50 protein-coding genes (1 of these 50 running past the window's edge) are annotated in these 56,621 nt (G+C 73.4%); 14 read left to right on the top strand and 36 right to left on the bottom strand.

Annotation, left to right across the window (positions count from 1 at the left end; translation table 11 throughout):
- Together KGD83_RS13250 and KGD83_RS13245 are read left to right on the top strand one after the other, a co-directional pair.
- Positions 1–543: the 3' portion of a dihydroxyacetone kinase subunit DhaK gene (locus KGD83_RS13250; protein WP_212644051.1), read on the top strand. The gene continues 456 nt to the left of window position 1, outside the view; only the last 543 of its 999 coding nucleotides appear in the window; the start codon falls outside the window, past its left edge; the stop codon is at positions 541–543.
- Between the two features lie 38 nt (positions 544–581).
- Positions 582–1,223 carry a DAK2 domain-containing protein gene (locus tag KGD83_RS13245; RefSeq protein ID WP_212644050.1) on the top strand — a complete coding sequence of 214 codons (642 nt, stop codon included), beginning with the start codon at positions 582–584 and terminating at the stop codon, positions 1,221–1,223.
- A 75-nt stretch (positions 1,224–1,298) separates the two neighbouring features.
- Here the strand turns inward: KGD83_RS13245 and KGD83_RS13240 are convergent, their stop codons facing one another.
- From KGD83_RS13240 to KGD83_RS13205, 8 genes are all read right to left on the bottom strand, one after another.
- Positions 1,299–2,765 (bottom strand): glycoside hydrolase family 43 protein, encoded by a 1,467-nt coding sequence (locus KGD83_RS13240; RefSeq protein ID WP_212644049.1) that lies wholly within the window; start codon positions 2,763–2,765, stop codon positions 1,299–1,301.
- 299 nt (positions 2,766–3,064) lie between these two features.
- The gene (locus tag KGD83_RS13235) at positions 3,065–4,351 is read right to left on the bottom strand and encodes an HNH endonuclease signature motif containing protein (RefSeq protein WP_212644408.1); all 1,287 of its coding nucleotides are present in this window, start codon (positions 4,349–4,351) and stop codon (positions 3,065–3,067) included.
- Positions 4,352–5,057: 706 nt separating this feature from the next.
- The gene (locus KGD83_RS13230) at positions 5,058–5,381 is read right to left on the bottom strand and encodes a putative quinol monooxygenase (RefSeq protein ID WP_212644048.1); all 324 of its coding nucleotides are present in this window, start codon (positions 5,379–5,381) and stop codon (positions 5,058–5,060) included.
- A gap of 148 nt (positions 5,382–5,529) precedes the next feature.
- Positions 5,530–6,630, bottom strand: a complete 1,101-nt coding sequence (locus KGD83_RS13225; protein WP_212644047.1) for a peptidase C39 family protein — start codon at positions 6,628–6,630, stop codon at positions 5,530–5,532.
- Between the two features lie 37 nt (positions 6,631–6,667).
- The gene (locus KGD83_RS13220) at positions 6,668–8,770 is read right to left on the bottom strand and encodes an iron ABC transporter permease (protein WP_212644046.1); all 2,103 of its coding nucleotides are present in this window, start codon (positions 8,768–8,770) and stop codon (positions 6,668–6,670) included.
- Positions 8,770–9,822, bottom strand: a complete 1,053-nt coding sequence (locus tag KGD83_RS13215; RefSeq protein WP_212644045.1) for an iron-siderophore ABC transporter substrate-binding protein — start codon at positions 9,820–9,822, stop codon at positions 8,770–8,772. The genes KGD83_RS13220 and KGD83_RS13215 overlap by 1 nt, the downstream gene beginning before the upstream one ends.
- A complete protein-coding gene (locus KGD83_RS13210; protein WP_212644044.1) occupies positions 9,819–10,697 on the bottom strand; it encodes an ABC transporter ATP-binding protein in 879 nt (292 codons plus the stop codon). The genes KGD83_RS13215 and KGD83_RS13210 overlap by 4 nt, the downstream gene beginning before the upstream one ends.
- Before the next feature lie 188 nt (positions 10,698–10,885).
- Positions 10,886–11,806 carry a helix-turn-helix domain-containing protein gene (locus tag KGD83_RS13205; protein WP_212644043.1) on the bottom strand — a complete coding sequence of 307 codons (921 nt, stop codon included), beginning with the start codon at positions 11,804–11,806 and terminating at the stop codon, positions 10,886–10,888.
- A gap of 416 nt (positions 11,807–12,222) precedes the next feature.
- Between KGD83_RS13205 and KGD83_RS13200 the strand changes: the two genes are divergently transcribed.
- Complete coding sequence (locus KGD83_RS13200) at positions 12,223–13,821, top strand: BCCT family transporter (RefSeq protein ID WP_212644042.1); 1,599 nt, start codon at positions 12,223–12,225, stop codon at positions 13,819–13,821.
- Positions 13,822–13,919: 98 nt separating this feature from the next.
- Here KGD83_RS13200 and KGD83_RS13195 read toward each other — a convergent pair whose 3' ends face one another.
- Positions 13,920–15,029 carry an LLM class flavin-dependent oxidoreductase gene (locus tag KGD83_RS13195; protein ID WP_212644041.1) on the bottom strand — a complete coding sequence of 370 codons (1,110 nt, stop codon included), beginning with the start codon at positions 15,027–15,029 and terminating at the stop codon, positions 13,920–13,922.
- 269 nt (positions 15,030–15,298) lie between these two features.
- On the opposite strand from KGD83_RS13195, the gene KGD83_RS13190 reads away from it, so the two are divergent.
- Positions 15,299–15,457 carry a hypothetical protein gene (locus KGD83_RS13190; protein ID WP_013153496.1) on the top strand — a complete coding sequence of 53 codons (159 nt, stop codon included), beginning with the start codon at positions 15,299–15,301 and terminating at the stop codon, positions 15,455–15,457.
- Positions 15,458–15,579: 122 nt separating this feature from the next.
- Here KGD83_RS13190 and KGD83_RS13185 read toward each other — a convergent pair whose 3' ends face one another.
- Positions 15,580–15,954: an ADP-ribosylation/crystallin J1 gene (locus tag KGD83_RS13185; RefSeq protein ID WP_212644040.1), complete on the bottom strand. Its 375-nt coding sequence runs from the start codon at positions 15,952–15,954 to the stop codon at positions 15,580–15,582.
- 651 nt (positions 15,955–16,605) lie between these two features.
- Here KGD83_RS13185 and KGD83_RS13180 point away from each other — a divergent pair.
- The 3 genes from KGD83_RS13180 (at position 16,606) to KGD83_RS13170 (ending at position 20,658) form a co-directional block, all read left to right on the top strand.
- A complete protein-coding gene (locus KGD83_RS13180; protein WP_212644039.1) occupies positions 16,606–18,048 on the top strand; it encodes an amidohydrolase family protein in 1,443 nt (480 codons plus the stop codon).
- A 135-nt stretch (positions 18,049–18,183) separates the two neighbouring features.
- Entirely contained in the window at positions 18,184–19,203 is a 1,020-nt protein-coding gene (locus tag KGD83_RS13175; RefSeq protein WP_212644038.1) for a LacI family DNA-binding transcriptional regulator, read from the top strand.
- Between the two features lie 252 nt (positions 19,204–19,455).
- Entirely contained in the window at positions 19,456–20,658 is a 1,203-nt protein-coding gene (locus tag KGD83_RS13170; RefSeq protein ID WP_212644037.1) for an MFS transporter, read from the top strand.
- A 207-nt stretch (positions 20,659–20,865) separates the two neighbouring features.
- Here the strand turns inward: KGD83_RS13170 and paaI are convergent, their stop codons facing one another.
- The 10 genes from paaI to KGD83_RS13120 form a co-directional block, all read right to left on the bottom strand.
- A complete protein-coding gene (paaI, locus tag KGD83_RS13165; protein WP_212644036.1) occupies positions 20,866–21,273 on the bottom strand; it encodes a hydroxyphenylacetyl-CoA thioesterase PaaI in 408 nt (135 codons plus the stop codon).
- Positions 21,270–22,373, bottom strand: coding sequence for a 1,2-phenylacetyl-CoA epoxidase subunit PaaE (paaE, locus tag KGD83_RS13160; protein ID WP_212644035.1), 1,104 nt, complete (start codon positions 22,371–22,373; stop codon positions 21,270–21,272). Before paaE ends, paaI begins: the two co-directional genes overlap by 4 nt.
- A 2-nt stretch (positions 22,374–22,375) precedes the next feature.
- Positions 22,376–22,897 carry a 1,2-phenylacetyl-CoA epoxidase subunit PaaD gene (gene paaD, locus KGD83_RS13155; protein WP_212644034.1) on the bottom strand — a complete coding sequence of 174 codons (522 nt, stop codon included), beginning with the start codon at positions 22,895–22,897 and terminating at the stop codon, positions 22,376–22,378.
- Complete coding sequence (paaC, locus tag KGD83_RS13150; RefSeq protein WP_212644033.1) at positions 22,891–23,769, bottom strand: 1,2-phenylacetyl-CoA epoxidase subunit PaaC; 879 nt, start codon at positions 23,767–23,769, stop codon at positions 22,891–22,893. Before paaC ends, paaD begins: the two co-directional genes overlap by 7 nt.
- A gap of 225 nt (positions 23,770–23,994) precedes the next feature.
- Positions 23,995–24,312 (bottom strand): 1,2-phenylacetyl-CoA epoxidase subunit PaaB, encoded by a 318-nt coding sequence (gene paaB / locus KGD83_RS13145; protein ID WP_061082429.1) that lies wholly within the window; start codon positions 24,310–24,312, stop codon positions 23,995–23,997.
- Positions 24,309–25,283, bottom strand: a complete 975-nt coding sequence (paaA, locus tag KGD83_RS13140; protein WP_212644032.1) for a 1,2-phenylacetyl-CoA epoxidase subunit PaaA — start codon at positions 25,281–25,283, stop codon at positions 24,309–24,311. The genes paaB and paaA overlap by 4 nt, the downstream gene beginning before the upstream one ends.
- Before the next feature lie 98 nt (positions 25,284–25,381).
- Positions 25,382–26,191: an enoyl-CoA hydratase-related protein gene (locus KGD83_RS13135; protein ID WP_212644031.1), complete on the bottom strand. Its 810-nt coding sequence runs from the start codon at positions 26,189–26,191 to the stop codon at positions 25,382–25,384.
- A gap of 4 nt (positions 26,192–26,195) precedes the next feature.
- Positions 26,196–27,089 (bottom strand): 3-hydroxyacyl-CoA dehydrogenase family protein, encoded by an 894-nt coding sequence (locus tag KGD83_RS13130; protein ID WP_212644030.1) that lies wholly within the window; start codon positions 27,087–27,089, stop codon positions 26,196–26,198.
- A complete protein-coding gene (locus KGD83_RS13125) occupies positions 27,086–27,859 on the bottom strand; it encodes an enoyl-CoA hydratase/isomerase family protein (RefSeq protein ID WP_212644029.1) in 774 nt (257 codons plus the stop codon). The genes KGD83_RS13130 and KGD83_RS13125 overlap by 4 nt, the downstream gene beginning before the upstream one ends.
- A complete protein-coding gene (locus KGD83_RS13120) occupies positions 27,856–29,091 on the bottom strand; it encodes a thiolase family protein (protein WP_212644028.1) in 1,236 nt (411 codons plus the stop codon). The genes KGD83_RS13125 and KGD83_RS13120 overlap by 4 nt, the downstream gene beginning before the upstream one ends.
- Positions 29,092–29,335: 244 nt before the next feature.
- Here KGD83_RS13120 and paaK point away from each other — a divergent pair, with 244 nt between their 5' ends.
- Both paaK and KGD83_RS13110 read left to right on the top strand, forming a co-directional pair.
- Entirely contained in the window at positions 29,336–30,688 is a 1,353-nt protein-coding gene (gene paaK, locus KGD83_RS13115) for a phenylacetate--CoA ligase PaaK (protein WP_212644027.1), read from the top strand.
- Between the two features lie 160 nt (positions 30,689–30,848).
- Positions 30,849–32,162, top strand: a complete 1,314-nt coding sequence (locus KGD83_RS13110; protein WP_212644026.1) for a hypothetical protein — start codon at positions 30,849–30,851, stop codon at positions 32,160–32,162.
- A gap of 163 nt (positions 32,163–32,325) precedes the next feature.
- Here KGD83_RS13110 and KGD83_RS13105 read toward each other — a convergent pair whose 3' ends face one another.
- Entirely contained in the window at positions 32,326–32,697 is a 372-nt protein-coding gene (locus KGD83_RS13105; protein ID WP_212644025.1) for a VOC family protein, read from the bottom strand.
- Positions 32,698–32,742: 45 nt separating this feature from the next.
- Positions 32,743–33,282, bottom strand: coding sequence for a class IV adenylate cyclase (locus KGD83_RS13100; protein WP_212644024.1), 540 nt, complete (start codon positions 33,280–33,282; stop codon positions 32,743–32,745).
- Positions 33,283–33,608: 326 nt separating this feature from the next.
- Between KGD83_RS13100 and KGD83_RS13095 the strand changes: the two genes are divergently transcribed.
- Positions 33,609–34,106: a hypothetical protein gene (locus KGD83_RS13095; RefSeq protein ID WP_212644023.1), complete on the top strand. Its 498-nt coding sequence runs from the start codon at positions 33,609–33,611 to the stop codon at positions 34,104–34,106.
- A 48-nt stretch (positions 34,107–34,154) separates the two neighbouring features.
- Here KGD83_RS13095 and KGD83_RS13090 read toward each other — a convergent pair whose 3' ends face one another.
- The gene (locus tag KGD83_RS13090; protein ID WP_275956957.1) at positions 34,155–34,742 is read right to left on the bottom strand and encodes an enolase C-terminal domain-like protein; all 588 of its coding nucleotides are present in this window, start codon (positions 34,740–34,742) and stop codon (positions 34,155–34,157) included.
- A gap of 641 nt (positions 34,743–35,383) precedes the next feature.
- Here KGD83_RS13090 and KGD83_RS13085 point away from each other — a divergent pair.
- Positions 35,384–36,670, top strand: coding sequence for an HNH endonuclease signature motif containing protein (locus tag KGD83_RS13085; protein ID WP_212644407.1), 1,287 nt, complete (start codon positions 35,384–35,386; stop codon positions 36,668–36,670).
- 440 nt (positions 36,671–37,110) lie between these two features.
- Here KGD83_RS13085 and KGD83_RS13080 read toward each other — a convergent pair whose 3' ends face one another.
- The 10 genes from KGD83_RS13080 to KGD83_RS13035 all read right to left on the bottom strand — a co-directional run bounded on the left by KGD83_RS13080 (position 37,111) and on the right by KGD83_RS13035 (position 49,915).
- On the bottom strand, positions 37,111–38,139 hold the full coding sequence (locus KGD83_RS13080) for a transketolase family protein (protein WP_212644022.1): 1,029 nt from the start codon (positions 38,137–38,139) through the stop codon (positions 37,111–37,113).
- Positions 38,136–39,011, bottom strand: coding sequence for a transketolase (locus tag KGD83_RS13075; RefSeq protein WP_212644021.1), 876 nt, complete (start codon positions 39,009–39,011; stop codon positions 38,136–38,138). The genes KGD83_RS13080 and KGD83_RS13075 overlap by 4 nt, the downstream gene beginning before the upstream one ends.
- 68 nt (positions 39,012–39,079) lie before the next feature.
- Positions 39,080–40,537, bottom strand: a complete 1,458-nt coding sequence (locus KGD83_RS13070) for a GntT/GntP/DsdX family permease (RefSeq protein WP_212644020.1) — start codon at positions 40,535–40,537, stop codon at positions 39,080–39,082.
- Positions 40,538–40,670: 133 nt separating this feature from the next.
- Positions 40,671–41,567, bottom strand: a complete 897-nt coding sequence (locus KGD83_RS13065; protein ID WP_212644019.1) for an NAD(P)-dependent oxidoreductase — start codon at positions 41,565–41,567, stop codon at positions 40,671–40,673.
- 50 nt (positions 41,568–41,617) lie between these two features.
- A complete protein-coding gene (locus tag KGD83_RS13060) occupies positions 41,618–42,340 on the bottom strand; it encodes a FadR/GntR family transcriptional regulator (RefSeq protein WP_212644018.1) in 723 nt (240 codons plus the stop codon).
- A 206-nt stretch (positions 42,341–42,546) separates the two neighbouring features.
- Complete coding sequence (locus KGD83_RS13055) at positions 42,547–43,890, bottom strand: transporter (protein ID WP_212644017.1); 1,344 nt, start codon at positions 43,888–43,890, stop codon at positions 42,547–42,549.
- Entirely contained in the window at positions 43,887–44,933 is a 1,047-nt protein-coding gene (locus KGD83_RS13050; protein ID WP_212644016.1) for a hypothetical protein, read from the bottom strand. Before KGD83_RS13050 ends, KGD83_RS13055 begins: the two co-directional genes overlap by 4 nt.
- A complete protein-coding gene (locus KGD83_RS13045) occupies positions 44,930–47,137 on the bottom strand; it encodes a hydantoinase/oxoprolinase family protein (protein WP_212644015.1) in 2,208 nt (735 codons plus the stop codon). Before KGD83_RS13045 ends, KGD83_RS13050 begins: the two co-directional genes overlap by 4 nt.
- Before the next feature lie 69 nt (positions 47,138–47,206).
- On the bottom strand, positions 47,207–48,829 hold the full coding sequence (locus tag KGD83_RS13040) for an FAD-dependent oxidoreductase (RefSeq protein ID WP_212644014.1): 1,623 nt from the start codon (positions 48,827–48,829) through the stop codon (positions 47,207–47,209).
- 12 nt (positions 48,830–48,841) lie between these two features.
- Positions 48,842–49,915, bottom strand: a complete 1,074-nt coding sequence (locus tag KGD83_RS13035; protein WP_212644013.1) for a LacI family DNA-binding transcriptional regulator — start codon at positions 49,913–49,915, stop codon at positions 48,842–48,844.
- A gap of 209 nt (positions 49,916–50,124) precedes the next feature.
- Between KGD83_RS13035 and KGD83_RS13030 the strand changes: the two genes are divergently transcribed.
- Positions 50,125–51,177, top strand: coding sequence for a glycoside hydrolase family protein (locus KGD83_RS13030; RefSeq protein ID WP_212644012.1), 1,053 nt, complete (start codon positions 50,125–50,127; stop codon positions 51,175–51,177).
- Between the two features lie 66 nt (positions 51,178–51,243).
- On the opposite strand, the gene KGD83_RS13025 is transcribed toward KGD83_RS13030, so the two are convergent.
- Together KGD83_RS13025 and KGD83_RS13020 are read right to left on the bottom strand one after the other, a co-directional pair.
- Positions 51,244–52,044, bottom strand: coding sequence for an SAM-dependent methyltransferase (locus tag KGD83_RS13025; RefSeq protein WP_212644011.1), 801 nt, complete (start codon positions 52,042–52,044; stop codon positions 51,244–51,246).
- A 98-nt stretch (positions 52,045–52,142) separates the two neighbouring features.
- Complete coding sequence (locus tag KGD83_RS13020; RefSeq protein ID WP_212644010.1) at positions 52,143–52,955, bottom strand: SAM-dependent methyltransferase; 813 nt, start codon at positions 52,953–52,955, stop codon at positions 52,143–52,145.
- Positions 52,956–53,193: 238 nt separating this feature from the next.
- Here KGD83_RS13020 and KGD83_RS13015 point away from each other — a divergent pair, with 238 nt between their 5' ends.
- A complete protein-coding gene (locus tag KGD83_RS13015) occupies positions 53,194–53,967 on the top strand; it encodes a nucleotidyltransferase domain-containing protein (protein ID WP_212644009.1) in 774 nt (257 codons plus the stop codon).
- A gap of 530 nt (positions 53,968–54,497) precedes the next feature.
- Complete coding sequence (locus KGD83_RS13010) at positions 54,498–54,827, top strand: hypothetical protein (protein ID WP_249352329.1); 330 nt, start codon at positions 54,498–54,500, stop codon at positions 54,825–54,827.
- Positions 54,828–55,107: 280 nt separating this feature from the next.
- Here KGD83_RS13010 and KGD83_RS13005 read toward each other — a convergent pair whose 3' ends face one another.
- Entirely contained in the window at positions 55,108–56,397 is a 1,290-nt protein-coding gene (locus KGD83_RS13005) for an MmyB family transcriptional regulator (RefSeq protein ID WP_212644008.1), read from the bottom strand.
- Positions 56,398–56,621 lie beyond the last annotated feature (224 nt).

Raw genomic sequence — 56,621 nt, 5'->3', positions numbered from 1 at the left:
GCGGCGGTCGTGGCGGTGGAGAAGGTCTGCGGCGCCGCGGCCGAGCGCGGCGCCGACCTGGCGGAGCTGGCCGCGGTCGGGCGCCGGGTGGCCGAGCGCAGCCGCACCCTGTCCGTGGCGCTGGCCGCGGGCGCCCACCCGGGCGAGTCGCGGCCCTCGTTCGAACTGCCCGCGGACGAGGTGGAGTTCGGCGTGGGCATCCACGGCGAGCGGGCCCGACAGCGGCGGGCCTTCGGCCCCTCCCGCGAGCTGGTGCCCCCGATGGTCTCGCCGCTGGTGGAGGCGCTGGGCCTGGGGCGCGGGGACCGGGTCATCGCCATCGTCAACGGCCTGGGCGCCACACACGACCTGGAGCTGTACGGGGTGTTCCGCGAGGCGCGGCGCGTCCTGGACGACGCCGGGATAGAGGTCGCCCGCTCCCTCGTGGGGTCCTACGTGACCTCCCTGGACATGGCGGGCTGCTCGGTCACCCTGACGGCGGCCGACGACGAGGTGCTGGAGCTGTGGGACGCTCCGGCCGCCACACCCGCGCTCACCTGGTAGAACGTCCGTCCCAGCACAGTCCGAACGGGAGCACCGGCATGGCAGAGCAGCTCAGTCCCTCCGACGTCGAGCGGTGGGTGCAGGCCTTCATCGGCGCGGTCGAGGAGGAGGGCGCGCGCCTCACCGACCTGGACCGCCGCAGCGGCGACGGCGACTTCGGCGTCAACATGACCACCGCGCTGCGCCGCACGCGCGAGGCCTTGGCCGACACCGCCGCCACGGGGTCGGCCGGACAGCCCTTCGAGGTGATGGCGGAGACCTTCCTGGGCCACAGCGGCGGCACCAGCGGTCCGCTGTTCGGCATGTGGTTCCGCGAGTTCGGCAAGGCGGGCGCGGGCGCGGAGGCGTTCACCCTGGCGATGGTCGCCGAGGCCACCGCGAACGGGTGGGCGACCCTGCACCGGCTGGGATCGGCCGAGGTCGGGGACCGCACCATGGTCGACGCCGTCGCCCCGGCCTCGGAGGCGCTGGCCGGGGCGGTGGACAGCGGCGCGGGGCTGCACGCCGGGCTGCGGGCGGCCGCGGAGGCCGCGCGGGAGGGCGCGGACGGCACCAGCGAACTGCTCGGCCGCCGGGGGCGCACCAGCTACGTGGGCGAGGCCGCCCTGGGCAGCCCGGACCCCGGCGCGGTGACCGTCGCCCTGTTCTACCGGGCCGCGCAGGGGGTCGTCGGAGTCTGAACCCCGATCGGCCGGGGGCGTGGGGCCACGGCCCCACGCCCCCGGGCGGACGCGCGCCGAGGGTACCCGGCGCGTTCAGGCGCCGCCGAGGTACTCCACGAAACGCACCCCGGTCCCGCCCGGGCCGCAGCTCACCCCGACCATACGGCCGGTGAACCCGCCCGCGACCTCGGTCGACAGGTAGCGTCCGTCGATCCGGGCCAGCTCGGTGACGCCTTCGGGGGCGCGGACCGCGGCGACGACCACGTCCGGTCCCCGTTCACGGCTGTACTCGGGCGCCGTCGAGGGCTCAACCCGCAGTTCGAGCACCGTGTCGGCGGACGCGGGCGCCTCCCCCAGCACGGTGGTGAGCGGTCCGATCCGAGCGACGGCGCGCACCCGACCGCCCCCGACCTCCAGGGCGAACCGGTGGGCGGGATCGACGCGGACCTCCAAGGCGCCCGCGTCCCCGTCCACGTCGATCCCGGCCCGGACGGTCATGTTCGTGTGCTCCTGGCGGCGGCCGACGAACACCCTCTCCTCCCCGGGAGGCGACATCCGCCACCGGTCCCCCGACCACCGCAGCGCCCGGTCGGGGAAGACCCCGGCACCGACCCAGTCGGGGCCGAGCGTCCCCTCCCCCAGTGAGGCGCGCACTCGCGGCGGCGCCGCGGGCTCGACCGGTCCGATCACCGTGGGCCAGCCCTCGCGCCAGGCGACGTCGGCGGCGAAGGTCTCCCTGCCCAGCACGTGCCAGCCGGGGAAGGAGCCCGAGGGTCGCACCCCCAGGAACACCGCCGCCCACGACCCGTCGGGCCGCTGGACCAGGTCGGCGTGGCCGGTGCTCTGCACCGGGCCCGGCGTCCCCCTGGCGGTCAGCAGGGGGTTGTGCGGACAGGCCTCGAACGGGCCCTCCGGCGAGGGCCCCCGGGCGACCGCCACCGCGTGCCCGGGGCCGGTGCCGCCCTCGGCGACCAGCAGGTACCACCACCGCCCGACACGGTACAGGTGCGGGCCCTCGGGGTCCCTGCCCCCGGTGCCGCTCCACAGCGGACGCGGTTCGGACAGCAGTTGGCCGGTGGCCGGGTCCAGGACGGCCTGGCGGATGCCGCCGTCGGACCAGGTGAGCAGGCACCTGCCGTCCCCGTCCCAGGCCAGGTCCGGGTCGATGCCGCCCGCGCCGCGGATCCGCACCGGGTCGGACCACGGACCGGCGGGGTCGGTCGCCGTCATCAGCAGGTGCCCGGGTCCGTCGGAGACGTTGGTGGTCACCAGGAAGAAGGTGCCGTCGTGGTGGCGCAGGGTCGGGGCGTAGACGCCCGAGGACGGCGCCGCGCCGGACAGCACCAGCTGGGAGGGCCGGTCCATCACCGCGCCGACCCGCTCCCAGGAAAGAAGGTCCCGCGACCGGAACAGGGGGACCCCCGGTGCGTACTCGAAGCTCGAACACGCCAGGTAGAACACGTCGCCGACGCGGCACACCGTGGGGTCGGGGTGGAAACCGCCGAGGATCGGGCGGGTCGGCAGGACGCCGCCTCCGGGGGGAACTTCGGGCTCGGTCACCCCACGAGTGTGACACGCCCCACCCAGGCAGACCCGGAGCGGGTCGGGCGCCCGACCCTGTCCGGCTCCGGGTCTGGGCCGGACCGCGCCAGGCCTACAGCACTAATCCCACAGCGCCAACTCCACGGTGCCAGCCACTCGCAAGGCCGAGTCCATGAACGGTGGAGGCCTGCTTATGGTGGCGTCCGCTGCCGCGAAGTGGCGTGGGAGGGCGTCCAACGGTGGGGGTTCGAGGGTGGGCGCGGGGCCCGGGCCGCCTGTCGGGCGCGGGCATGCCGGGGACCGGCACGACCCGGGGGTCATTCCCGGGGCGGTGGAACCGGAATCCTGTCGGGCGGATGGTGCCGTTTCCTCTGCTGGTGTGTGCGTAGTTCGCGTTGGTACTTGGCCCGGTTGTGCGGCCCGCACAACGGTTGCAGATTGGCCACCACCGTGCGCCCGCCCCGGGAGAACGACCGCACGTGGTCGGCCTGGCACAACGCCACCGGCACCTCACACCCTTGCGGGTGGGCGCAGGTGGTGTGCCCGTGGAAGGCGGCCGCCCGTTGCCGGGCTGAGGCCAGGCGTCGACCGGGCCCCACGTCCAGCACCTGGCCGGTGGGTGGGGCGGTGAGCATCCGCACCACCTCAGAATCGGCGGCCAACTCGTGCACCAGCCCGACCGGGATCACCCGGCCGTGCTCGTCCAGCGCCGGAACTTCCTGACCCTGGTCGTCCAGGTAGGTCTGTACGGGTACGACGATGCGGATCTGCGCCAGCGGGGCGGGAGTGTTGTCACATCCGGTGTGGGTGGTGGCGAAACGCAGCGCCGCGATGAGCGCGTCGTGCTCACGCTGCGAACGACTGCGCGTGTCCTCCTCCGAAGGTGGGGTGGTGAAGGTGTCGATGGCCGCGCGCACGATCAACGCGTCCCCGGATCCGCCCCAGGCCTGCAACTGGTAGCTGCCCTGGAACGTGTCATGGACCGTCAGGCCGCGTGCGGCATGAGCCGCCTCGTGGTCGCGGTCCAGGCGGTGGGGGTCCAAACGGTAGGCGACCTGGCGGGCCACCGACTGGAGCTGGTTGACCGACAACGCGGGCCGCTCCGCCTTGGCCGCCACCAGCGCCGACTCGAACCCCTGCCGGTACTCCCCCTCGTCGGGGAAATGGTCCTCGTCACGGGCCTGGACGGCTTTGTCGGTGGCCTTGGCGATCACCACCGCCTCACCCAACACCACCCGGCCCTTCTCCACCGCTTCCACCGTGGCGGGCAGGGTTTCCTCGTGCACGTGCTGGGCCAGACGCGCCAAATCCTTGGCCTGAGCGGTGGGCAGCGCGGCGTGGTGCACCAGCCACTTGTCCAACGTGGAGTAACCGCTGTAGCGGGCCACCGCACCACGCGCGTACAAACGCGCCATCCGCGCCAGAGCCCGATACCGGATCTGGTCCAGTTGGGCCCACAGCGCCGCGATCTCCTCAGCGGCCGCCTCGTCCGCCCCGGGCGGGACCTCGGTGTTCAACGCCCGGTCGATGATCTCGCGCGCACCGGCCAGCGCGGCCACGGCCGGGGAACATCCCCCGGGAGCCGCCTCGGGCGCTGCGATCATCATCTCCATACTTCTTATTATAGGCCAGCACCCGCCCTTTCCTCCACTGTTCACAACCTCGATTTCCTCCTTTCTTTCTGGAGGCCTATTTTGCTTCATGGGTTGCAATTGGGTCGAACTAAAAGCTGCCCGAAAAGGCGCAGCCAAAATGGCACCTTGGCCTTGGATGCCGTTAGCTGCCCGGCCGCAGGTGCCGGGATCGTTGCCCGAGGCCGGAGGGTCCGCTTGCCGTTGGTGCCGACGCAGCAGAGCCCGACCATCCCTACACCTGGGCGTTGGTCGCCCTCCGGTGGTCGCTCCTGCCTTTGGTGCCGGTTTTCGCCGGTCGCCCACACCCCCCACCCGGCCCCGGCCGTTCCCCGCCGTCCGTGCCCTTTCGCGGTAGCTGGCGCGCTTTCGTTGCCGCCAAAACCCCCGCCAAGAAACGCGTAGGGGAGAAACCTGTGGACGGCCTCTCCCTGCCCCTCGCTTATTTATTCCTGCTGGCCTGTGAACTGCGGGGCATGGGGCGCGGGGCACGGGACGCGGGATGTTTCAGGGCACGCCGAAACGCTCACTGGGTGGGATCCCCCCTGTTTCCAGGAAACCATCACCGCACCACCCACGACCAGCCCCAATTCCCACCTGTGGAAAACGTGGAGACACGAGAAGGGCCCCGAGCGATCGCCCGGGGCCGGAACACTACATAGAGGAGACCGGAAACCGGTCAGGCGTCGATGGTGAGCTCGCCCATCCGGTCCCATCCCTCGCCCTCCACGACCCGGCTGACGATGAGCGGGGTCTCGGTGAGCAGCGGCTTCATGGCGGCCAGCCCGTCGCGGAAGTGATCGCTGTTGACGTGCGCCTCGGCGGCGCCGTCCTTGAACGCCTCGATAAGCACGAACTCGTTCTCGCGCTCGACGCTGCGGGACCACTCGAACCACAGGTTGCCCGGCTCGGCGCGGGTGGCCGCGGTGAAGTCTGCGACCGCGTCCAGGAACCCGTCTCCGACCTCGGGCTTGACCCGGAACTTGACGACGATGAGGATCATCGCCCCTCCTCCTTTTTGGTACTGCGGGACACGGTGTGCCGTGCCCCGTCCCCACTTTCCCAGAGTCGGCGGCCTCGGCGGCCACCGGACGGACCTGGACGGCCACCGGCCTGACCGGTGCGAACCGGCCCACGGGCCCGGGACGCTCTCAGGGACGGCGCGGCGGCTCCCCGCCCTCCGGCTCCGCGATGCCCACGGCGCCGCGGTAACCGTCCCGCTCCAGCGAGGACATCGCGTCGAGCGCGGCGTCGGACACGGGCAGCAGGTGGGCGTCGACCCAGGTGTCGCCCGTGGCGCCGTTGGTCCAGGGGTCCTCGACCACGAGCGCGCCCGGCACGGCCCCGTGGCAGAGCACCCAGTGCGGCACGTCGAAGCCCTGCATCGCGGCCAGGGAGACCAGCAGCAGGACGCGCTCCCCCCGGCCGATCGCGTCGCGGATGTCGGCCGTGGACAGGCGGCGCGGATCCACCGGGACCCCGGCCCGCGCCGCGTCCTCCCGCGACGCGCGCTGGAGGACGGCGCGCCACTCCCTCTCGTCCCCGGCGTAGGAGTCGAGCATGACCGGCCGGTCCACGTCGAGGAACACCGTGACGGGCGACGACGGCCACGCCCGGCGCACGGCCACGCCCAGCCCGACGGGCTCGCAGGCGGGGAAGTTCGTCGCGTCGCGCCACAGCGTCAGCTCCGCCGGGCGGTCCAGGGACCCGCGGGGCACCGCCCCGGCCAGCACCTGCGCGACCAGGGCGGTGACGGCACCGCACGTGAAGTTCGTGGACTGGCGGTGGTACGGCGGCTCCGCCTCAGCCGGACCCTCCCCCAGCCACCGCACGTGACCGGCGGGCGGACGGTTCCCGTCCCCGTCCTCCCCGCGCGGGGCCTCCAGCGGCGCGAAACCGGCTGCGGAGGCCTCCTCCGCGCCGACCGTCCACCCCTCCCACTTGACCTGCACGAGCCCCCGGCCCCGCGCGTGGGCCAGGACCGCCGCCGCGGCGGCGGGCACGTCGCCGACGGTGTCGACGATCTTGGCGTAGGCCGTGCGCGGGCGCGCCGTCACCAGCGCGGCGGCGGCCCAGCCCTCCCCCGCCCCGTCGGGGACGGCCACGATCTCGGGCGCGTGGGCCGAGCGGTCGACGGCTACCCAGCGTTCGAGCACCGGGCCGGGGGCGATCCGGGCCAGCGGCGCGGGCACGGCGGCCGGGTCGAAGGGGACGACTACCGGGACGGGCGCGTCGGTGCTGTGGGACGGCATCGGGTACTCCTGGTGCGGATCAGAGGGGATCGGCGGTTCACGCGCGGGAGCGGCGCAGCAGCCAGACGAGGTAGGGGGCGCCGACAAGGGCGATCATGAGACCGGCCGGCAGCTGGGCCGGGGCCAGCAGCGTGCGGCCCAGGGTGTCCGCCACGCAGACCAGCAGCGCGCCCAGCAGCATCGCGACCGGAACGCTGCGTCCGTGCCGGGCGCCGACCAGCGCGCGGGCCAGGTGGGGCGCCACGAGCCCGACGAAGCCGACGACCCCGACCGCGACCACGCTGACGGCGGCCAGGACCGCGGCGGCGGTGAGCAGCACCAGCCGCATCCGCTCCACCCGCATCCCGAGGATGCGCGGCGTGTCCTCGTCCACGGCGATCAGGTCGAGGTGGCGGGCCATGCCGAGCATCAGCGGCGCCGCCAGCACGAGCGCCACCGCGACCGGCACGACCTCCGGCAGGGTGCGCCCGTAGGTCGTGCCGGACAGCCACGTGAAGATGCGCGGGGTCTGCCAGGGGTCGGCGCGCAGGAGCAGGAACGTCGTGACCGCGCTCAGGCTGTACCCGCACCCGATGCCGATCAGCACGAACCGGTCCGGACGCAGCGCGCCCCTCCAGGCCAGTGCGGCGATCAGCGCGAACGTGGCCAGGCCCGTGAGGACCGACATGGTGACCAGCGACGGCAGGCCGCTGCCGGGGCTGGCGGTCACCACGATCACCGCCCCCAGCCCGGCTCCGGCGGTGATGCCCAGCAGTCCGGGCTCCGCGAGCGGGTTGCGCACGGTGCTCTGGACGGCGCTTCCGGCCAGGGCCAGCGCCGCTCCGGCGAGCACGGCGGCGGCTACCCGTGGGAACCGTTCGTCCAGGGACCGGCCGATCAGGTCCGGCGCGACCCCCTGGAGCCACAGGGCGATGTCGCCCGTGCGCAGCCACAGGCTGCCCGCGAGCAGGCCCACGAGCGCCGCCGAGACGAGCAGGGCCGCCGCGACCAGCAGGACGCCGAGGAAGCGCCGCCGCGTGCGCGGTCCGGCCCGCGCGCCCGGCGGTCGGCGCACCGGGCCCGCGTCGCGCAGGCGCAGGGCCAAGACCACGATGAGCAGGCCGCCGAGCACGGATGTGGGCACTCCCGTGGGGATCGAGGCGGCGCCCTCGGCGCCGAGCAGCGCGCGCAGCCCGGCGTCCGCGAGCAGGATCAGGAGGGCGCCCAGGAGACCGGAGGCGGTGACGAGCAGCAGGTGCCTGCGCAGCGGCCGGATCCGCCCGGCGAGCAGGCGCGCCAGCACGGGCGCGCCCAGACCGACGAAGGCGATCGGACCGGCCAGCGTCACCGCCGCTCCGGTGAGGAGCACGGCGCAGAGCACCGCGGCGGTCCGGGTCGAGCGCAGGGGCACGCCGAGCGAGGCCGCGGTGTCGTCGCCCAGGCCCAGCACGTCCAGCCTTCGGCTCAGCAGCAGCGCAGCGCCCAGCACGGCCGCGATGAGCGGCATCGCGCGCAGGGACGCGTCGATGTTGAGCTGGGCCAGGGAGCCGCTCCCCCAGGCGAAGAGGCCGGTGGTGTTCTCCTTGAACAGGATCAGCAGCATCGCGGTCGCCGCGTCCAGGGCCATCGCGGTCGCCGAACCGGCCAGGATCAGCCGCGTCGTGGCCGTTCCGGCGGCGTTGCCCGCCAGTGCCAGCACGAGCGCGGCGGCCAGCAGCCCTCCGGTGAAGGACACCAGGCCGGAGGCCCACAGCGGGACGGCGAACCCGAACGCGGCGACCAGGGTCAGGGCCAGGTAGGACCCCGCCGTGACCGCGAGCGTGTCGGGAGAGGCGAGCGCGTTGCGCGTGACCGACTGCAGCAGCGCCCCGGCGACGCCGAGGGCGAAGCCCACGGCCACACCGGCGAACAGGCGCGGAAGCCGCGATCCGGCCAGCACGTCGCCGACCGGAACCCCGTCGACGGCCTCCCGCTCCCCGGCCGCGTAGCGCACCAGGTCCCACCACCCCACGCCGGAGGTTCCCTGGGTGAGGTGCCACACGGCCACCGCGAGGATCGCGGCGACCAGTCCCGCGAGGGCCGCCGCCCCGGCGGCGCCGCCGCGCGCGCCGACGCGCGGCAGCGGGGACCTCCGGGGCGGGGCTTGGAGCGAACCGCTCATTACTGCGTGATCGCGTCGGCGAAGGCGTCGACCGCCTGGGCGGTCGAGCGCGGGCCGCCCGCGCCCCAGATCCGCGGGGGGAAGGCGTGGGCCCGGTTCTCCTCCACGGCCGGGAGGGAGTTCCAGATCGGGTTCTCCTCCAGCGCCTCCACGTAGCCGCCGACGCCCTCGTCGTTGGCGTAGAAGAGGTTGGCCCCGCCCACGGCGGTGAGTCCCTCGACGTCGGTCTGCGCCAGGCCGTAGGAGGGGTTGACGCCGCCGTCCCCGTAGGCCTCGTTGATCTCGTCGGTCCAGACCGGGGTCATCCCGAGCTCCTCGCCGAGGGCGGTGAACAACGCGCCCTCGCCGTAGGGGCGGATGGTGAGGTTGCCGCCCTGGAGCCACCCGTCGAAGTACAGGAAGTCCTTCGTCGGCAGGTCGGCGGAAGCCACCCGATCCTTGGCCTCGGCGAGGTGGGCGTCGAACTCCCCGATCACCTGGTCGGCGCGCTCGGTGCGCCCCGTCGCCTCGCCGATCATCTGGAAGACGCGCCGCATGTTCCCGACGGGGTCGGCCGGGTCGGCGCCCAGCGTGACGAGGACGGGCACCCCTCGCTCCTCCAGTTGCGCGATGATCTCGTCGTCGGCGCTGAAGGCCTCGACGATGACCAGGTCGGGGTTCTGCGCGTACAGGGTGTCGAGGTCGGGCTCCTCGCGGTTGCCGATGTCGGTCACGCCCTCGGGCAGCTCCTCCGCGCTCACCCAGGTGCTGTAGCCCTCGGTGTCGGAGACCGCCACGGGGGTGACGCACAGGGTGAGCGCGTCCTCGACCTGCTGCCACTCCAGGACGGCGATGCGCTCGGCGGGCTGGTCGAGCTCGACCTGTCGGCCGACACCGTCGGTCAGCGACACCGGGTCCGTGGACGTGGTCGTGGTGTCCTCGGCGCAGCTCTCGGAGGCGGGTGCGGCGACGCCGCCGGTCTCGGCCTCCTCGACGCTGGTGGTGCCGCATCCTGTGACGGCGAGGGCGAGGGCGGCGCAGGCCGCGGTCGCGAGGCGGGGGAGACGGGTCATCGGTGGTTCTCTCTGTTCTGTTCTGCGGTGTTCGGGTGGTCCGCGTCCGCGGACCGGGGACGGGCCGTGTGGCGGCCCACCGGGTCGATGCGCAGGCGGCCGGTCCGGGGGTCGTGGGCGACCTCGACCCGGATGCCGTAGACCTCGCTGAGGTTTCGACTGGTGAGGACCTCGGCCGGGTCGCCCGCGGAGTGGACGCGTCCGGCGCTCAGCAGCAGCAGCGTGTCCGCGACGCGCGCGGCGTGGTCGAGGTCGTGCAGCACGACGCCGACGGCGGCCCCGTGGTCCTCGGCGAGGTCGCGGATCAGGTCGAGGGTCTCGACCTGGTAGCGCAGGTCCAGGTGGTTGGTGGGCTCGTCCAGCAGCACGACGCCGGTGTCCTGGGCCAGGCAGGTGGCGAGCCAGACGCGCTGCATCTCTCCGCCGGAGAGCTGTCCGGCCGCCCGGTCGGCCATGTCCCGCACGCCGGTGGCGTCCATCGCGTTCTCGACGGCGCGCCGGTCCTGCTCGGAGAGCCCCGCGAGGCCGCGCCGGTAGGGGTGGCGTCCGAACGCGACGACGTCCCTGACCGCCAGGCCCTCCGGCGTGGGCCGGGCCTGGGCGAACAGGGTGACCTCCCGGGCGAACCGGCGTGCGCTGAGCAGGGACGCCGGGCGTTCGGGCCGCCCGCCCCCGCCGCCGAGCGTGACGTGTCCGCCGTCGATGCGGTGCAGTCGGGCGAGCGAGCGCAGGAGCGTGGACTTGCCGCTGCCGTTGGGTCCCACCAGCGCGGTCACGCGCCCGGCCTCCAGGACCAGCGAGGCCCCGTGGACGACCGTGGAGCCGCCGTAGCTCAGGACCAGCCGGTCCCCGCGCAGGGCGTGCGCGCGAGTCACGGCGCTGGGCACGCCGGGCGTGCCGGGACAGCGGCGGCCGTGGCGGAGGACGGACGCGGCACTGCGCGGAGCGCGTGCGGACACTGTCCGACCAGCGGATACGGCCGGACACGAGCACGGGCACCCGATCGGGAGATTAGGTTAGCCTTCACTCACTCAGAATAGATTCGGCCGCTCCGTGGCTGCAATCAGGACTTTCGGACACCCGATACGGAGTTCCGGTCAACGGCCGCCCGGGAAGAGCCGAAGTACGTCCCGGGGGTGGCGCCCATCACGCGCCGGAAGGCGTCGATGAAGGTGCTGGTCTGGGCGTATCCGAGGAGTTCGGCGGCGTCCTGCACCTCGCGCCCCTCGCCGAGCAGCATGAGCGCCCGGTGGATGCGCAGCGACTGCCGCCACTGCGCGAACGAGAGCCCGGTGGCGGCGCGGAAGGCCCGGCTGACCGTGCGGGGGCTGACTCCCAGGTCGCGTGCCCAATCCTCCAGGGAGCGGTCGTCGGCGGGGTCGCGCAACAGGGCTTCGGCGATCACGTCGGCCCGGGCCTCGCCGGGCAGGCGCAGCGCGAGCTGGGGCAGCGACGGCTCCAGCACGTCGAACACGACCGCCTCCGCTCGCGAGCGCGCCCCGGCGTCCAGGTCGGTGCGGGCCAGGCGCATCAGCAGCGACTCCAGGACCGGGGTCATCGCGATGGCCGTGGGTCCCTCGAAGGCGACCGGCGTGCGGTCCGGGGCGAAGAAGGCGGTGTGGAGTTCGGCCCCGGCCGTCAGCCGACCGGCGTGCACCTCCCCCGCGGGCACCCACAGCCCGCACCCCTCGGAGACGGTGAAGACGCGGTCGCCGACGCGGGAGGTCAGCGCCCCGCAGCGCACCCACACCAGTTCGTGCGCGGGATGCGCGTGCGGCTCCCACTCCGCGGGGGCGCCCGGCGCGTGGGACTCAGCGATGATCACGAAGGGCGCCGCGGCCCCCTCCGGAAGCGGGGCGGCCCTCCGCACCAGGGTGCTCGGCTCGCGCCGCCAGGCCCCCAGGCCCGCGCCCTCCCCGGAGGGCGCGGCCGTCCCGGTCGATGCGCTGCCGGTACGCTCCGGGAGCGGAGAAATGGGCGACATGTCCTTATTGTCGCAGTCAGTGCCGGGTCGGCGTCCGGACGGCCGCACGCCGACCCGGCGCGGACGGTTCCCGAGCCCCGAGAGGCCAGGACCGCTCCCGGCGACCCGTCAGCAGTGTTTACCCTCACACGGGCACACGCCGTGGCCTGCGATAGGGTGGAACGTCGTCGTCGCGCCGCCCGCGGTGGGACCCGGGGACAGCTCTTCCCCCTCGTTCCCCGCCGTCAGTGCCCGTCGGCGACCGGGCAGGGCTGCGTTCGACGCTCCGCCCCACTCCATGCCGCGCCTGCCGCGCTGGCCGTGAGACCGGGCGGTCGTTCCCGGCGGCCGCCACGCGCGCACAGCGCATGGAGCTTCAGATACCGGCTGCGGCGCGTCCCGGCCGGTGCTTCCATTCGAGGGGCTTCCTCTACTCCATGTTCTCCACTCTGCGCTCACGCGCGTCCGCGCGAGGCAGACGTACCGACTTCTGGGTCATGGGCGTGTCCGGCGTCTTCATGACCGTCTTCGTCACGGCCGCCCTCGTCTCGCCCGGTGCGGTCGGGACCGTCGTGGACACGGCTTTCACCTGGTCCGCGCGCTGGTTCGGCGCCTACTGGCAACTGCTGATGCTGGCCACCTTCGTCGTCATCACCGTCCTGGCCTTCTCCCGCTACGGCCGGGTGCGCATGGGGGGCTCCGGCAAGCCCGAGTTCAACCGGTTCACCTGGGTCGCGATGATCACCACCACCCTGCTCGCCGCCGGAGGGGTGTTCTGGGCGGCGGCCGAGCCCATCGCCCACTACTCCTCCCCTCCACCGCAGTACGCCGACCAGGTGGACGAGGGCTCCGCCGCCGCCGTCGCGATGGCGCAGAGCTTCGTGCACTGGGGCTTCATCGGCTGGGCGATCGGCGGTGCACTGGCCACCCTGGTCATGATGCGCGGGGTCGAGAAGGGCATGCCGCTGCGCCCGCGCACCCTGCTGTGGCCGCTCATGGGCGAGCGTGTTCGTACGCACTGGATCGGCACTGTCGTCGACATCAGCTGCGTGCTCGCCGTGGTGGCCGGAACCGTGGGGCCCATCGGCTTCCTGGGCCTCCAGATCTCCTACATCTGCAGTCGGCTCTTCGGGCTGCCCGACACCTACGCCGTCCAGGCGCTGATCATCCTGGGCCTGACCGTGGTGTCCGCGGTGTCTGTGCTGAGCGGGATCCACAAGGGCATCCAGCTGCTGAGCCGGGCCAACGTCTGGGTGGCGCTGGTCCTCATCCTGGCCGTCCTCGGCATGGGGTCGCTGCCCTTCGTCGCGGACCTCTACATCCAGGCGAGCGTAGTGCACACGCAGGAATTCCTGCCCATGGCCCTGTACACGGGCGACGAGCAGTGGCTCGGGTACTGGACCCTATTCTTCTTCGGCTGGTTCCTGGGCTTCGGTCCGATGATGGCGATCTTCTTCGCCCGCATCTCCCGGGGCCGCACCGTGCGCGACATCTACGTCGGGGCGACGGTGCTGCCCACGGTGGTGACCACGATCTGGTTCACCGCGCTGGGCGGCACCGGCATCTGGCTGGAGAAGCAGGACCCGGGGGTCATCACGGGCCCCTACGCCCGAGACGGACTGCCCGCCGCTGCGCTGGCCATCTTGGAGGCGCTGCCGCTGACGGCGGTGCTGGGCGTGCTGACGGTGATCGTCGCGCTGATCTTCCTGGCGTCCACGCTCGACTCGATGTCCTACGCCATCTCGGTCTCCAGCATGCACGAGGGCGAGCCCTCGGGCCTGGTCCGCGCGTTCTGGTGCGTGGGGATGGGCCTGGCCGCCGTCGCGCTGCTGCTGGTCGGGGACGGCGGGATCCAGGCGCTGCAGTCCTTCATCGTTGTGACCGCGGTGCCCGTCGGCCTGATCATGCTGCCGACGCTGTGGACCACGCACCCGCTGCTGCGCGACATGGCGGTCGAGCAGGGGATCGTCGTTGCGCGCCCGTCCCCGGACGAGGACGGGGTCCGTACCCCGCGGACCGAGGAGCCGGTCGGCTAGGGCCTGCCGTCAGCGTCCAGCCGCGCCCGGGTCCCTGACACGGCGGGGCCCGGGCCGCGGACGTACTCGCGTCCGCGGCCCGGGCCGGAGTGGTCGTCCTACCTCTGGCCGTCCCCGCCGGGAGCGGTGGCCGCCTCCCCCTTGGCGGCGAGCAGCGAGGCGTGGGTGGGCGCGTCGGGCACGTGCGCGGGCCGCCCGGCCGCGAACTCCTTGCGCAGCACCGGAACGACCTCCTCGCCGAGCAGGTCCAGCTGCTCCAGGACCGTCTTGAGCGGCAGGCCCGCGTGGTCCATGAGGAAGAGCTGGCGCTGGTAGTGGCCGAAGCTGTCGCGGAAGGTCAGCGTGCGGTCGATGACCTCCTGCGGGCTGCCGACGGTCAGCGGGGTCTCGCGGGTGAACTCCTCCAGGGAGGGGCCGCCGCCGTAGACCGGCGCGTTGTCGAAGTAGGGGCGGAACTCCTTCACCGCGTCCTGGGAGTTCTTGCGCATGAACACCTGTCCGCCCAGGCCGACGATGGCCTGCTCGGCTCTGCCGTGCCCGTAGTGCTCGAAGCGGCGGCGGTAGAGCGAGATGAGCTTCTTGGTGTGCGTGGCGGGCCAGAAGATGTTGTTGTGGAAGAAGCCGTCCCCGTAGTAGGCGGCCTGCTCGGCGATCTCGGGACTGCGGATGGAGCCGTGCCAGACGAACGGGGGCACGCCGTCCAGGGGTCGGGGGGTGGAGGTGAAGCCCTGCAGCGGGGTGCGGAACTCGCCCTCCCAGTCCACCACGTCCTCGCGCCAGAGCCGGTGGAGCAGGTTGTAGTTCTCCAGTGCCAGCGGGATGCCCTGGCGGATGTCCTGGCCGAACCAGGGGTAGACGGGGCCGGTGTTGCCGCGGCCCATCATCAGGTCCACCCGGCCCTCGGCCAGGTGCTGGAGCATGGCGAAGTCCTCGGCGATCTTGACCGGGTCGTTGGTGGTGATCAGCGTGGTGGAGGTGGACAGGACGAGCCTGTCCGTCCGGGCCGCGATGTAGCCGAGCATCGTGGTGGGTGAGGAGGCCACGAACGGCGGGTTGTGGTGCTCGCCGGTGGCGAAGACGTCCAGGCCGACCTCCTCGGCCTTGAGCGCGATGGTCACCATCGCCTTGACGCGCTCGGCCTCGGTCGGCGTACGGCCGGTGGTGGGGTCGGTGGTCACGTCGCTCACCGAGAAGATTCCGAACTGCATGGCCCGCTCCCCTAGGTATCTTCCAAAGAAGTAGTTTCCGATTAAACTATCATGCGGAACGCCCCGACGCCGCCCCGCATTCCCCGCGCGCGACGCCCGGTGGGCCCGCGTTCATCCACAGGCACGCTCCGTATCCACCGAATGTCACTCTCCCCTGGTATCCCTGGAAAAGCCGACAACGGCACGGTCACCGGGCGTCACGGCGACCGGAACGGCTGAACACGCGAAGGAGGAGGGCGCACACCCCCGGCCCGCGCGCCCGCAGCCCCATGGCCACCACCCTCGATCCCCGACGCCGCCTTCCCCACCAGGACCGAGACCGGACAGACCGCGACCCCGTGGTGCTCGCCGACGCGCTCGGCGACGTCATGACCGCCCTCACCGACGTCGACCCCGACCTGCTCGTCGTCACCGACCCCCGGGCCTGAAGCTCCGGGCGCACGAAGCTCCGGGCGCACGGCCGCGAAGGGCCTCCGCGCCGGGGCGGTCCCCTCCGGCGGGACCGCCCCGGCGGTCAGCCGTGCGCCGCTTCGGTCCGGCGACGGCCCGCTCAGGCGGGGACCACGCCCTCGGGGTGCTCGGGCAGGAAGGAGCGCACCAGCTCGATCGGACCGACGATGTGGGCGTTGAACGCGGCCAGCTCCCCTGCGGGCACCCACAGCTCCAGGATCGTGCGCCCGCCGGCCTGCCGCACCGGATAGCGGGAGGCGAAGTCCGCGTCCACGCGAAAGCGTGTGACGTGCCCCTCGCCGTCGCGTGGCAGGTTCCACTCGCGGGCGATGCGCACCGCGTAGTCCTCGTTGAGCACGGGGTAGAAGATCGGCTGCTCAGGAAGGCGCGGCGGCCACTCCCGCCAACCCGAATCCCCGACCAGGGCGAGTTCCGCGGGCCCGGTGGGCCGCCACAGGGTGAGGGTCGCGGGCATGGGAACCGCCTCCTTGGGTAGTGCGTGGTCAGGAGCTTAGGAAGAGCGGGGACATTCCGCACCCGCTTTTTACCGGACGATTCGAAAATCGGTCCGTCCAGCGGGAACACCCCATACAGACGAAGCGTTCTTACAGGTGAAGCGCCCCAGACCGACCCCGATCCCCGCCACCCGCACCCAACCCGCAGGTCCTGTGAGGCGCACACCACAATCCATGCGCGGATGTCAGCGCTCGTGTCGGCAATGGGGGTTTCCGGCACGTACTCAGTCGCTACATCCGCCTTCCCAGCGGCCAGACCGCACTCAGTGCATCCTGGCCGCGCCCGCTGTGGCCCGCGTTGGGGGACGCGGGCCACAGCCATGTCCGGGGACTTTCTCCCTCTCTCCCCGGCGGGCCCGCGGTCCGTCCGCGCCCGAACGGACTCCGGCACCCCGCGATCACCAGAAGTGACACAGTGGGAGAACACACGCATCCCGCCCCTCCGGGCGCCCGGCCGTCCCCACAGGCCGGGCCGCACCGGTCCGTCCCACTTCCTCCCGCCACCGGCGGCCGCCGAGGGCGTGCCCGCCGCACGACCGCTCGGCGGGCCTCCGCCGCGGCGGCAAAGGCCCGGACCGGTCCGCGAGGGGCACACGGCGAAGGAGCCCTCCTTGAACAGACCGAACGAGTCCTTCCAGGGCCGACCGGTGGTGCTGCGCGGCGGCACGGTGCTGCCCATGGACGACGCGCGCACGGTCCTGACCGACACCGACGTCCTGGTCGTCGACGACCGCGTGGCCGCCGTGGGGCCGCGCCTGCCGGTGCCCGACGGCACCGCGGAGATCGACGCCTCCGGCGGCCTGGTCATGCCCGGCATGATCGACACCCACCGCCACATGTGGCAGACCGCCATGCGCGGCTACGGGGCCGACTGGACCCTCGCCCAGTACTTCGTCTGGTACTACCTCGAACACGGCACGCGGTTCCGCCCCGTCGACGTGCACGCGGGGAACACTCTCGCCGCCGTGGAGGCCCTGGAGGCCGGGGTGACCACCGTCGTGGACTGGTCGCACGGCCTCCAGACCCCCGAACACGCCGACGCGGCCGCCGACGCCCTGCTCTCGGTCCCCGGCCGCCACGTCCTGGCCTACGGCAACATCCAGCGGGCGCCCGCCGAGTGGGCCACCAGCCCCGAACTGCGCGCCTTCGTCGAACGCCACCGGGGCAACGACATGCTGGGCCTCCAGATCGCCTTCGACGTCACCGGTGACCCGGAGTTCCCCGAGAGGCCCGCCTTCGAGGCCGCCCGCGATCTGGGGCTGGCCGTCACCACCCACGCCGGGGTGTGGGGCGCCACGGGCGACGACGGCGTCCGGCTCATGCACGAGCACGGCTTCATGGGGCCCGAGACGGTGTACGTGCACGGCGCCTCCCTGTCCGCGGACTCCTACCAGCGCATCGCCGCCACCGGCGGTTCGGTCTCGGTCTCCACCGAGAGCGAACAGAGCGCCGGTCAGGGGTACCCGCCCACCTGGGCGATGCGCGCGCACGGCATCCCGGTGTCGCTGTCGGTGGACAGCAGCGTGTGGCAGAGCGGGGACCTGTTCAGCGCCATGCGCGCCACCCTGGGCGCCGACCGGGCCCGCGAGCACCAGGAGGCGCACGGGCGCAGCGACACCGTCACCCACAGCGCCCTGCGCGCCGACCAGGTGGTGGAGTGGGCCACCCGGGGCGGGGCCGCCGCCCTGGGCCGCGACGACCTGGGCCGGGTCGCGCCCGGCGCCAAGGCCGACCTCGTGCTGATCCGCAACGACGACTCGCCCGTGTCCTTCCCCCTGCTCAACCCCTACGGCCACATCGCCCTCCAGGCCCAGCGCGCCGACGTGCACACGGTCCTGGTGGACGGCCGGGTGGTCAAGCACGAGCACCGGCTGGTGGGCGTGGACCTGGCGGCCGTGCGCCGCGGCGTGGAGTCCACCGTCGAGCACCTGCGCGCCTCGGTCGGGGAGGAGGCCTGGTCCGAGGGGATGAACCCCGACATCCCCGAGTCCAAGGTGCTGGACAATCCCTACACCTACACCGACTACCGCGACTCCGGCACCCGAGGCCGGTGAGCGCTCCGCCCGCGCGGAGACCGGCCGGTGCCAGAATGTGGTTCCCGGCCGGTCCAGAGGCGTCGGCGGCCGGGCCATGAGGCGCGGCGTCCCCCCGGGAGGGCGCCGGGCCGCGGCGCGAACCGGAGGAGGCAGATGCCGGAGAACGGGGCGGGCGCCCATCGGCACCCGACGATGGCCGACGTGGCCGCGCACCTGGGGGTCTCGCGGCAGCTGGTCTCGCTGGTGCTGGGCGACCGCCCGGGCCCGAGCGCGCGGACCCGGGAGCGGGTCCTGCGCGCCGCCGAGGAGCTGGGGTACCGGGCCGACACCGCCGCACGGCTGCTGCGCCGGGCGCGCAGCCGCCAGGTGGGCGTGCTCTTCGGCCTGGAGTACCCGATGGACGCCCACCTGGTCGAGGAGCTCTACCCTGCCGCCGCCGAGCTCGGGTACGGCGTGGTGCTGAGCGCTATGGCCAGCACGCGCAGCGAACGCGAGGCGATCGACGAACTGGTGGGGCTGCGCTGCGAGGCGCTGATCCTGATCGGCCTGTCCGCGGAGGCACCCGCGGATCTGGCGCGGGTCGCCGAACGGGTCCCCGTGGTGGAGATCGGCCAGCGCACCGGCGCGGAGGGGACCGACAGCGTGGGCACGGACGACGCCGTGGGCGTGGGCCAGGCCGTCGGGCACCTGGTGGAGCTGGGCCACCGGGACATCGTGCACGTCGACGGCGGCGGGCTTCCGGGGGCCGGTGAGCGCGCTCGGGGCTACGCCGAGGCGATGCGCGGGTACGGTCTGGGCGGGCGCGTCGAGGTCCTGCCCGGCGACTACTCCGAGGAGGGGGGCGCGCGTGCGGCGCGGGTGCTCCTGGCACGGGAGGCCCTGCCCACGGCCGTGGTCGCGGCCAACGACCTGTGCGCGTTCGGGCTGCTGGCGACCCTGGTCCGCGCCGGGGTGGGCGTGCCCGGGGACGTCTCGGTGGTGGGCTACGACGACAGCCGGACCGCTCGGCTGTCCTTCCTCCAGCTCACGTCGGTGCGCCAGGACGCGGCGCGCATGGCACGGCTCGCGGTGGGGTCCGCGTCCGAGCGCCTGGACGGCGGCCGCACCGAGAGCAGGCACCTGCTGCTGGAGCCCGCCCTGACGGTGCGCGGCAGCACCGCTCCCCCGCGCTGAGGTGCCTCCGGCCCGGGACGCCCGTGGCCGGTGGTCCGCGGCGTTCCCGAGGACGGGCGCACCGTTAAGAGGCACATCACACGCGCGGACGGTTGGCACAGGTCCGGAAAAGTCCGACACTGGATTTGGCACGTGCCAAATCACCCTCCGCTGTCATCCGGCCCCGCCGGCCCCCGGGGAAGCCCGAAACCCCGCGACCCGCCGCGCCCGGTGCCCGTGCACCCCGACCGACCCTTCGAAGGGGACCCGCCCATGCCTCTGGCCCTGCTCGCCCTCGCCGTCGGCGCGTTCGCCATCGGCACCACCGAGTTCGTGATCATGGGACTGCTGCCCGAGGTCGCCGCCGACCTCGACGTGTCGGTTCCGACCGCCGGATACCTCATCTCCGCCTACGCCCTGGGCGTGGTGGTCGGCGCCCCGCTGCTCACCGCGCTGAGCACGCGGCTGCCCCGCAAGACGGCCCTGCTGGTCTTCATGGGGCTCTTCCTGGCGGGCAACCTCGCCACCGTCCTGGCCCCGTCCTTCGGCGCCGTGTTCGCCTCACGGGTCCTGGCCGGGCTGCCCCACGGCGCCTACCTGGGGGTGGGCTCGCTGGTCGCGGCGCACCTGGCCGGTCCGGGGCGGCGGGCCACCGGCGTCTCGCGGATGTTCCTCGGCCTGACCGTGGCCAACATCGTCGGCGTGCCCGCGGGCACCTTCCTGGGCCAGGCGATGGGCTGGCACGCGGCGTTCCTGGTCGTGGCCGGGATCGCCCTGCTCGCCGTGCTCGGCGTCGCGGCGTTCGTGCCGCACCAGCCCGCGGCCGCCGGTACGGGCCTGCGCCACGAGATGCGCGAACTGGGCCGCTCCCAGGTCGTCCTGGGCCTGGTCACGGCGGTCTTCGGGTTCGCCGGGGTGTTCGCCGTCTACAGCTACGTCTCGCCGATGATGACGGAACTGGCGGGTATGTCCGCGTCCGGAGTCCCGATCGTCCTGGCGCTGTTCGGCACCGGCATGACCCTGGGTTCGCTGATCGTGGGTCCCCTGGCCGACCGGGCGCTGCGCCCGACGGTCTACGGGTCGCTGACCGCGCTGGCGGTGGTGCTGGTGGTGTTCACGGTGACCGTGCACAACCCCTGGACGGCCGCGGTGACGGTGGTGGTCCTGGGCGCGGTGGGGTTCGGCGTGGCCACCCCGCTCCAGGTGCTGGTGATGAACAAGGCCGCCGAGGCGCCGACGATGGCGGCGGCCTCCAACCACTCGGCGTTCAACCTGGCCAACGCCGCCGGGGCCTGGCTGGGCGGGATCGGGATCAGCGCGGGTCTGGGGTACACCTCCCCGGCCGCGATCGGCGCGGTGCTGGCCGTGGTGGGCCTGGGTATCGCGGTGTTCGCGGGCGCGCTGGACCGCCCGGGGCGGCGGCGCGACCGCGGGGACCGGGCGGTGGCGGCCCCGGAGCCCACCGCCCTGCGCTGAGCCCGGGAACGGGGCGGCGGCGGGACGGGGGCGGGTGCGGCGGTCATGGGGTCCTTCTCACGCGGCGGAGGACGGCGCCCTCCCTACGCCCGTGCGGCGCGCGATCGCCCCCGAGTGTTCGCGCCCCCGCCCGGCGGAAGGAGCGGACGGGGAAGGGGCCGGAACAGCACTCGCGGTCCCGGCCCCGTTCACGCCCCGTCCCGGCGGCTAGCCGCGCGGGGGCAGAGTACGGCTGCGGCCCCGGAACTCGGCGACGACCTCCTCGCCCCGGCGCACCGTGACGTCGTACAGGCCGCTGCGGCCGAACACCGCCCGCTCCCTCGCGGTGGCCACCAGCACGTCGCCCTCCTTCGCCGGGGCCACGAAGGTCACGTCCGCCCCGGAGGCCACGGTCACCCCTCCCCCGTCCACGTTGCACGCGCACGCGAACGCGGTGTCGGCCAGGGTGAACACGAACCCGCCGTGGGCGATCCCGTGCCCGTTGAGCATCAGCGGCCCCACGGTCATCTCCACGACCGCCAGTCCGTCGCTGGCCTCGACCAGGCGCATCCCCAGGTTCTTGGACGCCATGTCCGCCTCGAACATCCGCCAGGCGGTCCCGTTGCGCGCGCTCACGCGTCGTAGTCCACGGTCACGGTGTCGGTCTCGGGCAGCGCCTGGCAGGACAGCGCGTACCCCGCCTCCACCTCGGCCTCGGTGAGCGCGTAGTTGCGCAGCATCCGCACCTCGCCACCGCACACCTTCACCCGGCAGGTGCCGCACACCCCGCCCTTGCAGGCGAAGGGCAGGTCGGGCCGGTAGCGCTGCGCGGCGTCCAGAACGGGCACCCCGCGCGGCAGCGTCAGGGTGGTGGTGCGCCCGTCCAGCACGAGGGTCACCTCGCTGGCGGGCCCCTCCACGCCGGGCTCCTCGTGGCGGGCCTGGGGCGGCGGCTCCGCGCCCTCCACGAAGAACAGCTCCTGGTGGATCCGCTCCCCCGGCACGCCCCTGCCCGTGAGCACCTCCCGGGCGTCGGTGACCATGCCGTACGGTCCGCACAGCCACCAGTGGTCGACGGCGTCCGCGGCCACGACCGTGTCCAGCAGCGCCTCCAGCTTGGCGCCGTCCAAGCGCCCGGTGAACAGCTCGGCCTCGCGGGGCTCGCGGGAGAGCACGTGCACCAGCTCGAAGCGCGTTCCGAACGCGTCCTTGAGGTCGGCGATCTCGTCGGCGAACATCACCGTGTCGCTGCGGCGGTTGCCGTAGAGCAGGGTGACGCGCGAGTCGGTGCGGCGCAGTAGCGAGGAGGCCATGGACAGCACCGGGGTGATGCCCGAACCGGCGGCGACCATCACGTGGCGGGCCGCGGTGTCCAGGTCGGGGACGAAGCGGCCGGTGGGTGCGCCCACCTCCACCTCGTCGCCGGGGCGCACCTCGTTGACCAGCCAGTTGGAGAACAGGCCGCCCGAGACCAGGCGCACGCCCACGCGGGGAGCCTGGCCGACGGGCGCGCACACGGAGTAGCTGCGGCGCTCCTCCACTCCGTCAACCTCGCGGCGCAGGGTCAGCGACTGCCCGGGGGCGAACGCGTACTCCTCGGCCAGGTGGTCGGGGACGTCGAAGGTGACGGCGACGGCGTCGTCGCACAGGCGCTCGACGGCGGCCACGCGCAGCCGGTGGAACGCGCCCCGGCGGCGCGCGGCCGCGGGCGCGGTCTCGGTGACGGGTGTGGTCACGGTCAGATCTCCTTGACGTGCTCGAACGGTTCGAGGCAGGACCGGCATCGGTGCAGGGACTTGCAGGAGGTCGCCCCGAAGCGGGACAGCTCCTCGGTCCGTCCGGACCCGCACAGCGGGCAGCGCGGGGCGGTGCGGGTGGTCAGCAGGGTCAGCGGCACAGGTCCGGCGGCCCGCGCGGGCGCGCCGCCCGGCGGGGAGATGCCGTTCTCGGCGAGCTTGCGCCTGCCCTCGGCGGTGATCCAGTCGGTGGTCCAGGGCGGGGAGAGCTCGGTGCGCACCTCCACCCGGTCGAACCCGGCGGCGCGCACGGCGCGGTCCACGTCCGCGCGCATCTCGGCCAGGGCCGGGCAGCCCGAGTAGGTGGGGGTGATCCACACCGCGGCCGTCCCGTCGCCCTCGACCTCCACGCGGCGCAGGATGCCGAGGTCGGCCAGGGTGAGCATGGGCAGCTCGGGGTCGGTGACCGCGGCGGCGGCGCGCTCGGCGCGCTCGCGGTCGCGCTCCCGTGTGGTGGTCACCATGTCGCCTCCGGGTGCTCGCGGGCCACCTTCTGGAGTTCGTCCAGCAGGGGGGCCAGTTCGGCGGTGTGCTGCCCCCGGCGTCCGGCCAGAACCGGCGCGGGGAAGGGCTCGGGGGCGTCCAGGCGCGCGGTGGTGAGCACCCGGGCCAGGACGTCGTGCACCTCCTCGCGCACGGTGGCCGGGTCCACGCCCACGCCCTGCCGGGCCATGCGGGCCTCGACGGGGTGGGTGGCGAACAGCTCGCCGGTGAGCGGCCACACCTCGGCGACGGCGGCGGTCATGCGCTCGCGGGAGTAGGGCGTGCCGTCGCCCAGGCGCAGGGCCCAGGAGACCGCGTACTCGCGGTGGTAGGCCAGCTCGTTGACCGCCTTGGCCGCGACGGCGGCCAGCACGGGGTCGCGGCTGTCGGCCAGGCGGGCGAACACGGCCAGGCGGGCGCTGGAGAGCGTCAGCAGGGTGACGACCGCGCGGGCGAAGTCGCCGCGGGGCGCCTCGGCCAGGTGGACGTTGCGGAACTCGGTGGGGCCGCGCCGGTAGGCGAAGGCGTCCTCGTCGCGTCCGGTGCCGTCGGCCTGGCCGGCGCGGGCCAGCAGCAGGCGGGCCTGGCCGAGCAGGTCCAGGGCGATGTTGGCCAGCGCCACCTCCTCCTCCAGCTCGGGGGCGTCGGTCACCCAGTGGACGAGCCGCTGGGCCTGGACGAGCGCGTCGTCGCCGAGCATCTGGCAGTAGAGCGCCAGGTCGGCTCCGTCGACCCCCTCGGGCAGGGTGGTGTCCACCCCGGCGAGGGCGTCGGTGAAGCCGGTGCCGAAGGCCCAGCGGGTGTCGCCGCCGTGCTCCTCGCTCAGGGCCGAGTAGATGTGGTCGCCGCTCAATGTCGTTTCCTTTGGCCTCGTGTGCGCCGGTCGTGCCGTCGCTCCAGGGTCTGCTTTCGAACCGGTCTCGGTCTGCGGGGGTTGGTTCGGGCGCCCGCGGGGTTCTGGAGGTGCCGGAGGCGGGTTCGCGAGGAACGAGCCAACCCGCCGTAGGTGCCGAAGGTTCCCGCTCTTTGGGTGCCCGAACACGGACCGAAGCGAAGCGGAGGTCCCAAAAAACACGCCCTAGATGTGCGGGACGTCCTCGGGGATGGGGTAGAACGTCGGGTGGCGGTAGACCTTGTCCCCGCTGGGCGCGAAGTAGGGGTCCTTCTCGTCGGGGCTGGAGGCGGCGATGTGCTCGGCGCGCACCACCCAGATGCTCACGCCCTCGTTGCGGCGGGTGTAGAGGTTGCGGGCGTTGTGCAGGGCCATGTGGTCGTCGGGGGCGTGCAGCGAGCCCACGTGGACGTGGTTGAGACCGCGCTTGCCGCGCACGAAGACCTCGTAGAGCGGCCACTCGGGGCGGGCCGCCCCGGAGCCGGCCGTGCTGTCGTCGCTCATACCGCTGCCTCCTCGGCGCTGGTGTGCTTGCGGGCGTAGGCGGTGGCGGCCTCGCGCACCCACGCGCCCTTCTCGTGGGCGGCCCGGCGGCGCTGGACGCGCTCGGCGTTCTTGGGTCCGGCGCCGGAGACGACCTGTTTGAACTCCACCCAGTCGGGCTCGCCGAAGTCGTGGTGGCCGCGCTCGGCGTTCCAGACCAGCTCGGGGTCGGGCAGGGTGACGCCGAGCTTCTCGGCCTGGGGGACGGTCATGTCCACGAACTTCTGGCGCAGGTCGTCGTTGGTGTCGCGCTTGATGCCCCAGGCCATGGACTGCTGTGTGTTGGGCGAGTCGGCGTCGGGCGGGCCGAACATCATCAGCGACGGCCACCACCAGCGGTCGACTGCGTCCTGGACCATGGCCCTCTGTTCGGGGGTGCCCTCCATCATGCGCATGAGCAGTTCGTAGCCCTGGCGCTGGTGGAAGGACTCCTCCTTGCAGATGCGCACCATGGCGCGGGCGTAGGGGCCGAAGGAGCTGCGGCACAGCGGGACCTGGTTGCAGATCGCGGCGCCGTCCACGAGCCAGCCGATGACGCCCACGTCGGCGAAGGTCAGCGACGGGTAGTTGAAGATCGAGGAGTACTTCTGGCGGCCCTCGATGAGGCGCTCGGTCAGGTCGGCGCGGTCCACGCCCAGGGTCTCGGCGGCGGCGTACAGGTACAGTCCGTGCCCGGCCTCGTCCTGGACCTTGGCCAGCAGGATGGCCTTGCGCCGCAGGCTGGGCGCGGAGGCGATCCAGTCGCCCTCGGGCTGCATGCCGATGATCTCCGAGTGCGCGTGCTGGGAGACCTGGCGCACGAGCGTCCTGCGGTAGCCCTCGGGCATCCAGTCGCGCGGCTCGATGCGCTGTTCGGCGGCGATCCTGGCGTCGAACTCGGCCTGGAGGAGGTCGGCGTCGGGGGACGCCTCCCGAACCGTCTGGGTGCTCACTGGTTTCTCACCTCATTCATAACCGAACGTTCGGTCAGTAATTAGTATCCCCGGATTCCCCCGCCCGGGCAAGTCCGCCGGGCGGGGAAACCGCCAGCTCAGCTCCCGGAGAAGGTCGGCTTCTCCTTGACCAGGAACGCGCGGACCGCTCCGACGTGGTCGGCGGTCCGTCCCAGCTGGTTCTGGAGGTCGGCCTCCTCCTCCAGCAGTTCGGGCAGCTCGCGCCCGCCCACGGCGGCCGAGCGCACCTCGCGCTTGGCCGCCACGAAGGCGCTGGTGGGCCCGGCGGCCAGGCCCGCGGCCACGGCGTGGGCGCGCGCCTCCCAGGCGTCGTCGTCCACGACCTCGGTGACCAGGCCCAGCTCCAGGGCTCGCTCGGCGCCCACGACCGTGCCCAGCAGCATCAGCTCCATGGCCCGGGCCTGGCCCAGCGACGCCACCAGGCGCGAGGCCAGCCCGGAGTCCGAGGCCAGGCCGATGCCGGTGAAGGCGGTGCCGAACCTGGCCCGGCGGGCCGCGATCCGCACGTCCCCGGCCAGGGCGAAGCCCAGTCCCGCGCCCACGCAGGCGCCGCCGACGCCGACCACGACCGGCACCCGGACGTCCTCCAGGGCCAGCACGATGGGGTTGTAGTGCTCGCGCACGGTCTCCAGCGCCTCCTGGGGGCGCTCCTCCAGGATCCGCGCGTGCTCGACCAGGTTCTGGCCAAGGCAGAAGGCCCTGTCCGAGCCCAGCAGCAGCACCGCGCGGGCGGTGGTGGACTCCGCCGCTCGGCGCAGCGCCTCCAGCAGTTGCTCCTTGACCCGCCGGGTCAGGGCGGGCGTGTTCAGCCGCACCGTGGCCAGCCCGTCGGCCTCGGTGAACTCCGCGTCCGCGGGCGCCTGTCTAACCGCCGTGTCCTCGCTCAACGCTCTACTCCCCCTCGTCCCAGCTGTGGAAGCCCTGTCCGCTCTTGCGGCCCAGCCTTCCCTCGGCGACCATACGGCGCAGCAGCTCCGGAGGCGCGAACCGGTCCCCCAGTTCGGCGGACAGGTACTCGGCGATGGCCAGGCGCACGTCCAGCCCCACCAGGTCGGTCAGGCGCAGCGGCCCCACCGGGTGGCGGTAGCCCAGTTCCATGGCGGTGTCGATGTCGGCGGGCGAGGCCACGCCCTCCTCGACCATCCGGATGGCCTCCAGTCCCAGCATGACGCCCAGGCGGCTGGTGGCGAACCCGGGCGCGTCGCGGACCACGACCTCGGTCTTGCCCAGGGCCGCGACCCAGGCGCGCGCCGAGGCCAGGACGGCCTCGTCGGTCTCGGGGGCCACGACCAGCTCCACGAGCTTGGAGGCGGGGACGGGGTTGAAGAAGTGGGTGCCAAGGAAGCGCGCGGGGCGCTCGAGGGCGGCGGCCAGCTCGGTGACCGACAGAGAACTGGTGTTGGAGGCCAGGACGGTGTCCTCGCCCACGGCGGCCTCTGCGGCGGTGAGCACGGCGACCTTCAGCTCGGGCCTCTCCGGCACGGCCTCCACGACCAGACCGGCGTCGGCCGGGATGTCGGCGGGGGTGGTGACCGTGTGCAGCCGGGCCAGGTAGGCGTCCGGTTCGGCGTCGATCCTCCCGCGCTCTCGGGCCCTGCCCAGCCCGGCCGCCACGCGGGCGCGACCGGCCTCGGCGGCCTCGGCGGTGGCCTCGACCAGCACCACGTCGGCGCCGTGGGCGAGGAACTGCTGGACGATCCCGGCGCCCATGGTGCCGCCGCCGACGACGGCGACGGTGGCGGGGACGCCCAACGCGGCGCCGCCTGCCTGCTCGGTGGTGCTCAACGCTTCTTCCTCTCCAGGAAACGAGTCATGCGCTCGTGCTTGTCGGCGCTCTCGAACAGCACGGCCTGCGTCAGGTCGTCGGCGAGCGGGTGGGGCCCGTCGGCGTCCAGGACCATCTTGGTCATGCGCAGGGCCAGCGCGGAGGAGGCGGCCATGCGGTCGATCAGGGCGTGGGCGCGTTCGCGCAGCTCCCCGGAGGGGACGACCTCGGCGACCAGGCCGTGGCGCAGCGCGGCCTCGGCGTCCAGGCGGTAGCCGCCCAGCAGCACCTGCTTGGCCACCGAGGCGCCGACCAGCTCCCGCAGCCGCCAGCACGCGCCCGCCCCGGCGATGATGCCCAGTCCCGGCTCGGGCTGGGCGAACACGGCGGCGGGGGTGGCGATGCGGATGTCGCAGGCGTAGGACAGCTCGGCGCCGCCGCCCAGGGCGTAGCCGTCCACGGCCGCCACGGTGGGCGCTCGGAGGCGGTGCAGGCGTTCGAACAGGCGGCTGTTGATCCCGGCCAGCGCCTCCTCCCGGCCGCGTTCGCGCAGCTCGGAGATGTCGGCGCCGCCCGCGAAGACGGTGCCGTGCCCGGTCAGGAGCAGGGGCCTGGGCTCGGCCTCGATCCGCTCGCACACCCGGTGCAGCTCGGCGATCATCGTCGCGTTGATGGCGTTGCGGGCCTCGGGGCGGTGGAGCTGGACCACCACGCGGTCCTCGCGCCACTCCACGTCCAGGGTGGTGAAGTCCCCGGCGTCCCGGTACGCGGCGGGCCCGTTGGCGCTCACGGGCGCTCCACCAGCAGGGCGACGCCCTGGCCCACGCCCACGCAGAGGGTGGCCAGGCCGCGGGCGGCGTCCTCGCGCTCCATGCGGTTGAGCAGGGTGACCAGGATGCGGGCGCCGGAGCTACCCAGCGGGTGGCCCAGGGCGATGGCGCCGCCGTCGGCGTTGACGCGCTCCTCCTCCAGCTTGAGCTGGCGCATCACGGCCAGGGACTGGGCGGCGAAGGCCTCGTTGAGCTCCACGGCACCGATCCCGTCCAGGTCCCACCCGGCGCGGCCGAGCACCTTGCGGGTGGCCGGAACCGGCCCCAGGCCCATGACCTGCGGGTCCACCCCGGCCGAAGCGGAGGCGACCACGCGGGCGCGGGGGGTCAGGCCGTAGCGGCGCACGGCCTCGGCACCGGCCAGCACCAGCGCGGAGGCGCCGTCGGAGAGGGAGGAGGAGTTGCCCGCCGTGACGATGCCGCCCTCACGGAAGACCGGGCGCAGCCCGGCCAGGCTCTCCATGCTGGAGCCGGGGCGCGGACCCTCGTCGGCGGTGACCTCGCTGGTCCGGCCCTTGCGTCCGCGCACGGTGACGGGGACGGTCTCGGCCTCGAAGCGGCCCGCCTCGGCGGCGGCGACCGCGCGCTCGTGGCTGCGCAGCGCGAAGGCGTCGCACTCCTCGCGGGTGAGTCCCTCCAGGAGCGCGACCTCCTCGGCGGTCTCACCCATGGACAGGGTGTAGCGCAGCTCGTCGGGACCCGCGTCGGCGGGCGCCTCGGCGTCGGCCGCGGCGAAGCGCGGGTTGGTGAAGCGCCAGCCCAGGGAGGTGTCGGCGACCTCGCCCGGCTTGGCCCAGGGGGTTCCGGGCTTGGCCATCACCCAGGGGGCGCGGGTCATCGACTCCACGCCGCCCGCGACCACCACGTCGGCCTCGCCCGCGCGGATGGCCTGCGCGGCGGAGGCGACGGCGGTCAGGCCGCTGGCGCACAGCCGGTTGACGGTGTAGCCGGGCACGCTCGGGTCGAGTCCGGCCAGCAGCGCGGCCATGCGCGCGACGTTGCGGTTGTCCTCGCCCGCCTGGTTGGCGGCGCCCAGGACGACCTCGTCCACGGCCTCGCCTGGCACGCCCGCGCGGCGGACCGCCTCGGCCACCGCCGTGGCGGCCAGGTCGTCTGGGCGCACCGCTGCCAGGGCGCCGCCGTAGCGGCCCTGCGGGGTTCGCACCCCGTCGACCAAGTAGACCTCGCTCACGTGCGGCCTCCCGTGGTAAAGACGGTGGTCGGGGCCACCGTCGCCTGTGAAATCATCGACACTTCTCCTTGACACGGCTGCCCGGAGACTGCGTTAATGCATTAGTAACCGAACGTTCGGTCAGTAAGCAAGTCGGTCCGATCCGCGACGGACCGCACCGCCACGAGATCAGCGCACCCGCCCGCCCACCCCACCCGGGCGCCCGCGCCCTGGCGGGTCCCGCGCACAGTACACGGAGAGGCCCATGGCAATCGACGACACCACCACGCTGTCGGCCGGAGCCACCGCCCGCCTGGGACGGGCGCCCGAGCCCGAGATCCTGGACCCGGCCGAGCGCATGAGTGTCGACGAGCTGCGCGCCCTGCAGCTCAAGCGCCTCCGGTGGACCCTGGAGCACGCCTACGCCAACGTGCCCCTGTACCGCCGCAAGTTCGACGAGGCCGGGGTGCGCCCAGAGGACCTGCGCGAACTGGCGGACCTGCGCCACTTCCCGCACACCACCAAGGCCGACCTGCGCGACAACTACCCCTTCGGGATGTTCGCCGTCCCCCAGGAGCGGGTCAGCCGCATCCACGCCTCCAGCGGGACCACCGGCCGCCCCACCGTCGTGGGCTACACCCGCGAGGACATCGACACCTGGGCCGAGGTGGTGGCCCGCTCCATCCGCGCCGCGGGCGGACGCCCCGGGCACAAGGTGCACGTCTCCTACGGCTACGGGCTCTTCACCGGCGGGCTGGGCGCCCACTACGGCGCCGAGAGGCTCGGCTGCACGGTCATCCCCGCCTCGGGCGGGCAGACGGCCAAGCAGGTGCAGCTCATCCAGGACTTCGAGCCCGACATCATCATGGTCACCCCCAGCTACATGCTGACACTGATGGACGAGTTCGAGCATCAGGGAATCGACCCGCGTACGACCTCGCTCAAGGTGGGGATCTTCGGCGCCGAACCCTGGACCGAGAAGATGCGCACCGAGATCGAGGAGCGCTTCGACATCCACGCCGTGGACATCTACGGCCTGTCCGAGGTGATGGGCCCGGGCGTGGCCAACGAGTGCGTGGAGACCAAGGACGGCCTGCACGTGTGGGAGGACCACTTCTACCCCGAGGTGCTCGACCCCGTCACCCAGGACGTGCTGCCCGACGGGTCCAACGGCGAACTGGTCTTCACCTCGCTGACCAAGCAGGCCATGCCGGTGATCCGCTACCGCACCCGCGACCTGACCACGCTGCGCCCGGGCACGGCCCGGCCCATGCGGCGCATGGACAAGGTGACCGGCCGCAGCGACGACATGATCATCCTGCGCGGCGTGAACGTCTTCCCGACCCAGATCGAGGAGATCGTGCTGGGCCTGGACGGGCTGGCCCCGCACTTCCAGCTGGTGCTGACCAAGGAGGGCCGCCTGGACCGCATGGCGGTGCGCATCGAGGCGGCCCCGGACTGCACCGCCGAGCGGCGCGTGGTCCTGAGCGAGCAGATCGTGGCGACGGTCAAGGACAAGGTCGGCGTGAGCGTGACCGTGGACGTGGTCGACCCCGAGCAGATCGAGCGCTCGGTGGGCAAGTTCCGCCGCATCATCGACCAGCGTCCCAAGGAGTGACGGGACGCGGGTGACGCACGGCCGCCGCGGGGCGGATGGGAGGACCCCGCGGCGGCCGTGTCGTGTGCGGGGAGGCACCGGGTCGGGCCGCCCGGCGGACGGAGCCGGACGATGGGCTCCGCAGGGCGGGATGTCGCACCGCGCTGGCAGAGTGTCGCCCATGCCCGTGACGCACCCGTTGACCTTCCCCCGCCCACTCGTGCTGCCCGGAGCGCACGAGGACGGCGCCTACTCCCGCCCCTCCCACGTCGCCGCGGACTTCTCCCCCTCCGGGGACTGCTACGTCCTCTCCGCTCTGCGGCAGTACTCCGCGTGCAAGACGCGGGGCACCAGGGTGTGGACGCTCTCCCGCTACCGTCCTGACGGCACCCCCGCGGCCCAACTGGTGATCCTCCACGACAGGGACGAGGAACCGGAGGCCCGTTCGGGGCTCAGCTCATACGTGACGGACCTGTGCGTGCTGCCGGACGGCACCCTCGCCCTGTCCTCCGGTGAGAACCGGACCTTCCTCGTGGACGCGGACCTGACCACGCTCCTCGGCTCCTGGGAGGGCGCGCCCAGGACCGGCCGCCACCGGGAGCGCCTGGACACCGCGGAGCACGTGGAGGGCTCCTTCGCCGCCGCGATCCGCGCCACCCCCTCCGGACGCCTGCTGTGCGTGGTGTCGGAGTTCGGGCTGAGCGGACAGAGCAGAGGCGATGCCAATCTCCTCGGCATCGCCGAGGAGGCTCTCACAGCCGAGCACCGGCCCACGATCGAGGTGTTCGCCTGCCTGCAGACGCCCGAGCCGAACGAGGAGGGGAGGAACACGAAACAACCCCTCCCCTACACCGACTACGGCGGCTCGCCCGTCGACGGCCTCAACCGGCCCGCTCCGTCCCTCGTGGACGCCGTCCACACGCGCTGGGCCATGGGGCCGTGGCTCTCCTGGCGGTTTCGACCGCACCTGGAGGCCTACACGGTGGTCGCCGACGACCTCTTCGTCGTCCCGGTCTTCGACGGTTTCCGGCAGAACCGGTGGAGCGAGTACGCCTACGCCCTCGTCGACGACAGCGGAACCCCGGTGGGACGGCTCGACGGCCCGGGAACGGGCGACCGGTCACCCGTTCCCGGCGACCACCACGCCGTAGCCGCCGACCCCGCCCGCGGGCGGATCTTCCACGTCAACCAGTCCGGCCTGTACGTGTGGTCCGCCAACGGCACGCTCCTGACCGTGCTGCCCACCACCGAGAAGGCCTACCGTCCGCTCAGGCACCTCAAGCTCATCGGCTGCGGACCGGAGGGCGACCTGGTTCTCATCCGCCCCGAGCACAACCTCCTCACGCGGGTGGAGGTGCCCGACGACCCGGACCGGCTCGGGGACGCGGTCGCGGCGGCCCTGGCCGACCACACCCGACAGCGCACACGCCTCAAGAGACAGCTGTCGCCGACCGACTGGCTGTGGACCCGCGAGGAGGCCCCGGCCTTCCTGTGAACCTGTGAACCGTTCCGCCAACGTGCTTCGCGGGGTTCCCGGACGGCCCGCGCGCGGGCGTTTCGGGGCTCAGCGTCACCCCGAGAGGCCAGACGGTGTGGCTGGACGAGCCCGGGGGTCGCCGCCGGGGGCGGGGCCTGAGCCCCGGGGCCGGAACGGTGCCTCAGGAGGCGTCGGCGCTCCCGTGCAGCAGGCAGAACTCGTTGCCCTCGGGGTCGGCCAGCACCGTCCACCGTGCGTCCTCGGGCTGCCCCACGTCCACCTTCACCGCGCCCAGTCCCAGCAGCCTCTCCAGTTCCTGGGCCACCGTCAGTCCGTCCGTGACGCACAGGTCCAGGTGCAGGCGGTTCTTGACGCTCTTGCGCTCGGGCACGGCGAACACGTCGACCCCGAGGTCCGACCCCTCGTACGGAGCGAGACCGAACCCGTCCTCGGCCTCCTCCACGACCGGCCAGTCCAGCACACGGCTCCAGAACGCGGCCACGGCCTCGGCGTCGAGCGCGTCGATGGCAATCGCGCGAATACGGCTTCCCATGCCCGCACTCTACGGGCGAACACCGACAAGGCGCACCGCGGACCGTCAGCGCGCCGCGGCGGCGTGCGCGAGGACGTCGTAGCCGTCGGTGGTGCGCTCCAGGTCCGCGCCCAGCGAGCGCACCCACGCGTCGAGCCGGTCCTGGACCCCCGGGCCGTCGCGGTCGTCGTCCACGGTCAGCTCGACCTCCAGGAACACGCCCACGCCGCGCAGCTCATCCACGCACACGGTGATCTCGCCCGCCCGGCCGACCCGGCGGGTCTTGACGATGCGCAGGGCCGGGACGTAGCCGAACTGGAGGAGGACCCGGTGCATCTGCTCCCGGTCGGCGACCGCGGTCTCGTGCTCCACGTACTCCAGGGGGTTGGCGGCAGGGGTCTTGGCGGTGAGGACGTGCTCGCCGTCCTGGGTGCGCAGCCGGGCGAAGGCGCGCCCCGCCTTGGGCATGCCGAACTCCCACCCGGGCGGGGCGTAGGCCTGGTCGTCCTGTTCGGCGGGCGCGGAGAGGGCCACCCCGGCGGCTTCGAGGGCGGCCAGGAGCGCGGCGGGGTCGGCGACGCGGTACTTGGCCTCGATCTCACGCATGCGTGTGCTCCTGGGCAGAGTGGTACGAGAGTCGTCCAGGAGCTTACCGAGGGTGAGGACCGCCCCCGCGCGACCGCTCTGCCGGTCCCTCCTCCGCGACCGACCGGGAGGCCGGTGGCCGCCGCGAAGGCCCAGGTCGCCGGGGTGCGCGAAAACCCTGGTCGCGTCCGGCATGCGCGCCCCCGCACCGGGCAGAGGGTAAAGACAGTCCCCTTGAACGGTGTGCTCCGTCCCATGGACGGGCCGGTGACGCCGTCCGCGGACCGGGGGACCGCGCCGTGCGGCGCGCGGCGCGGCGCGCCACGCCCCCTGAAGGAGTACACCGGGTGGACGAGACAGACGGCAGGGCGGGGTCGGGAGGAATGGTCGAGGACTACCTGGCCCTGCGCCGCCACAGGTGGTGGCAGCGCGAGGCGCGAAGGCCCCAGGACGCCGTGATGGGCCGGGACTGGACGATCGCTCCGGCGGACGAGGAGACCGAGGTCCCCGTGTCGTCGCTGGTGGTGGAGATGTCCGACCAGGAGGCCTGGTACTGGGGATTTCGCGCTCCGGACAGCCTGCCCACGAACATGCGCTGGAGGGTGACCGTGCCCTACTCCCTGCCCGAGGGGCACCGGGGGCGGACCGCCGTGCAGGTGCTGCTCACCATGGGCAGCAGGGCCGAACTGATGACACCGCTGCACCCGGCGACCGCGCCGCTGGACGTCCCGGTGGAGCGGATCGTGACCGACACCGACGTGCCCGCCGAGGAGCTGCCGGGGATGTGGCTGAGCGTGGCGCTGCTGGGCGGAGCGGACGCGCGGGGGTTTCGCGCGCTGTCCTGAACCCGCGCGGCCGGGTCCGGTGGCCCCGCGGCGCGGCCGGTCCGCCCTTCATGTCCGTGCGGCCGTCGGCGTCCACCCGGGTCCTCGGGGCGGTCCAGGCGCGGACCTGCTCGCTGATCGTGCAGCCCAGGCCCGGCCGGGCCGGGCCGGGCCGGAACGAGCATGCGCCCGCCCGCGGTCTCCAACCGCTCCTCGAACAGGGGCTGGAGCCAGTCGAAGTGCTCCCGGGGTCGAGTTCGTAGGCAGCGGCCGGGTGCAGGTGGATCTCCATGGCGAAGTGCGACGCCATCCGCGCTCCGGCCCTGCGCCCCTGGGCCATGACGTCCAGGAACGGGGGTGATGCCCCCCGACCCGCGGCGCGTCCGGCTGCATGAAGCCCACGGCACCGGCCCGGATCAGCGCCTCGTACTCGGCGGGGCTGGTGAGCATCTGGCCGGTGGCGACGGGCGTGGCCAGCTCGCGCGCCAGGTCCGCGCGACCCCGGACGTCGTAGGCGTCCAGCGGCTCCTCGATCCGGAGCAGGTCGAACCGGCCCAGGAGGCGGCCCATGCGCGCGGCCGAGCCCCGGTTCCACTGCTGGTTGGCGTCGACCACGAGCGGGAAGTCTCCGAGTTCCCCGCGCACGGCCTCCTCCATACGGGCCAGGTCCACGTTCCGGCCCCGGGCGATCGCCCGGGGCCGCTCCCGTGTCTTCCACAGGTGGGAATTGGGGCTGGTCGTGGGTGATGCGGTGATGGTTTCCTGGAAATAGGGGGGATCCCACCCGGTGAGCGTTTCGGCGTGCCCTGAAACATCCCGCGCCAGCGAGGGGCAGGGAGAGGCCGCCCATAGGTTTCTCCTCTACGCGTTTCTTGGCAGGGGTTTTTTGGCAGCAGCGAAAGCGCGCCAGCTGCCGCGAAAGGGCACGGACGGCGGGGAACGTCCGGGGCCGGGTGGGGGGTGTGGGCGACCGGCGAAAAGCGGCACCAAAGGCGGGAGCGACCACCGGAGGGCGACCAACGCCCAGGTGTAGGGATGGTCGGGCTCTGCTGCGTCGGCACCAACGGCAAGCGGACCCTCCGGCCTCGGGCAACGACCCCGGCCCCTGCGGCCGGGGCGGGCGACGGCACCACCAAGACCAAGGCGCCATTTTGGCTGCGCCTTTTCGGGCAGCTTTTAGTTCGACCCAATTGCAACCCATGAAGCAAAATAGGCCTCCAGAAAGAAAGGAGGAAATCGAGGTTGTGAACAGTGGAGGAAAGGGCGGGTGCTGGCCTATAATAAGAAGTATGGAGATGATGATCGCAGCGCCCGAGGCGGCTCCCGGGGGATGTTCCCCGGCCGTGGCCGCGCTGGCCGGTGCGCGCGAGATCATCGACCGGGCGTTGAACACCGAGGTCCCGCCCGGGGCGGACGAGGCGGCCGCTGAGGAGATCGCGGCGCTGTGGGCCCAACTGGACCAGATCCGCTACCGGGCTCTGGCGCGGATGGCGCGTTTGTACGCGCGTGGTGCGGTGGCCCGCTACAGCGGTTACTCCACGTTGGACAAGTGGCTGGTGCACCACGCCGCGCTGCCCACCGCTCAGGCCAAGGATTTGGCCCGTCTGGCCCAGCACGTGCACGAGGAAACCCTGCCCGCCACGGTGGAAGCGGTGGAGAAGGGGCGGGTGGTGTTGGGTGAGGCGGTGGTGATCGCCAAGGCCACCGACAAAGCCGTCCAGGCCCGTGACGAGGACCATTTCCCCGATCAGGGGGAGTACCGGCAGGGGTTCGAGTCGGCTCTGGTGGCGGCCAAGGCGGAGCGGCCCGCGTTGTCGGTCAACCAGCTCCAGTCGGTGGCCCGCCAGGTCGCCTACCGTTTGGACCCCCACCGCCTGGACCGCGACCACGCCGCCGCCCACGCGGCCCGTGGCCTGAGCCTGCACGAGACCTTCCAGGGCAGCTACCAGTTGCAGGCCTGGGGCGGTAGTGGGGATGCGTTGGTCGTGCGCGCGGCCATCGACACCTTCACCGCCCCGCCCAGCCAGGACGACACCCGGTCCCGGTCCCAGCGTGAGCACGACGCGCTCATCGCGGCGCTGCGTTTCGCCACCACCCACACCGGATGTGACAACGCTCCCGGCCCGTTGGCGCAGATCCGCATCGTCGTGCCCGTACAGACCTACCTGGACGACCAGGGTCAGGAAGTTCCGGCGCTGGACGAGCACGGCCGGGTGATCCCGGTCGGGCTGGTGCACGAGTTGGCCGCCGACTCCGAGGTGGTGCGGATGCTCACCGCACCGCCCACCGGGCAGGTGCTGGACGTGGGGCCCGGCCGACGGTTGGCCTCAGCGCGGCAGCGGGCGGCAGCCTTCCACGGGCACACCACCTGCGCCCACCCGCAAGGGTGTGAGGTGCCGGTGGCGTTGTGCCAGGCCGACCACGTGCGGTCGTTCTCCCGGGGAGGGCGCACGGTGGTGGCGAACCTGCAACCGTTGTGCGGGCCGCACAACCGGGCCAAGTACCAACGCGAACTACGCACACACCAGCAGAGGAAACGGCACCATCCGCCCGACAGGATTCCCGTTCCCCCACGCCGGGAATGACCCCCGGGTCGTGCCGGTCCCCGGCATGCCCGTGTCCGGCACGCCCGCGTAAAACAGGCGGCCCGGGCCCCACGCCCACCCTCGTCGCTGCCAGCGTCGCCCGCCCCCGCCCCGGGGGCCGGTAGCGTTGCCCGAGGCCCGCCAGCCCCGCCGCCTTCGCTGCCACCGCAGCAGAGCCCGACCATCACCCAACCCCGGGCGTTGGTCGCCCTCCCGCACCACTACGCGGCAGCAGGCACCGCAGGAGCGAGCAGCCACGCGCGTACAGCAGGCGTTGACCACCTGCCTCGCATACCCCGCCTCCTCGAACAGGTGCGGCGGGGAATCCCGAAGAACTCCCCACCGCACCTTCACGGGCTCGGCTCTCCTCTCCCGGCCGGGGCCCGCCCCATCACGTCACCTCGCACCTCATTCCGCCCGGGCCAGAACGACCCGACCCGTCACAGCGAGGCGCGCACCCTCTCCACGATCCTGGGAACGGACACGCCGTAGCGGTCGTAGAGGGTCGGCAGCGCCCCCGCGTCCAGGAACTCGTCCGGCAGCCCGATGTGCTCCATCCGCCGGGCCACCCCTCGCTGGACCAGCGCGGAGGCCACCGATTCGAACAGTCCGCCCACGACCGAATGGTTCTCCAGCACGAACACCCTGCGGTCCCGGCCCACCTGTTCCAGGACCGTCTCCACGTCCAGCGGCTTGATGGTGGGCACGTGCAGGACCGCCACACCGATCCGGTCGGCCTCCAGTTCCGCGGCGGCGCGCAGCGCGCGCTCGGTCATCATCCCCGAGGAGACGAACAGGACGTCGTCGCCGCCGCGCAGGAGCGCGGCCTCGCCCAGCCGGAACTCGTAGTCGTACTCGTCCAGCACCGTGGGCACCGCGCCGCGCAGGATGCGGGTGTAGGTGGGCCCCTCGTGCGCGATCAACTGCGGGACCGCCTGCTCGATGTCCACCGAGTCGCACGGGTCCACGATCACCATCCCGGGGATGCCCCGCAGCAGGGCGATGTCCTCGGTGGCCTGGTGGCTGGGCCCGTAGCCGGTGGTCAGGCCGGGCAGCGCCGCGACGACGTTGACGTTCAGGCGCGGCTCGGCGATGTCCAGGCACAGGAAGTCGTAGGCGCGGCGGGTGGCGAAGACCGAATAGGTGGAGGCGAAGGGCACGAACCCCTCCATCGCCAGCCCGGCCGCGGCGCCCATCATCACCTGTTCGGCCATGCCCATCTGGTGGAAGCGGTCGGGCATGGCGTCGCGGAAGACGTGCATGTCGGTGTACTTGGCCAGGTCCGCCGACAACCCCACGACGCGGTCGTCCTCGCGCGCGGCGCGCACCAGGGCGTGCCCCAGGGGCGCCTGGACGGTGCGGGCGCCCTCCTCCGCGATCGAGGCGATCATGGCGTCCGACGTCAGCTTCCTGCCACCGACGCCGCCGGTGCCGCCGGTGCTAGTGGTGTTGCTGGTGGTGGTGCTCATGCCGTGTACCCCTCGTATCCCTGGCGCAGCTGCTCGCGCGCGGTCTGCCACTCGTCCTCGGCCACCCGCATGAAGTGCAGCTTCTCCCTGCTCTCCAGCATCGGCACCCCCGCGCCGATCCTGGTGTCGCACACCAGCGCCGTGGGCGATCCTCGGTGCTCGCGCAGCTCGTCCAGGGCCGCCGCGACGGCGGCCACGTCGTTGCCGTCCACCCGCAGGGTGTGCCATCCGCTGACGCGCAGCTTCTCGTCGGCGGGTTCGGTGCCCATGACCTCCTGGGCGGGACCGTCGGCCACCTGGCGGTTCATGTCCACGATGGCGGTGACGTTGTCCAGGCGGTGGTGGGCCGCGGCCTGGACCGCCTCCCACGTGGAGCCCTCGCTGAGCTCGCCGTCGGAGAGCAGGTCGTACACGCGGGCGGGGTTGCCCTTGCGGCGCAGCCCCAGGCCGACGCCCACCGCGATCCCCAGCCCGTGGCCCAGGGAGCCGCCGGAGATCTCCATCCCCGGCGTGTAGGTGGCCATGCCCGACATCGGCAGGCGCGAGTCGTCGGTGGCGTAGGTGGTCAGCTCCTCCTCGGGGATGATCCCCGCCTCGGCCAGGGCGGCGTACAGGGCGATGGCGTAGTGGCCGATGCTGAGCAGGCAGCGGTCGCGCCCCTCCCACTCCGGTTCCTCGGGGCGCAGCCGCAGGTGGTCGGCGTACAGGGCGGCGAGCACGTCGGCGAAGCCGAGGGCCTGGCCGATGTAGCCCTGTCCCTGGACCTGGGCCTGGGTGAGGGCGTTGAGCCGGATGCGGTAGGCGGCGGCGCGCAACCGCTCCAGCCTGGCGGTGTCGACGCCGCCTCCGGGTCTGATGGCGGTCTGGTTCATGGTGACCTTCCTCGGTGTGCGAAGGGTGTGGGTGCGGGGGGCGGCGCGTCCCGTCCGGGACGCGGGGTTCAGACCAGCGCCCAGGTGAGGCCGACGAGGGCGAATCCGCTCGTGCCCAGGACCGTGACGAGCACGCTCCAGGTGCGCAGGGCGTCGCGCACCGACAGGCCCAGGTAGCGCGAGACGATCCAGAAGCCGGAGTCGTTGACGTGGGACAGGCAGATGGCGCCGCAGCCGATGGCGAGGTTGACCAGGGCGATCTCCAGACCGCTGTAACCGCCCGAGGCGATGGCCTCGGCCAGGAGCCCGGAGGTGGTCAGGGCCGAGACGGTGGCCGAGCCCTGGGCCGCCCGCAGCAGCGCGGCCAGGCAGAAGGCCAGGAGCAGCAGCGGCAGTCCCAGGCCGAGCATGCTCTCCGAGAGCACCTCGCCGATGCCGCTGGCGGTGAGCACCCCGGCGAACGCGCCGCCCGCGCCGGTCACGAACACGACCACAGCCGCCGGGGCGAGCGCGGCGTCCATGACCGAGCCGACCGAACGCATCGACCAGCCGCGGCGCACGCCCAGCAGGTACAGGGCCAGCAGGCAGCCGGTGAGCAGCGCGAAGGGCGGGGCCCCGACCATGGTCAGGAAGCGCAGGGGCGTGGAGCCCTCCTCCAGGAAGAGTCCGGCGACGGTCTGGAGTCCGATCATGAGGATGGGCACGGCGATGACCGTGATCACCGCGGCGGCGCTGGGCGGGCGCTGCGGTTCCACCCTGGGGCGGGTGGAGACCTTGGCCGCGCCGGAGGCGCCAGCGCCGTCCGTCCCGCCCGTGTCGGCCGGGGTTCCGGTGCCACCGCCCGTACCGCCGGGTCCGGGTTCGCCGGTGTTCTGCTCGTACAGTTCGGCGGTGGAGGGCAGCATGGCGTACGCGCGCCGGTTGAGCAGCTTCGCCGTGTAGTGGGCGACCACGCCCACCGGAAGGATGAGCGCGGCGCCCAGGAGGGTGACCAGCCCCATGTCGGCGCCGGTGAGCACGGAGCTGCCGACGATGCCGGGGTGGGGCGGCAGCACCACGTGGATGAAGAGCATCAGCCCGGCGATGGGCAGGCCGATGCGCATGGGCGAGGGCAGGCGGGCCGCCCGCGAGAAGGCGTAGATGATCGGGACCAGGACGATGAAGGCGACGTCGAAGAAGATCGGGACCGCGATCACCGACGAGGCGATCAGCAGCGCCACGCCCACCCTGGCCGGGCCGAGCAGCGCGCTGAAGCGCTCGGAGAGCGCGTCCGCGCCGCCGGAGTGCTCGACGATGGCGCCGAGCATCGCGCCCAGCCCCACCAGGAGGGCCACGTTGCCCAGGGTGCCGCCCAGTCCTTCCACGATGGTGGGCACCACGTCCTCGAAGGGCATGCCAGTGGCCAGGGCGGTGCCGACGCTGACCAGTAGGAGGGCGACGAAGGCGGGGACGTTGAAGCGGATGATGAGGACGAGCAGCGCGCCGATCGCCCCCAGGGCGATCAGTGCGAGTACGAGGGCGTCCATGGGCTCGGGTTCTCTCTGTCGTGGCGGCGCGGGTCCCGCGCACCGCTCCGAAGGCGTTCTCCGGGCATGCTGGGGGGACCGTCGGCGCCGCGCGGTGACGGGGGGCGGTGGGGCCGGGCGGGGCCCGGCGGGGTCAGTCCCGGTAGACCCGGATGACCTGGGAGTCGTCGTGGTCGATCAGACCGGCCTCGGCGGCCCTGGTGTAGGCGTCGCGGGCGGCCAGGAGCAGCGGGGCGGAGAACCCTGCCTCCTCGGCGGTGTCGGCGACGAGCCCGGAGTCCTTGACGAAGATCCCGATGGTGCTGGTGATCTCGTCGGGGCCGTCCGGCAGCATGCGCGGGCCGCGGTCGCCGAGCATCCAGGAGCCCCCGGCGCCGCCGGAGACGGCCTCCAGCACGTCGGCGGGGTCGAGCCCGAGGCGTTCGGCCAGGGCCAGCGACTCGGCCGCTGCGGCGATGTGCACCGAGCACAGGAGCTGGTTGACGACCTTGTAGGACTGTCCGCGTCCGGGCTGGTCGCCGCAGTCGCGCACCGTGCCCATGGCCTCCAGCACCGGCCCGCACCTCCGGAGGGCCTCGGGGTCGCCGGAGGCGAACAGGGTCAGGGCCGCGCGCCGGGCCCCGGCCACCCCTCCGGTGACCGGCACGTCCAGCAGCCGCACCCCGCGCTCGCGCGCGCGGTCGGCGACCTCGCGCACGGGGCCGGGGCCGACGGTGCTCATGACCACGAGCACCGCGTCGGCGCGCATGGCCTCCAGGGCGCCGCCCGGGGCGGTGACCGCGGCGCGCAGCTGGTCGGGGGTGGCGACCATGACGATGACGACGTCGGCCTCGCCGATTCCGGCGGTGTCGGGCTGGGTGCGCAGGCCCTGGCCGCGGGCCTGCTCGCGGCGGTGCGGCGAGGGGTCCACGCCGACCACGGTGTGCCCGGCCGCGGCGACCTGGAGGGCCATGGGCAGGCCGATGGCGCCGACGCCGACGAACATCACGGCCGTTTTCGGGCACGGCTGTGGAGCTGGTGTGGTGTCCATGTGTCTTCCTTCTCCCCCGCGGGGGGTGTTTCGGGCCGGGCGGTGTCCGGCTAGCGCCCGTCGGCGGGCGCGGCGCCCTCGGTGATGCGGCGCCACAGGGTGAAGTGCTCCACCATCGCGGCCGCGGCGGCGCTGCGGTCGTGCGCCTCGACGGCGTCGACGATGGGCGTGTGGACGGTGTCCGTCCTGCGGGGCTCCTCGTCGCCGCCTCCGGCGGCGCGGGCCTCGATGTCCAGGGCCAGGGCCCGCTTGTGGGCGAGGACGTCCTTGAGCGCCAGGCTCATGCCGTCGACGAAGAACTCGATCACCGGGTTGTCGGCGATCTGGAACAGCTTCTTGTGGAAGGCGTAGTCGGCCTCGTGCCCGGCCTCGGCGTCGCCCGCGGCGGTGGCCCGGACCATGTCCTCGACGTGGCCGCGCAGCACGCGCACGTCCTCCTCGTCGGCGCGGTCGGCGGCCTCCTGGACCACTGCGACCTCCATCATCTCCCGGGCGCGTTCGACGCTGTCGTCGTCGATGTGGCCGAACTTGGACATGAGGCCGAACAGGAACTGCACGAAGGAGGCGTCGGGCTTGGTGAAGAACGTGCCCGCCCCCTGGGTGCGGCGCACCATGCCGAGCATCTCCAGGCTGCCCAGGTTCTCCCGGACGGTGGCCCGGCTCGTGCCCAGCCGCTCGGCCAGCTCGCGCTCCGTCATCAGGCGCGACTCGGTGCCGGCGGCCTTGGCCTCCGGCGCCAGCGCCTCGACCAGGGCGTCGAAGTTCGTGTCCACCGCACCTCCTGATTGGCCTGACCAATGTGAGGAAGCGTACAAGTCGCAGGTCGCGGGCGTCAATGGATTGGTAAGGCCAATATTTCCGCCGTGTGAAGGCACGGTGTCGCGGGGCCCGTACCCGCTCCCGCGCACACCGCGGCGGGGAGCCCCGAAGGACTCCCCGCCGCCCACTCGGACCCGGCTCGCGCCCGGCCCCACCGGCCTCACACCAGGTACAGGAACACCGTCAGCACCAGACCGGCGACGGCGATCACCCACGTGTAGGGCAGCGTCGAGAGCATCGACCGCTCCGGGCGCACCCCCGCGTACTGCGCGCTCCACACCGTCTGCGTGCTGGTGGGGTCCGACACCCCCAGCACCTGGCCGTAGGAGGCCATCAGCCCCAGCACCGCCGGAGCCGGGTAGATGCCGCCGGAGATGAGCACACCGGCCACACCCGCGCCCAGACCGAAGATGTTCATCGGCCCCCGGTACAGGGCCAGCGGCACCAGCAGGGCGAAGACCAGCACGAACAGCCACGGGCTGCCGGGGCTGATCGCGGTCACCACCGGGGTGAGCGCCGAGACGGCCCCGGGCAGGTTCACCGCCGCCAGCAGCATGCCGATCGCGATGAACAGCACGATGGGCGGCGCGGCCACGTCGAAGGCCCGGTAGAGCGTGCGCAGCGCGGTGGAGGACATCTCCCGCCAGGGCACGGCCGTCAACAGCGCGAAGACCACCCCGGCCAGCAGCGAGGGCACGATGGGCACGTGCAGCCCCAGCGCCAGCACGATCGGCACCAGCGGCGTGACCAGCGCGTACCAGGGCGCGTCCCCGCGCCGCCTGCGCCGCTCGGCGGCCCGCTGACGGCGGCTCGGCGGCCTCGTCCCGGCGCCGTCCGAACCGCTCCCCCCGGCCCCGGCCGGAACCCGCACCGCCCAGGTGTGCCGGGCTCCCTTGCGGCGCATCTCGATGAGGATGTAGGCCAGCCCGCCCGCCAGCGCGATCGGGAACAGGCGAAGCTGGAAGTGCTGGACGGTGGAGACCGGCACCCCGATGGCGTCGGACAGGAACTGCCAGTTGATCAGCTCCAGGGGCAGTCCGGCGGCGATGCCCACCAGCACGGTCCCGGCCGCGACGGTGGGGGCGACCCCGACCGCGATCATCGCGGGGATGCCCACCACACCGGCGAGCATGGCCGCGGGCGCCGAACCGGTGATGCTGCCGCACAGGATCGCGACGACGAAGACGCCGACCGCGACCAGCGAGGGGCGTTCACCGCCGAACTCCACGATCTTGCGCACGAGGGTGGAGGCGATCCCGGCCTCGGACATCAGCGTGCCCAGCCAGCTGCCCAGAAGGATGGCGATCATGGTCGCGGCCAGGCGCGGCGCGCCCTCCTGGACGACCGTCCCGGTGACGCTGCCCTCCTCCCCCGTCAGGGGCGCGCCCGCGATGAGCGCGATCGCGACGGAGAGCAGGACCAGGGCGAAGGCGGTGGGCAGGCGGCGCGTCAGCATCAGGCCGACGCCCACCGCCATGGCGAGGAGGATTGCGAAGGCGGTCACGGGCGTTCTCCGGGGGAGGTTCGCGGGGCGGGCCGGTCGTGGCCCGCGTCCCGGTGGGCAAGGGTGGCGGCGATGGCCGCGGTGAGCGCGATCGGACTGCGGCCCGACCCCGCGCGGCGGCGGGCGTAGGCGTGCGCGGCGATCTCGTCGGCGCCGACCACGTGTCCGCGCAGGCGCAGCGGCCCCAGGCGCACCAGGACGTGGTCGAGTGCGCGCCGCAGCGCGCGTCCCCGCCCCTCGTGCAGCATCCGGTGGGCGCGCTCGTGGGCCAGCGCGGTCTCGCGCAGGACCGCGCGGGTGAGGTCGCGCCCCCACCCGGCGTCGCGGGCCACGCGGTGGGCGTGGTCGAGGGCGTCGGCGTAGACGACCACCCGGTCGCCGCGGGCCCGGTGCAGGTACTCGGCGAGCAGGACCTCGCCCGGACGCAGCCCGCCGACGGCCCGCTCCTCCACGTGCGGATCCGAACGACCAGCGCGGCCTGGAGCGCTCACCCCGCCCGGGGAACCCGTGGCACCTGGAGCACCAGGGCCGTTGGGCACCTCAGAGGTGTCTGAGTCGCATGAGGACCCTTGAGGGCGCTCAGAGCCCCCCTTGGCCGCCGTGCTCCCCGCAGTCCTGGCGACCCCAGCGGGCCCGGGGACCCCGGAGTCCCCGTCCGCTGCGGCTGCTACGGCGTTCTCGTCCTCCTCGGCCATGCGCTCACCGAAGCGCAGAGCCGTGGCGGCCCAGGACAGCAGCAGGTCGCGGTCGCGGCCCTCGTGGGTGGCGGTCAGCGCGAGCAGGTCGGCGGCCAGCTCCTCCTCGGAGGCGGCGCCGATGCGCGCGTACTCCTCGGCCAACTCGGGGGCGACACCGCTACCGTGCCCGCCGGGCGCCTGCGCCCGCTCCCCCGCCTCCCGCCGGTCCGGACGCTCCGTGTGCCACGGGGGCTTCGGGCGGCCCGCGCGCCGGGACGCGCGCTCGGCGCGGCCGGGGCGTTCCGGTGGCCCGGACGCGAAGGAAGGCGGTTCGTGGGCCGCGCGCGGCGGCGTGTGCGCGCTCACCGCCGCTTCTCCATGACCGCGACGACCGTCTCGTCGGGGGCGCGGCGGGCGATCTCCGCCGAGGCCAGCGCGACCAGGTGCCCCGGGTCCAGCACCCCCGACAGGTCGGCGAACTTGGGGCCCAGCAGCAGCCACACCGCCGGGGGCAGCGCCCCGCCGTCGCCGTAGGCGGTGCGCTCGGCCACCAGGTCCTTGAGCCGCCCCTCGGCCTCGGCGGCCACCAGCGTGTCCACCAGGGCGTCGGCGCTGTGCAGGCGCACCACCCCTTCGGCGTCCACCACCCGCACGTGGGTGCGTTCGCGGGCGAAGCGTCCCAGCGGCCCACCGGGCCTGCGCACCAACCCGAACACCCGGTACTGGCCGTTGGCCGCGTACTCGCTCAGTTCGGCCGGCCGGGCCCCCAGACTGGCCGCCGCGGCGGCCCGCGCCCCGGCCCCGGCGTCGTCGTCGGCGGCGGCGCGGTCCTTGGTGCGCAGTTCGGTGGCGCCCGTGGCCACGGCCGCCACCAGATTGCGCTGGGGGTCCACGGTGACGTCCACCTCGATCCCCGCCGGGTCCGCGCCCTGGCGCAGCACCGCCTGCTCGGCCTCGGCGCGCACCGCGAGCACGTCGGCGTGGGTCGCGCCGGGGATGATGCGCTCCACCGACTCGCGCACCAGCGCCAGCGCCACGCCCAGGGGGCTGATGACCTCGCTGTGCGCGGCGATGCGCGCGTCCAGCCCGGTGCGCCGACCCAGGTAGGGGGTCACGGTGGCCGCGCCGCCGCCCCCGCCGACCAGGGCGCACACCTGCCGGTCCAGGCCGTAGTCGCCCACCATCTCGTCCACGACCGCGGCCACGCGCTCGGTGGCCTTGTGCAGCACCGCGCGGGCGGCCTCCTCCACCTCCACGCCCAGGGCCTCGGCCAGCGGGGCGAGGGCGGCGCGGGCCGCGCGGGCGTCGGCGCGGGCGTAGTCGCCCTCGGGGACGAGCCCGGCGGCGTTGGCGGCACAGGTCACGGTCAGGGCGAAGCGCCGCCCGCCGCTCTCCAGGACGGCGTGGTCGCCCGGGTCGGAGGCCATGGGGCTGATCCGCACCAGGCGGGCGCCCTCCAACTCGGCCGGGTCGGCGAAGCAGGCGTAGGGCAGCCCGGCGATGTGGGCGCTGCGCGGTCCCACGTCGGTCAGGCTCGCCCGGCCGGGGCCCTCGCCCCCGCCGACCCGGACGAGGGAGCCGCCGCCGATGCCCACGGTGCGCACGTCCAGCGCCGACAGGTAGGTCTCCCTGCCGCCCAGGCGGGCGTGGCGGATCTGCACCCGCCCGCGCCGGATGACGCTGATGTCGGTGGAGGTGCCGCCGGTCTCCAGGAACACGCCCTCGCCGACCTTCTCGCCCATCAGGGCGCCCGCCACGCCCGCCGCGGGTCCGGAGAGCACGGTGAGCAGCGGCCGGTGGCGCATCTCGGGCAGCGACATCACGCCGCCGTCGCAGCGCATGACCATGAGCGGGGCGGTGACACCGGCCTCGTGGATGCTGCGCTCGACCAGGTCGGCGGTCTGGAGCATGCGCGGCATGACCCCGGCGTTGAGCGCGGCGGTGCGTGCGCGTTTGCCGAGGCCGTAGAGCTGGGTGATCTCGTGGGTGGCGGTGACGGGGACACCCCGGACGCGGGCGGCCTCCAGCACGGCCAGCTCTCCGCGCGGGTCGTCGACGCTGAAGGGTTCGACGGCGACGACGACCTCGGCGCCCTCGGCGACCACCCGGTCCACGCTGGCCAGGGCCGCGCCCTCCCGGTCGGGCTCGCGCAGCGCGGCGTAGCGCACGGGCAGCGGGTGGCCCGAGTCCAGTCTCAGCTTGCCCAGGGAGCGCAGCCTGCGGGTGGCGAAGGCGTCGTAGCCGCTGCCGACCCCGACGATGCCGATGGTGGCCACGTCGCCCTCCAGCAGGGCGTTGGTGGCCTGGGTGGTGCCGTGGGCGAGGAAGCCCACGTCCTGGGCGCGCACGCCGATGTCGCCGAGCAGGCGTTCCAGCGCGGTCATGATGCCGTGGGCCACCCCGTCGGCGTGGTCGTGGCTGGTGGGCACCTTGACCTGGCCCAGCAGGGCGTAGGTGGTGGCGCTGACGGCCACGGCGTCGGTGAAGGTCCCGCCGACGTCGATGCCGATGCGCACGGGGCCGGGATGGGAACCGGGGCCCGGGGACGGGGTTGGGGTCGCGTCGCTCATGGTCACCCCTTCTGTGGGGAGTCGGGCGGTGGGGAGTGGGACTGCGAGGGTGCGGGTGGGGGCGGGGGGTCAGTAGCCGCGCACGTCGGGCCAGTGGCGCTCGACTCCGGTGCGGTCCAGCACGGCGGTGAAGGCCTCCAGCAACTCGTCCTTGGCGCGCACGGCGTGCGGCGTGGTGCCGTGCTCCAGGGCGAAGGCGGCCAGCCGCCCGGCGGCCTCGCCGATGTTCCACTCCACCGGGTGCAGCCGGAAGCAGCCGTTGGTGATGTGGGTGGTGCCGACGTTCTTGGCGGCGGGCAGCAGGTTGGTCTCCCGCTCGGGCAGCAGGGCCCCCAGCGGGATCTCGAACGGGACGCTGGCCACGTCCACGTAGTTGTCGCCGCCCGTGGAGGGGTGCAGGTCGATGCGGTAGCTGCCCACGCCCACCGAGTCGTGGCGGCGCACGATGCCGTGCGGGCCCAGCAGGTCCAGGGACACGTCGTGCTCGGTGACGGTGGTGACCGCCCGGATGCGCCGGGACTCGCGCACGTAGGCGGCCTTGGCCAGGCCCGTCTCCGTGCCGGTCACGTCGGGCCGAGGCCTGAGCCCGGGGAAACCGGTGCCGCCGTCGGCCCGGGGCGCCTCGGTCTGGAGCCAGTAGAGCACCGACAGCGACAGCTGGCGGGCCTCCTCGTGGGCCTCGCGGACGGTCCGGGCGTCCACCAGCCCCTCTATCTCCAGGGCGGGCTTGAGCCAGTAGTCGTTGAGCGGCCAGTTGGCCAGGGTGATGTCGGAGTCGAAGGCGCCGGGCAGGTGCATGCGCCGGGCAAGGATGCGCCGGAAGCCCCACAGCTCCTTGTCGCCCGCGTCCGCGCTCTGGTCGGCGGCCACCGCCAGCGGGTCGGTGTCGGGGTTGGGCACGAACGTACGCGCCACCGGCTCCAGCGTGCGCGGGTCGGGGGCCGAGAAGCCCAGCAGCGGCCCCGGCCAGAACTCGGGCGTGTAGGAGCGCCAGAAGTCGTACATCGCCGGGCGCTCGATGGTGTGGTCCTCGCCGTCGTGGTGCGACATGGCGAAGCAGTAGGTGATGCCCTGGAGGTTGGTCGGGTCGGCCGTCTCGGGCGCGTGCGGCTCGCCGTGCTCGGAGCGCGCCTCGGCGCCGGTGACGTGGTCCAGGCCCGCCATCGGCAGCAGGTCGCCGTTCTCGGTGGCGTCCAGGACGTAGGCGGCGCTCACCGTGCGGCGGCGTCCCCGATCGTCCTCCAGCTCCACCGCGCTCACCCGGTCGCCGTCGGTGCGGGCGGCCACCGGCCGGTGGCGCAGCAGGACGGTCAGGCGACCGGCCGCGCGGTGCGGGCCCACCATCTCCTCCAGCACCGCCAGGGCCACACGGGGCTCGTGGCACAGCTTGCTGACCCGGCCCGCGCCGGGGTTGAGGGTGAGCGAGGAGGCGGCCTCGGCCCTCAGCGGGTAGGCGCGCCGGTAGTGGTCGCGGATGCCCTCGCGCAGGCGCCGGTAGGAGGCGGTGGAGCCGAAGCGCTCGATCCACGGGTTCTCGTCGGGCGGCACCGCCTGCGCGGTGAGCTGCCCGCCGATCCAGTCGGTCTCCTCGGTCAGCACCACGCGGCGGCCGGAGTCGGCGGCGGCCAGGGCCGCGGCCACACCGCCCAGTCCCCCGCCGACGACGAGGATCTCCGTGCTGGTCTCGGTCATCTGGAGCCTTTCTCAGGTGTGTCGTGTCCGGGGCGCGGCGATGGTGCCGCCCTCCACCGGCTCGCAGGGCAGCAGGCGCCGGGGGGTCTCCCCGTGGGCGCCCGCGATCAGTTCCAGCAGCAGGCGGACCGCGTCGCGGCCCATCGCGCGCAGGGGGGCGTCGAAGCCGCCGTAGGCCGCGCCGCCGCCCGGGGCGCGGCCCCGGTTCCCGGTCGGCGCGCCCAGCAGGGCCAGTGAGAGGTCGCCGGGGCAGCGCAGACCGGCCCGCTCCACGGCGGCGGCCAGGCCGTCCAGTGCGGCGCCGGTGTCGGTCTGCTCGACCACGACGGCGGTCACGCCCTCCTCCGACCAGCGCCGCAGCAGCTCGTCCAGGTCCGAGCCGTCGGTGCGCACCACCAAGCGCTCGGTGTCGATCCCGGCCGCGCGGGCGCCGCGCAGCACGCCCCGCTCGCGGTCGGTCGAGGCCGGAGCCTGGTCGTGTTCGCGCAGGTAGCGCAGCTCGCGATGGCCCAGACCGGTCAGGCGCGCCACCACCTGCGCCGAGGCCGAGACGTAGTCGGCGCCCACGTAGGGCACGCCGGGCTCGTCGCGGCGGCCGATGTAGACGAACGGGAAGCCGTCCTCGGCCAGGCGCCGGATGGGCTCGTCGGGCACGTGGCGGCCGAAGAACAGGCAGCCGTCGGCCACGCGCACCCGCCGCACCGCGGCCGGGTCGTCGGCGCTGGCGGCGGCCCGCGCGGACCCGGTGAACAGGATCAGGTCCTGCCCCTGGGCCGCGGCCTCCTCCTCCACCCCGACCAGGACCGGGTAGTAGGAGTGCGCCACGTCGGTGGGGAAGGTGGCGCTGAAGGTGTACAGCCCCAGCATCGCGTTGCTGGCCGAGGCCAGCCGGGTGGCGACCGGGTCGGGAACGTAGCCCAGCTCCTCGGCTGCGTCGAGCACCCGCTGGCGGGTCTCGCGGGCCAGGGACATCCCGGTGGGGGTGCCCCGCAGCACCAGCGAGACCGTGGCCTGGGAGACCCCCGCCGCCCGCGCGATGTCGGACTGGCGGGGGCGCCGCGGCCCCGCCCTCCTGACGTGCGTCACCTGTTTCTCCTCTTGCGTGCCGTGCTAATGCGCATTAGTTGACGACTGTGAGCCGCGCCACGGCATATGTCAAGGGGATGACGGGCGGATTTCCACCCGGAGACGAGATCTTTCGTTAATACGTATTAGAACCTTGACCGGCGCATCACCGCTGGTGAAGACTCTGGGCCTCGGAGCCTCCCCCCGATCCGCTCCGGAAGGGAATCGTCATGTCCGACGACGCGCACCCCCGCCGCTCCCCCGCCGCCCCCGACCGCCGCACGGTCCTGCGGGGCGCCGGAGCCGCCGCGGCGGGCGCCCTCCTGTCCCCGGGACTGCTGACCCCCGCGGCCGCGACCGCAGCGACCGCGGCGCCCACGGCCGTCGGCGCCGCGGCGGCGGACGTCCTGCCCGCCTACCGGTTCCTGCGCGAGGCGCTCGACACCGCCGAACTCAGCTACAACCCGACCGGGGAGCTGATCTTCCCGTGTCTGCGCGGGACCGCGGGCCGCCTGGCCGACGCGCCCGGCCGCTTCCTGCTCTACTACGCCCCGCACGAGAGGCCCGGCGGCATCTGCCTGGCCTACGCCGACAGCCCCGACGGGCCCTTCACCGAGTACCCGCACAACCCCGTCGTGGCCAACGTGTGGGCCCCCCACTACGACGTCAGCCACGTCTCCTCGCCGCACGTGATGTGGAACTCCGAACACCGCGAGATGTGGCTGTACTTCCACGGGGAGAACACCACCACGCGGCTGGCCCGCTCACGCGACGGCATCGACTTCGCCTACGAGGGAGAGGTGCTGACCACGGCCATGGTGCCGGGCACCACCGAGGCCTCCTACGCACGCGTCTTCGAGTACCGCCTGCCCGACCGGGGCGCGAGCTACGTCATGGTCTTCATGCGCAACGACACCAGCAACCACCGCTCCATCGGATGGGGGTGGTCGGCGGACGGGATCACCTTCGACTTCGACCCCGACCCGCTCGTGGACCACGCCGACGTGGGGGTGTCGGACCTGTCGGGCCCGCACCTGGTCGAACGCGGCGACGGCACCTACGTCGCCTACCACACCGACCGGGGCGACATCCGCCTGACCGAGGTGGGGCGCGACTTCGGCCTGCGCCGCCACCTGGGCACGGTGCACACCCCCATGGCCGGACCGCCGGACTCGGGCCGCAGCGCGGCACCCTCCTTCGGCTCCGACGGGGGCGTGCAGTACATGTTCTACGAGGCCGGGCACCGGCTCGGGGCGACCATCGCCATCGCCCGCGCCGACTGAGGCACCGCGGGGTCCGCGCCCCGGCGCGGCGCCCACCGGCGGGCGCCGGGGCCCCTCCCTGAGGGGTCAGAGCTTGCGGCCGACACCGCCGTACTGGTCGACCTCGGCCGGAAGGCCCGCGCCCCGGCCCCGTACCGGAGGACGCCAGCGCGTGACCGAGACCAGGCCCGGCTCGACCAGCTCCAGGCCCTCCAGGTAGCCGCCGATCTGCTCGGGACTGCGCGGGTTGTAGGGCACCGCGCCGCTCTCGTTGTACTCGTCCTGGGCCGCCGCGTTCTCCTGGCTGTGGACGTTGCTGCCCTCGCTCACCGTCAGGTAGCTGCCCGGGGGCAGGCCCGCCAGCAGGCGCCGCACGATGGAGACGGCCTCCTCGTACTCCTGCACGTGCCCCAGGACCCCCAGCAGCATCAACGACACCGGCTGGTCCAGGTCCAGCAGCTCCGAGGCCTGCTCCAGGATCGCCTCGGGCTCGTACAGGTCGGCGTGGAGGTACTGCGTACGCCCCTCGGGGGCGCTGGTCAGCAGCGCCCGCGCGTGGGTGAGCACCAGCGGGTCGTTGTCGACGTAGACCACCCTGCACTCGGGCGCCACCGCCTGCGCCACCTCGTGGGTGTTGTTGGCCGTGGGCAGACCGGTGCCCACGTCCAGGAACTGGCGGACGCCCACCTCGCCCGCCAGGTGGCGCACGGCCCGCTCCTGGAAGGCGCGCGAGGCCCGCGCCATCCGCGCGATACCGGGGAAGGCCTCCAGGAACTGGTCCCCCGCCTCACGGTCGACGGGGTAGTTGTCCTTGCCGCCCAGCCAGTAGTTCCACACCCGTGCCGAGTGCGGCACCGTCGTGTCGACCACCGGTCGCTCAACGCTCATCGGTCTCCGCTTCCACTGCTCGTCACTCGCCGGGCCCGCAGTCGTCCGGGCCCCGTCCCCGGTCAGAGACGCTCGGCCGCGGCCCGCCCCTGCGGGGATCAGGCCTTGCGGGCCACACCGCAGTACTCGGCCACCGGACGCGCCCCGCCGACCTCGGCGGGGGCCGGACGCCACAGGGAGCAGGAGACCACGCCCGGCTCCAGCAGTTCCAGCCCGTCGAAGAGCGCGCTGATCCGCTCGGCCGTGCGGATGGTCAGCTTGGGGGTGCCGCGCTCGTTCCAGGCCGCGGCCACCTGGTGGGCGCGTTCGCGGTCGATGTCGTCGGTGGGGTGGGACAGGACCAGGAAGCTGCCCGGGGCCAGCGCCTCCAGGAGCCGGTCCATGATCGCGCGGACCTCGCCGTCGTCGGCGACGAAGTTGACCACGCCCAGCAGCATCAGCGCCACCGGCCGCTCCAGGTCCAGGGTGCGGGAGGCCTCCCGCAGGATGGCCCCGGGGTCGCGCAGGTCGGCGTCGACGTAGTCGGTGGCCCCCTGGCCGCTGCCGGTGAGCAGGGCGCGGGCGTGGGTGAGCACCAGGGGGTCGTTGTCGACGTAGACCACCCTGGACTCGGGCGCCACCGCCTGCGCCACCTCGTGGGTGTTGTTGTGGGTGGGCAGACCGGTGCCCACGTCCAGGAACTGCCGGACGCCCTCCTCCCGCGCGAGGTGGGTCACGGCGCGCACGAGGAAGCCCCGGTCGGCGACCGCGTTGTCCACGATCTCGGGGAAGAAGGAGCGGATCTGCTCGCCCATCTCCCGGTCCACGGGGTAGTTGTCCTTGCCGCCCAGCCAGTAGTTCCAGATTCGGGCGTTGTGGGGGACGGAGGTGTCGATCCGGGGGGCGGAAACCTCAGGGTTCTCAGGGGGCACGGGCCTGCCTTCTACGCTCGTTCTGGGGAGAAAAAGGGCGTACCCGGACAAGTAAAGGGCTCTAGGAGCCCACCGGCAAGCTCCCCGGGGCGTGTCCCCCGACCACCGGAACACCGGCCCGCCTACCCCGCACACCACCGAAAAGCACTCGTCCCCCCGACCCCGAGGCCGATAGCGTGCCCGGCAGCGCCCCGACCAGCGCACCCAGGACCCCACACCCGACAGAAGGGAGCCGCGGGTGAAGCACTCCAGCCCCGAGTTCGCGCGGATCGTGCACGAGGGAACCGTCCTGCGGTGCCAGGTGGGCTCCGAGGCCCACGGCCTCGCCCTGCCCGGCCAGGCCGACCGCGACGAGATGGGCATCTGCGTCGAACCCCCCGAACACGTCATCGGCCTGCGCCCCTTCGAGCAGTACATCCACCACACCCGCCCCGAACACACCCGCTCCGGCCCCGGCGACCTGGACCTGACCGTCTACTCCCTGCGCAAGTGGACCCGCCTGGCCCTGGACGGCAACCCCACCGTCCTGCTCCCCCTCTTCGTCCCCCCGAACGAGATCGTCGCCATCACCCCCACCGGACACGACCTGCGCGCCAACACCGCACGCTTCCTCTCCCGCCGGGCGGGCGAACGCTTCCTGGGCTACCTGCGCGCCCAACGCGACCGCATGGAGGGAACCCGCGGCGGCAAACACACCAACCGCCCCGAACTCGTCGAACGGCACGGCTTCGACACCAAGTTCGCCTACCACATGGTCCGCCTGGGCATCCAGGGCGTGGAACTGATGGAGACCGGCCGCATCACCCTGCCCATGCCCGAACCCGAGCGCACCTGGCTGCTCGCGCTGCGCCGCGGCGAGCGCAGCCGTGCCGACGCCCTGGACCGGGCACGCGAACTCGAACAGCTCCTGGCCCGCCTGTGCCGGACCTGCGACCTGCCCGCCGAACCCGACCACGCCTGGGCCGACCGCTGGCTGGTCAGCACCTACCAACGGGCCTGGGCCCGGCGCTGACCCGCCCCGCGCCCCCTCCTCCACGCCCCGCCCCCGCGACCGTGGCCGCGACCGCGCTGGTCACAGCGGCCACCCGACGCAGGGCCGGCGCGGGACCGGGATAGGGTGAACCCCCGAAGAGGTAGGCGCCGCTCCCGGCTCCTCCGGGCGCTCCCCGCACGGCGGACGCCGCGCACCGCGCCCGGGAACGACGAACACTAAGGAAACACCATGGTCGGAACCATCGCCTTCGTCCTCATGATCGTGGGCCTGACGATGATGCTCGCCACCGGGCTCATCGCGGCCGTGATCAAGACCCGCTAGGGCAGCACGACCCGGCTCGGTGACGGGTGCGTCCCCAGGGCCGCACCCGTCAGACCGTCCCCCCGCGAACCCCACAGCCCCCCCAGCCCCCAGCCCCCAGCCCCGAAAAGCACTTTCAGCCCCCGCCACCGAACCGCTACCGTGCCGTCCTCGTCGGGGCCGGGGCGCGGCCCGCGTGCGGGTGGGCGGACCTGGCCGGGCGCGCCCACGCGGTGACCGTGCGGACCGTGGAGAGCCCGCCCCGGGTGTCCGCTCCCCTGGCCCACGTCGAGAACGCGGCCTTCGCCTGGCGGCAGACGGTGTTATTCCTGTCGCTGTGGACCGGGGCCGAACAGCGCGAGGCGACGGCGTGGACGGTGGGGCTGGCCGCCGACCAGCCCCACCCCACGCGCGAACGCCTGGAGCCGGTGCTGGCCGGGCTGCGCCGGGCGGTGGAGGGAGAGGCCTTGGAGGAGACCGAGGCCCCTACGGGAAGGCGCCGCTTCCCGGGCTGGAGCGGGAGGCACTGGATGCTCCGGATCGCCCCGCGGGCCCTGCACGGCGCGGGCCGCTCCTGAGGGGTCCGGCCCGCCGACGGCACGGGATGACCGGTGCGGGGCATCCGTCCACGCTGCCCCGCACCGGCGGTACGGGCGAACCCGCACGGATCCATTTTACGGACTCGGGGGGAAGGGGAACCAGCGGCCCGGGAAATTCGTGCGGTGTTCGGTTCTCCGAAGCGAGGCCGCACGGGAGGCGCGCGAGACGGAGGGCACCCGATTCCCGCCGCCTTCTTCCGGTTCCCGCACCCTGAGACCGAAGACCGTTTTCATTCGCTTTGTCACCGCTTGTTCTCCCTTAGTAGTAATACGAGGAAGCCCTACCTTTATTATGTAGATTCGTAGCTGCCTGAACTCGGGCGGGCCCCCGGGCGCGGCGCTCCGCCGTGCGGGCGCACCGCGGACTCGGGGCCGACCCGGGCCGCCTGGCAGGTGTGCACGCGGCCCGGTCGGCCGTGGTCCGTTCGGGTTCGCAGGGGAAGGTCGGGGCTCGTTGGCGCGGCTGGCATGGACCCGGGGCGCCCGGGTACGGCCCTGAGGCCGCCACGGGGTCCCCTGGAGCGCGAATGCCGGCTCCGTCTCCGACACGCTCCCCCCGACCAGCCGCGCCGGTCCGGTGGGTGCCGCCAGCATCCAACGGCATGCCCCCGGCAGACAACCCCAACGGCACCCCGGTGCACAGGCGTAGGCATCCTCCCCCCGCGCTGACCACGATCCCAGGAAGGTTCAGGGCCGGTCGGCACCACCCGTTTGAGGGCGGGGCCGAAAGGACTGCGCCTCCCCCGCTCGCCCGTTCGCGGCGGTCCCCCCGCAATACCCCGGTGACGGAAAGGACGCGGGACCACGAAGGGAACCGAGCCGATATTCCCGGCACAAAGGATGGAAAACGGTGGGCATCGGGCCCAGGTGCAGCCGGTGTCGGCCCCGAAGATGATCGCCGTTCCATTATCGGAGCGCGGTTGGGGGGGAGCCCGTCCGCATGCGCGCGGTGGGGGTGGTAGACGACGGGCAGTTGCTCGTCGGTGCCGTCGATGGCGGGTTTGGACGCGTTCGGGTCCATGGCGCCGACCTGGGGATGGCCGACGCGGACGAGGCCGCCGCGGGATGGACGGACATCGTGACGTGCCCAGGCCCGCCGGAAGGCCTCACTCGCCGGGGACGGCTCCTCCACCGGCTGCGCGAATCGCGGATCGCGCAGATCCGTTCCCACGCGCCCGCGGGACATCGCGACCGTCTCCTGCCGGTCGAGGTACAGGTGATCGTCCGTGTCGGGGAAGGCCCAGCGGCTCCGCGAGGAGGACCGGTCGACTCGGCCTCCTCGTCGACGACGCCATCTCCACCACTCGGCCGGGTGTCGGCATGGCCGGACTGCGTTCCCTGGCGGCGGCGAGCGCGGTCCCGCTGGAGGAGGTGCGGGCTGTCTGGGAGGTGAACGTCTTCGGGTCCGTGGCGGTGTACCGGGCCGTGCTCCCGCTGCCCGGTCTACACGGCGTCGAAGGGTGCGCTCGACGCCGTGACGGTGGCGATGGTGACCGGGCTGCGGGTCTCCGGTGTCAAGATCACCCCCGCTGGTCGACTTCCAGGGCATGGAGCCGGTCGAGGACGCCGCTCGTGAGATCGTGCGTGTCGCCCGACTCGGGCCTGAAGGACCCTCCGGCACCTTCACGAAGTGGGAGGGAGCGAACCTCCCGTGGTGAGTCCACAGTGCTGATCCGTCAGAGCCGCGTGCCCTCAGCCGTACGGGCACGACCCGCCGATGACAGGGCGCAACGCCTGTTACACGGGACTTTTGGGGCATAGGTGGCGGGTTTC

Origin of the sequence: Nocardiopsis akebiae, assembly GCF_018316795.1 — a bacterium.
Lineage (GTDB): Bacteria > Actinomycetota > Actinomycetes > Streptosporangiales > Streptosporangiaceae > Nocardiopsis > Nocardiopsis dassonvillei.
This window is presented reverse-complemented; position numbering and strand designations above follow the sequence as displayed.

What these genes read in the sequence shown, in the direction of transcription:
- KGD83_RS13245 (WP_212644050.1), top strand. Translation starts at nt 582, where the DNA reads ATGGCAGAGCAGCTCAGTCCCTCCGACGTCGAGCGGTGGGTGCAGGCC.
- KGD83_RS13235 (WP_212644408.1), bottom strand. Translation starts at nt 4,351, where the DNA reads ATGATCGCAGCGCCCGAGGCGGCTCCCGGGGGATGTTCCCCGGCCGTG.
- KGD83_RS13230 (WP_212644048.1), bottom strand. Translation starts at nt 5,381, where the DNA reads ATGATCCTCATCGTCGTCAAGTTCCGGGTCAAGCCCGAGGTCGGAGAC.
- KGD83_RS13225 (WP_212644047.1), bottom strand. Translation starts at nt 6,630, where the DNA reads ATGCCGTCCCACAGCACCGACGCGCCCGTCCCGGTAGTCGTCCCCTTC.
- KGD83_RS13220 (WP_212644046.1), bottom strand. Translation starts at nt 8,770, where the DNA reads ATGAGCGGTTCGCTCCAAGCCCCGCCCCGGAGGTCCCCGCTGCCGCGC.
- KGD83_RS13215 (WP_212644045.1), bottom strand. Translation starts at nt 9,822, where the DNA reads ATGACCCGTCTCCCCCGCCTCGCGACCGCGGCCTGCGCCGCCCTCGCC.
- KGD83_RS13205 (WP_212644043.1), bottom strand. Translation starts at nt 11,806, where the DNA reads ATGTCGCCCATTTCTCCGCTCCCGGAGCGTACCGGCAGCGCATCGACC.
- KGD83_RS13200 (WP_212644042.1), top strand. Translation starts at nt 12,223, where the DNA reads ATGTTCTCCACTCTGCGCTCACGCGCGTCCGCGCGAGGCAGACGTACC.
- KGD83_RS13195 (WP_212644041.1), bottom strand. Translation starts at nt 15,029, where the DNA reads ATGCAGTTCGGAATCTTCTCGGTGAGCGACGTGACCACCGACCCCACC.
- KGD83_RS13190 (WP_013153496.1), top strand. Translation starts at nt 15,299, where the DNA reads ATGGCCACCACCCTCGATCCCCGACGCCGCCTTCCCCACCAGGACCGA.
- KGD83_RS13185 (WP_212644040.1), bottom strand. Translation starts at nt 15,954, where the DNA reads ATGCCCGCGACCCTCACCCTGTGGCGGCCCACCGGGCCCGCGGAACTC.
- KGD83_RS13175 (WP_212644038.1), top strand. Translation starts at nt 18,184, where the DNA reads ATGCCGGAGAACGGGGCGGGCGCCCATCGGCACCCGACGATGGCCGAC.
- KGD83_RS13170 (WP_212644037.1), top strand. Translation starts at nt 19,456, where the DNA reads ATGCCTCTGGCCCTGCTCGCCCTCGCCGTCGGCGCGTTCGCCATCGGC.
- paaD (WP_212644034.1), bottom strand. Translation starts at nt 22,897, where the DNA reads ATGGTGACCACCACACGGGAGCGCGACCGCGAGCGCGCCGAGCGCGCC.
- paaB (WP_061082429.1), bottom strand. Translation starts at nt 24,312, where the DNA reads ATGAGCGACGACAGCACGGCCGGCTCCGGGGCGGCCCGCCCCGAGTGG.
- paaK (WP_212644027.1), top strand. Translation starts at nt 29,336, where the DNA reads ATGGCAATCGACGACACCACCACGCTGTCGGCCGGAGCCACCGCCCGC.
- KGD83_RS13110 (WP_212644026.1), top strand. Translation starts at nt 30,849, where the DNA reads ATGCCCGTGACGCACCCGTTGACCTTCCCCCGCCCACTCGTGCTGCCC.
- KGD83_RS13105 (WP_212644025.1), bottom strand. Translation starts at nt 32,697, where the DNA reads ATGGGAAGCCGTATTCGCGCGATTGCCATCGACGCGCTCGACGCCGAG.
- KGD83_RS13100 (WP_212644024.1), bottom strand. Translation starts at nt 33,282, where the DNA reads ATGCGTGAGATCGAGGCCAAGTACCGCGTCGCCGACCCCGCCGCGCTC.
- KGD83_RS13090 (WP_275956957.1), bottom strand. Translation starts at nt 34,742, where the DNA reads ATGGAGGAGGCCGTGCGCGGGGAACTCGGAGACTTCCCGCTCGTGGTC.
- KGD83_RS13085 (WP_212644407.1), top strand. Translation starts at nt 35,384, where the DNA reads ATGATCGCAGCGCCCGAGGCGGCTCCCGGGGGATGTTCCCCGGCCGTG.
- KGD83_RS13080 (WP_212644022.1), bottom strand. Translation starts at nt 38,139, where the DNA reads ATGAGCACCACCACCAGCAACACCACTAGCACCGGCGGCACCGGCGGC.
- KGD83_RS13075 (WP_212644021.1), bottom strand. Translation starts at nt 39,011, where the DNA reads ATGAACCAGACCGCCATCAGACCCGGAGGCGGCGTCGACACCGCCAGG.
- KGD83_RS13070 (WP_212644020.1), bottom strand. Translation starts at nt 40,537, where the DNA reads ATGGACGCCCTCGTACTCGCACTGATCGCCCTGGGGGCGATCGGCGCG.
- KGD83_RS13065 (WP_212644019.1), bottom strand. Translation starts at nt 41,567, where the DNA reads ATGGACACCACACCAGCTCCACAGCCGTGCCCGAAAACGGCCGTGATG.
- KGD83_RS13045 (WP_212644015.1), bottom strand. Translation starts at nt 47,137, where the DNA reads ATGAGCGACGCGACCCCAACCCCGTCCCCGGGCCCCGGTTCCCATCCC.
- KGD83_RS13040 (WP_212644014.1), bottom strand. Translation starts at nt 48,829, where the DNA reads ATGACCGAGACCAGCACGGAGATCCTCGTCGTCGGCGGGGGACTGGGC.
- KGD83_RS13030 (WP_212644012.1), top strand. Translation starts at nt 50,125, where the DNA reads ATGTCCGACGACGCGCACCCCCGCCGCTCCCCCGCCGCCCCCGACCGC.
- KGD83_RS13025 (WP_212644011.1), bottom strand. Translation starts at nt 52,044, where the DNA reads ATGAGCGTTGAGCGACCGGTGGTCGACACGACGGTGCCGCACTCGGCA.
- KGD83_RS13005 (WP_212644008.1), bottom strand. Translation starts at nt 56,397, where the DNA reads ATGCCCTGGAAGTCGACCAGCGGGGGTGATCTTGACACCGGAGACCCG.